Source organism: Halorubrum pallidum (assembly GCF_055380345.1).
The window spans coordinates 618,108-669,520 of the sequence record NZ_AP043945.1 but is presented as its reverse complement, the minus strand read 5'-3'; the positions used below and the strand labels follow the sequence as shown (position 1 = coordinate 669,520).

Annotated in this window: 72 protein-coding genes and 1 tRNA gene (2 of these 73 cut by a window edge); 32 read left to right on the top strand and 41 right to left on the bottom strand. The window is 68.3% G+C overall.

The genetic code is table 11. The features are described from left to right. Together ACZ45C_RS05055 and ACZ45C_RS05050 are read right to left on the bottom strand one after the other, a co-directional pair. On the bottom strand, positions 1–416 hold the beginning of the coding sequence (locus ACZ45C_RS05055; RefSeq protein WP_460559570.1) for a molybdopterin molybdotransferase MoeA. 841 nt of this gene lie to the left of the window's left edge; the window shows 416 of its 1,257 coding nt (coding positions 1–416); it begins with the start codon at positions 414–416; the stop codon falls past the left edge of the window. Positions 417–518: 102 nt separating this feature from the next. Further along, positions 519–1,430, bottom strand: coding sequence for a CehA/McbA family metallohydrolase (locus ACZ45C_RS05050; protein WP_460559568.1), 912 nt, complete (start codon positions 1,428–1,430; stop codon positions 519–521). 125 nt (positions 1,431–1,555) lie between these two features. Here ACZ45C_RS05050 and ACZ45C_RS05045 point away from each other — a divergent pair, with 125 nt between their 5' ends. From ACZ45C_RS05045 to ACZ45C_RS05020, 6 genes are all read left to right on the top strand, one after another. After that, positions 1,556–2,065, top strand: a complete 510-nt coding sequence (locus ACZ45C_RS05045) for a nucleoside deaminase (protein ID WP_460559566.1) — start codon at positions 1,556–1,558, stop codon at positions 2,063–2,065. Positions 2,066–2,142: 77 nt separating this feature from the next. Then, complete coding sequence (locus ACZ45C_RS05040) at positions 2,143–2,580, top strand: hypothetical protein (protein WP_460559564.1); 438 nt, start codon at positions 2,143–2,145, stop codon at positions 2,578–2,580. A gap of 132 nt (positions 2,581–2,712) precedes the next feature. Then, a complete protein-coding gene (gene mch / locus ACZ45C_RS05035) occupies positions 2,713–3,651 on the top strand; it encodes a methenyltetrahydromethanopterin cyclohydrolase (protein ID WP_460559562.1) in 939 nt (312 codons plus the stop codon). Positions 3,652–3,654: 3 nt separating this feature from the next. After that, positions 3,655–4,188 carry a hypothetical protein gene (locus ACZ45C_RS05030; protein WP_460559560.1) on the top strand — a complete coding sequence of 178 codons (534 nt, stop codon included), beginning with the start codon at positions 3,655–3,657 and terminating at the stop codon, positions 4,186–4,188. Between the two features lie 69 nt (positions 4,189–4,257). After that, on the top strand, positions 4,258–5,463 hold the full coding sequence (locus ACZ45C_RS05025) for a potassium channel family protein (protein WP_460559558.1): 1,206 nt from the start codon (positions 4,258–4,260) through the stop codon (positions 5,461–5,463). Further along, the gene (locus tag ACZ45C_RS05020; protein WP_460559556.1) at positions 5,460–5,813 is read left to right on the top strand and encodes a nuclear transport factor 2 family protein; all 354 of its coding nucleotides are present in this window, start codon (positions 5,460–5,462) and stop codon (positions 5,811–5,813) included. The genes ACZ45C_RS05025 and ACZ45C_RS05020 overlap by 4 nt, the downstream gene beginning before the upstream one ends. 189 nt (positions 5,814–6,002) lie before the next feature. On the opposite strand, the gene ACZ45C_RS05015 is transcribed toward ACZ45C_RS05020, so the two are convergent. The 3 genes from ACZ45C_RS05015 to pyrB all read right to left on the bottom strand — a co-directional run bounded on the left by ACZ45C_RS05015 (position 6,003) and on the right by pyrB (position 8,544). Continuing rightward, positions 6,003–6,863, bottom strand: a complete 861-nt coding sequence (locus ACZ45C_RS05015; RefSeq protein ID WP_460559554.1) for a glycoside hydrolase family protein — start codon at positions 6,861–6,863, stop codon at positions 6,003–6,005. A gap of 284 nt (positions 6,864–7,147) precedes the next feature. Continuing rightward, positions 7,148–7,606, bottom strand: coding sequence for an aspartate carbamoyltransferase regulatory subunit (gene pyrI, locus ACZ45C_RS05010; RefSeq protein WP_460559552.1), 459 nt, complete (start codon positions 7,604–7,606; stop codon positions 7,148–7,150). Further along, entirely contained in the window at positions 7,603–8,544 is a 942-nt protein-coding gene (pyrB, locus tag ACZ45C_RS05005; RefSeq protein WP_460559550.1) for an aspartate carbamoyltransferase, read from the bottom strand. The genes pyrI and pyrB overlap by 4 nt, the downstream gene beginning before the upstream one ends. Positions 8,545–8,727: 183 nt before the next feature. On the opposite strand from pyrB, the gene ACZ45C_RS05000 reads away from it, so the two are divergent. Further along, positions 8,728–9,045: an ASCH domain-containing protein gene (locus ACZ45C_RS05000; RefSeq protein WP_460559548.1), complete on the top strand. Its 318-nt coding sequence runs from the start codon at positions 8,728–8,730 to the stop codon at positions 9,043–9,045. A gap of 53 nt (positions 9,046–9,098) precedes the next feature. Here the strand turns inward: ACZ45C_RS05000 and engB are convergent, their stop codons facing one another. Continuing rightward, the gene (gene engB / locus ACZ45C_RS04995; protein WP_460559546.1) at positions 9,099–9,719 is read right to left on the bottom strand and encodes a GTP-binding protein EngB; all 621 of its coding nucleotides are present in this window, start codon (positions 9,717–9,719) and stop codon (positions 9,099–9,101) included. Positions 9,720–9,839: 120 nt separating this feature from the next. Here engB and ACZ45C_RS04990 point away from each other — a divergent pair, with 120 nt between their 5' ends. From ACZ45C_RS04990 to ACZ45C_RS04960, 7 genes are all read left to right on the top strand, one after another. Beyond that, positions 9,840–10,277, top strand: coding sequence for a CBS domain-containing protein (locus ACZ45C_RS04990; protein WP_460559544.1), 438 nt, complete (start codon positions 9,840–9,842; stop codon positions 10,275–10,277). A gap of 99 nt (positions 10,278–10,376) precedes the next feature. Beyond that, on the top strand, positions 10,377–10,811 hold the full coding sequence (locus ACZ45C_RS04985) for a MoaD/ThiS family protein (protein ID WP_460559542.1): 435 nt from the start codon (positions 10,377–10,379) through the stop codon (positions 10,809–10,811). 115 nt (positions 10,812–10,926) lie between these two features. Then, on the top strand, positions 10,927–12,045 hold the full coding sequence (locus ACZ45C_RS04980; protein ID WP_460559540.1) for a TIGR04053 family radical SAM/SPASM domain-containing protein: 1,119 nt from the start codon (positions 10,927–10,929) through the stop codon (positions 12,043–12,045). 59 nt (positions 12,046–12,104) lie between these two features. Further along, positions 12,105–13,250, top strand: coding sequence for an aminotransferase class I/II-fold pyridoxal phosphate-dependent enzyme (locus ACZ45C_RS04975; RefSeq protein ID WP_460559538.1), 1,146 nt, complete (start codon positions 12,105–12,107; stop codon positions 13,248–13,250). After that, on the top strand, positions 13,250–13,540 hold the full coding sequence (locus ACZ45C_RS04970) for a hypothetical protein (protein WP_460559536.1): 291 nt from the start codon (positions 13,250–13,252) through the stop codon (positions 13,538–13,540). Before ACZ45C_RS04975 ends, ACZ45C_RS04970 begins: the two co-directional genes overlap by 1 nt. 63 nt (positions 13,541–13,603) lie before the next feature. Further along, positions 13,604–13,981: a translation initiation factor IF-5A gene (locus tag ACZ45C_RS04965; RefSeq protein ID WP_460559534.1), complete on the top strand. Its 378-nt coding sequence runs from the start codon at positions 13,604–13,606 to the stop codon at positions 13,979–13,981. A gap of 9 nt (positions 13,982–13,990) precedes the next feature. Continuing rightward, positions 13,991–14,878, top strand: a complete 888-nt coding sequence (locus tag ACZ45C_RS04960; RefSeq protein ID WP_460559532.1) for an agmatinase family protein — start codon at positions 13,991–13,993, stop codon at positions 14,876–14,878. A 78-nt stretch (positions 14,879–14,956) separates the two neighbouring features. Here the strand turns inward: ACZ45C_RS04960 and ACZ45C_RS04955 are convergent, their stop codons facing one another. Both ACZ45C_RS04955 and ACZ45C_RS04950 read right to left on the bottom strand, forming a co-directional pair. Continuing rightward, positions 14,957–15,208, bottom strand: a complete 252-nt coding sequence (locus tag ACZ45C_RS04955) for a SelT/SelW/SelH family protein (RefSeq protein ID WP_460559530.1) — start codon at positions 15,206–15,208, stop codon at positions 14,957–14,959. Positions 15,209–15,322: 114 nt separating this feature from the next. Then, on the bottom strand, positions 15,323–15,973 hold the full coding sequence (locus tag ACZ45C_RS04950) for an HVO_0476 family zinc finger protein (RefSeq protein ID WP_460559528.1): 651 nt from the start codon (positions 15,971–15,973) through the stop codon (positions 15,323–15,325). 166 nt (positions 15,974–16,139) lie between these two features. Here ACZ45C_RS04950 and prs point away from each other — a divergent pair, with 166 nt between their 5' ends. Next, positions 16,140–17,009 carry a ribose-phosphate diphosphokinase gene (gene prs, locus ACZ45C_RS04945; RefSeq protein ID WP_460559526.1) on the top strand — a complete coding sequence of 290 codons (870 nt, stop codon included), beginning with the start codon at positions 16,140–16,142 and terminating at the stop codon, positions 17,007–17,009. Here the strand turns inward: prs and ACZ45C_RS04940 are convergent. Next, positions 17,006–17,575 carry a sugar O-acetyltransferase gene (locus ACZ45C_RS04940; protein ID WP_460559524.1) on the bottom strand — a complete coding sequence of 190 codons (570 nt, stop codon included), beginning with the start codon at positions 17,573–17,575 and terminating at the stop codon, positions 17,006–17,008. The two genes, prs and ACZ45C_RS04940, sit on opposite strands and share 4 nt — an antisense overlap. A gap of 139 nt (positions 17,576–17,714) precedes the next feature. Between ACZ45C_RS04940 and ACZ45C_RS04935 the strand changes: the two genes are divergently transcribed. Together ACZ45C_RS04935 and ACZ45C_RS04930 are read left to right on the top strand one after the other, a co-directional pair. Beyond that, positions 17,715–18,140: a universal stress protein gene (locus tag ACZ45C_RS04935; RefSeq protein ID WP_460559522.1), complete on the top strand. Its 426-nt coding sequence runs from the start codon at positions 17,715–17,717 to the stop codon at positions 18,138–18,140. A gap of 268 nt (positions 18,141–18,408) precedes the next feature. Continuing rightward, positions 18,409–19,176 carry an MBL fold metallo-hydrolase gene (locus tag ACZ45C_RS04930; protein WP_460559618.1) on the top strand — a complete coding sequence of 256 codons (768 nt, stop codon included), beginning with the start codon at positions 18,409–18,411 and terminating at the stop codon, positions 19,174–19,176. 34 nt (positions 19,177–19,210) lie between these two features. Here the strand turns inward: ACZ45C_RS04930 and ACZ45C_RS04925 are convergent, their stop codons facing one another. Beyond that, positions 19,211–20,128: a thiamine-phosphate synthase family protein gene (locus ACZ45C_RS04925; protein WP_460559520.1), complete on the bottom strand. Its 918-nt coding sequence runs from the start codon at positions 20,126–20,128 to the stop codon at positions 19,211–19,213. Positions 20,129–20,246: 118 nt separating this feature from the next. Here ACZ45C_RS04925 and tenA point away from each other — a divergent pair, with 118 nt between their 5' ends. The 12 genes from tenA (at position 20,247) to ACZ45C_RS04865 (ending at position 30,845) form a co-directional block, all read left to right on the top strand. Then, the gene (tenA, locus tag ACZ45C_RS04920) at positions 20,247–20,906 is read left to right on the top strand and encodes a thiaminase II (protein ID WP_460559518.1); all 660 of its coding nucleotides are present in this window, start codon (positions 20,247–20,249) and stop codon (positions 20,904–20,906) included. Beyond that, positions 20,903–21,565, top strand: coding sequence for a TenA family protein (locus ACZ45C_RS04915; RefSeq protein ID WP_460559516.1), 663 nt, complete (start codon positions 20,903–20,905; stop codon positions 21,563–21,565). Before tenA ends, ACZ45C_RS04915 begins: the two co-directional genes overlap by 4 nt. Beyond that, entirely contained in the window at positions 21,565–23,133 is a 1,569-nt protein-coding gene (locus tag ACZ45C_RS04910) for a sodium:solute symporter family transporter (protein WP_460559514.1), read from the top strand. Before ACZ45C_RS04915 ends, ACZ45C_RS04910 begins: the two co-directional genes overlap by 1 nt. Then, positions 23,130–23,288: a hypothetical protein gene (locus ACZ45C_RS04905; RefSeq protein WP_460559512.1), complete on the top strand. Its 159-nt coding sequence runs from the start codon at positions 23,130–23,132 to the stop codon at positions 23,286–23,288. The genes ACZ45C_RS04910 and ACZ45C_RS04905 overlap by 4 nt, the downstream gene beginning before the upstream one ends. A gap of 68 nt (positions 23,289–23,356) precedes the next feature. Next, a complete protein-coding gene (moaA, locus tag ACZ45C_RS04900) occupies positions 23,357–24,361 on the top strand; it encodes a GTP 3',8-cyclase MoaA (protein WP_460559510.1) in 1,005 nt (334 codons plus the stop codon). A gap of 91 nt (positions 24,362–24,452) precedes the next feature. Next, entirely contained in the window at positions 24,453–24,986 is a 534-nt protein-coding gene (locus tag ACZ45C_RS04895; RefSeq protein WP_460559508.1) for a DUF5815 family protein, read from the top strand. 122 nt (positions 24,987–25,108) lie between these two features. After that, on the top strand, positions 25,109–25,324 hold the full coding sequence (locus ACZ45C_RS04890) for a hypothetical protein (RefSeq protein WP_460559506.1): 216 nt from the start codon (positions 25,109–25,111) through the stop codon (positions 25,322–25,324). Positions 25,325–25,449: 125 nt separating this feature from the next. After that, positions 25,450–28,680 (top strand): carbamoyl-phosphate synthase large subunit, encoded by a 3,231-nt coding sequence (carB, locus tag ACZ45C_RS04885; RefSeq protein WP_460559504.1) that lies wholly within the window; start codon positions 25,450–25,452, stop codon positions 28,678–28,680. 125 nt (positions 28,681–28,805) lie between these two features. After that, complete coding sequence (locus ACZ45C_RS04880; protein WP_460559502.1) at positions 28,806–29,003, top strand: hypothetical protein; 198 nt, start codon at positions 28,806–28,808, stop codon at positions 29,001–29,003. A gap of 90 nt (positions 29,004–29,093) precedes the next feature. Continuing rightward, a complete protein-coding gene (locus ACZ45C_RS04875) occupies positions 29,094–30,071 on the top strand; it encodes an aldo/keto reductase (RefSeq protein WP_460559500.1) in 978 nt (325 codons plus the stop codon). 100 nt (positions 30,072–30,171) lie between these two features. Next, positions 30,172–30,327 carry a hypothetical protein gene (locus ACZ45C_RS04870; protein WP_460559498.1) on the top strand — a complete coding sequence of 52 codons (156 nt, stop codon included), beginning with the start codon at positions 30,172–30,174 and terminating at the stop codon, positions 30,325–30,327. A gap of 95 nt (positions 30,328–30,422) precedes the next feature. After that, on the top strand, positions 30,423–30,845 hold the full coding sequence (locus ACZ45C_RS04865) for a hypothetical protein (RefSeq protein WP_460559496.1): 423 nt from the start codon (positions 30,423–30,425) through the stop codon (positions 30,843–30,845). Positions 30,846–30,880: 35 nt separating this feature from the next. On the opposite strand, the gene ACZ45C_RS04860 is transcribed toward ACZ45C_RS04865, so the two are convergent. Then, on the bottom strand, positions 30,881–31,294 hold the full coding sequence (locus ACZ45C_RS04860) for an Lrp/AsnC family transcriptional regulator (RefSeq protein WP_460559494.1): 414 nt from the start codon (positions 31,292–31,294) through the stop codon (positions 30,881–30,883). Between the two features lie 96 nt (positions 31,295–31,390). Between ACZ45C_RS04860 and carA the strand changes: the two genes are divergently transcribed. Together carA and surE are read left to right on the top strand one after the other, a co-directional pair. Further along, complete coding sequence (carA, locus tag ACZ45C_RS04855) at positions 31,391–32,452, top strand: glutamine-hydrolyzing carbamoyl-phosphate synthase small subunit (RefSeq protein ID WP_460559492.1); 1,062 nt, start codon at positions 31,391–31,393, stop codon at positions 32,450–32,452. Positions 32,453–32,570: 118 nt separating this feature from the next. Then, entirely contained in the window at positions 32,571–33,449 is an 879-nt protein-coding gene (gene surE, locus ACZ45C_RS04850) for a 5'/3'-nucleotidase SurE (RefSeq protein ID WP_460559490.1), read from the top strand. A 56-nt stretch (positions 33,450–33,505) separates the two neighbouring features. On the opposite strand, the gene ACZ45C_RS04845 is transcribed toward surE, so the two are convergent. The 28 genes from ACZ45C_RS04845 to ACZ45C_RS04710 all read right to left on the bottom strand — a co-directional run bounded on the left by ACZ45C_RS04845 (position 33,506) and on the right by ACZ45C_RS04710 (position 50,084). Further along, positions 33,506–33,736: a hypothetical protein gene (locus ACZ45C_RS04845; RefSeq protein WP_460559488.1), complete on the bottom strand. Its 231-nt coding sequence runs from the start codon at positions 33,734–33,736 to the stop codon at positions 33,506–33,508. A gap of 149 nt (positions 33,737–33,885) precedes the next feature. Next, entirely contained in the window at positions 33,886–34,200 is a 315-nt protein-coding gene (locus tag ACZ45C_RS04840) for a DUF7260 family protein (protein WP_460559486.1), read from the bottom strand. A gap of 83 nt (positions 34,201–34,283) precedes the next feature. Continuing rightward, positions 34,284–35,762 (bottom strand): preprotein translocase subunit SecY, encoded by a 1,479-nt coding sequence (gene secY, locus ACZ45C_RS04835; RefSeq protein WP_460559484.1) that lies wholly within the window; start codon positions 35,760–35,762, stop codon positions 34,284–34,286. 2 nt (positions 35,763–35,764) lie between these two features. Further along, positions 35,765–36,262, bottom strand: coding sequence for an uL15m family ribosomal protein (locus tag ACZ45C_RS04830; protein ID WP_460559482.1), 498 nt, complete (start codon positions 36,260–36,262; stop codon positions 35,765–35,767). Then, entirely contained in the window at positions 36,259–36,723 is a 465-nt protein-coding gene (locus ACZ45C_RS04825; RefSeq protein ID WP_460559480.1) for a 50S ribosomal protein L30, read from the bottom strand. Before ACZ45C_RS04825 ends, ACZ45C_RS04830 begins: the two co-directional genes overlap by 4 nt. Then, positions 36,723–37,370, bottom strand: coding sequence for a 30S ribosomal protein S5 (locus ACZ45C_RS04820; protein WP_460559478.1), 648 nt, complete (start codon positions 37,368–37,370; stop codon positions 36,723–36,725). Before ACZ45C_RS04820 ends, ACZ45C_RS04825 begins: the two co-directional genes overlap by 1 nt. Next, a complete protein-coding gene (locus ACZ45C_RS04815) occupies positions 37,363–37,920 on the bottom strand; it encodes a 50S ribosomal protein L18 (RefSeq protein WP_460559476.1) in 558 nt (185 codons plus the stop codon). The genes ACZ45C_RS04820 and ACZ45C_RS04815 overlap by 8 nt, the downstream gene beginning before the upstream one ends. Next, positions 37,920–38,381 (bottom strand): 50S ribosomal protein L19e, encoded by a 462-nt coding sequence (locus ACZ45C_RS04810; RefSeq protein WP_460559474.1) that lies wholly within the window; start codon positions 38,379–38,381, stop codon positions 37,920–37,922. The genes ACZ45C_RS04815 and ACZ45C_RS04810 overlap by 1 nt, the downstream gene beginning before the upstream one ends. Next, positions 38,374–39,078, bottom strand: coding sequence for a 50S ribosomal protein L32e (locus tag ACZ45C_RS04805; RefSeq protein ID WP_460559472.1), 705 nt, complete (start codon positions 39,076–39,078; stop codon positions 38,374–38,376). Before ACZ45C_RS04805 ends, ACZ45C_RS04810 begins: the two co-directional genes overlap by 8 nt. 3 nt (positions 39,079–39,081) lie before the next feature. Continuing rightward, positions 39,082–39,615: a 50S ribosomal protein L6 gene (locus tag ACZ45C_RS04800; RefSeq protein ID WP_460559471.1), complete on the bottom strand. Its 534-nt coding sequence runs from the start codon at positions 39,613–39,615 to the stop codon at positions 39,082–39,084. A 2-nt stretch (positions 39,616–39,617) separates the two neighbouring features. After that, positions 39,618–40,010 (bottom strand): 30S ribosomal protein S8, encoded by a 393-nt coding sequence (locus ACZ45C_RS04795; protein ID WP_460559469.1) that lies wholly within the window; start codon positions 40,008–40,010, stop codon positions 39,618–39,620. 2 nt (positions 40,011–40,012) lie between these two features. Continuing rightward, positions 40,013–40,186, bottom strand: a complete 174-nt coding sequence (locus tag ACZ45C_RS04790; protein WP_460559467.1) for a 30S ribosomal protein S14 — start codon at positions 40,184–40,186, stop codon at positions 40,013–40,015. Next, positions 40,183–40,707 (bottom strand): 50S ribosomal protein L5, encoded by a 525-nt coding sequence (locus tag ACZ45C_RS04785; RefSeq protein WP_460559465.1) that lies wholly within the window; start codon positions 40,705–40,707, stop codon positions 40,183–40,185. The genes ACZ45C_RS04790 and ACZ45C_RS04785 overlap by 4 nt, the downstream gene beginning before the upstream one ends. Beyond that, positions 40,700–41,425: a 30S ribosomal protein S4e gene (locus ACZ45C_RS04780; protein WP_460559463.1), complete on the bottom strand. Its 726-nt coding sequence runs from the start codon at positions 41,423–41,425 to the stop codon at positions 40,700–40,702. Before ACZ45C_RS04780 ends, ACZ45C_RS04785 begins: the two co-directional genes overlap by 8 nt. Next, the gene (gene rplX / locus ACZ45C_RS04775; protein ID WP_460559461.1) at positions 41,422–41,778 is read right to left on the bottom strand and encodes a 50S ribosomal protein L24; all 357 of its coding nucleotides are present in this window, start codon (positions 41,776–41,778) and stop codon (positions 41,422–41,424) included. The genes ACZ45C_RS04780 and rplX overlap by 4 nt, the downstream gene beginning before the upstream one ends. 2 nt (positions 41,779–41,780) lie before the next feature. Then, positions 41,781–42,179, bottom strand: coding sequence for a 50S ribosomal protein L14 (locus ACZ45C_RS04770; protein WP_460559459.1), 399 nt, complete (start codon positions 42,177–42,179; stop codon positions 41,781–41,783). After that, positions 42,179–42,523 carry a 30S ribosomal protein S17 gene (locus ACZ45C_RS04765; RefSeq protein WP_008001361.1) on the bottom strand — a complete coding sequence of 115 codons (345 nt, stop codon included), beginning with the start codon at positions 42,521–42,523 and terminating at the stop codon, positions 42,179–42,181. The genes ACZ45C_RS04770 and ACZ45C_RS04765 overlap by 1 nt, the downstream gene beginning before the upstream one ends. Then, positions 42,514–42,972, bottom strand: a complete 459-nt coding sequence (locus ACZ45C_RS04760) for a ribonuclease P protein component 1 (protein WP_460559457.1) — start codon at positions 42,970–42,972, stop codon at positions 42,514–42,516. The genes ACZ45C_RS04765 and ACZ45C_RS04760 overlap by 10 nt, the downstream gene beginning before the upstream one ends. A gap of 2 nt (positions 42,973–42,974) precedes the next feature. After that, positions 42,975–43,187: a 50S ribosomal protein L29 gene (rpmC, locus tag ACZ45C_RS04755; protein WP_137783630.1), complete on the bottom strand. Its 213-nt coding sequence runs from the start codon at positions 43,185–43,187 to the stop codon at positions 42,975–42,977. Then, positions 43,188–44,126 carry a 30S ribosomal protein S3 gene (locus tag ACZ45C_RS04750; RefSeq protein ID WP_460559455.1) on the bottom strand — a complete coding sequence of 313 codons (939 nt, stop codon included), beginning with the start codon at positions 44,124–44,126 and terminating at the stop codon, positions 43,188–43,190. It lies immediately after the preceding gene. After that, complete coding sequence (locus ACZ45C_RS04745) at positions 44,126–44,590, bottom strand: 50S ribosomal protein L22 (RefSeq protein WP_460559453.1); 465 nt, start codon at positions 44,588–44,590, stop codon at positions 44,126–44,128. The genes ACZ45C_RS04750 and ACZ45C_RS04745 overlap by 1 nt, the downstream gene beginning before the upstream one ends. 2 nt (positions 44,591–44,592) lie before the next feature. Then, positions 44,593–45,018, bottom strand: a complete 426-nt coding sequence (locus ACZ45C_RS04740; RefSeq protein WP_460559451.1) for a 30S ribosomal protein S19 — start codon at positions 45,016–45,018, stop codon at positions 44,593–44,595. Beyond that, positions 45,015–45,737: a 50S ribosomal protein L2 gene (locus ACZ45C_RS04735; RefSeq protein WP_460559449.1), complete on the bottom strand. Its 723-nt coding sequence runs from the start codon at positions 45,735–45,737 to the stop codon at positions 45,015–45,017. Before ACZ45C_RS04735 ends, ACZ45C_RS04740 begins: the two co-directional genes overlap by 4 nt. 1 nt (position 45,738) lies before the next feature. Further along, a complete protein-coding gene (locus tag ACZ45C_RS04730) occupies positions 45,739–45,993 on the bottom strand; it encodes a 50S ribosomal protein L23 (RefSeq protein ID WP_460559447.1) in 255 nt (84 codons plus the stop codon). After that, entirely contained in the window at positions 45,990–46,736 is a 747-nt protein-coding gene (gene rpl4p / locus ACZ45C_RS04725; protein ID WP_460559445.1) for a 50S ribosomal protein L4, read from the bottom strand. Before rpl4p ends, ACZ45C_RS04730 begins: the two co-directional genes overlap by 4 nt. 3 nt (positions 46,737–46,739) lie before the next feature. Further along, positions 46,740–47,756, bottom strand: a complete 1,017-nt coding sequence (locus ACZ45C_RS04720; RefSeq protein WP_460559443.1) for a 50S ribosomal protein L3 — start codon at positions 47,754–47,756, stop codon at positions 46,740–46,742. Positions 47,757–47,760: 4 nt separating this feature from the next. Further along, positions 47,761–48,627, bottom strand: coding sequence for a putative RNA uridine N3 methyltransferase (locus ACZ45C_RS04715; RefSeq protein ID WP_460559616.1), 867 nt, complete (start codon positions 48,625–48,627; stop codon positions 47,761–47,763). Positions 48,628–48,821: 194 nt separating this feature from the next. Continuing rightward, on the bottom strand, positions 48,822–50,084 hold the full coding sequence (locus tag ACZ45C_RS04710; protein WP_460559441.1) for a PQQ-dependent sugar dehydrogenase: 1,263 nt from the start codon (positions 50,082–50,084) through the stop codon (positions 48,822–48,824). Positions 50,085–50,210: 126 nt separating this feature from the next. On the opposite strand from ACZ45C_RS04710, the gene ACZ45C_RS04705 reads away from it, so the two are divergent. Beyond that, positions 50,211–50,281: transfer RNA gene (locus ACZ45C_RS04705), tRNA-Gly, on the top strand. A gap of 173 nt (positions 50,282–50,454) precedes the next feature. On the opposite strand, the gene pfkB is transcribed toward ACZ45C_RS04705, so the two are convergent. Continuing rightward, positions 50,455–51,378 (bottom strand): 1-phosphofructokinase, encoded by a 924-nt coding sequence (pfkB, locus tag ACZ45C_RS04700; protein ID WP_460559439.1) that lies wholly within the window; start codon positions 51,376–51,378, stop codon positions 50,455–50,457. Then, positions 51,375–51,413 carry the 3' portion of an HTH-type transcriptional regulator GlpR gene (gene glpR, locus ACZ45C_RS04695; protein ID WP_460559437.1) on the bottom strand. The gene runs 723 nt beyond the window's last position, so 39 of the gene's 762 nt are visible here — the last part of the coding sequence; its start codon lies off the right edge, out of view; the stop codon is at positions 51,375–51,377. The genes pfkB and glpR overlap by 4 nt, the downstream gene beginning before the upstream one ends.

Genomic DNA, 51,413 nt, shown 5'->3' with positions numbered 1-51,413 from the left:
TCGCCGGCGGCGACCGCGTCGAACGCCTCGAGTTCGTCGCCGACCGCCTCGACGTGTTCGATCATGACGACCGCGTCCGCGCCGTCGGGCACCGCGCTGCCGGTGTGGACGCGTGCGGCCTCGCCGGGGGCGAGCGACTCGACCTCCGTGCCCGCGGCCCGGAGCACGGCCGGCGACCGATCCGACGCGCCGAAGGTGTCCTCGGCGCGGACCGCGTACCCGTCCATCGCCGCGCGGTCGTAGCTCGGGACCGGATCCGAAGCGTCCATCGGCTCGGCGACGATCCGCTGGTCGGCGTCGGCGATGGGGACCGACTCGGTCCGACCGTGCGGCGAGACGGCGTCGAGCAGCGTCGACCGCGCGTCCGCGACCCGGGTCCGTCGCTTGAACCCGGTCTCGCGTCTGTCGTGACTCATGTCACGTCGTTTCTGGGCCGCGTGCAAAAACCCCGCTCTCCGGGTGAGTCCGTTTCGCTCTGGGCGCGGTCGACCGCGCGCCGCGTCGGCCTCGCCGGCCCGTCAGGTAACCCACGAGAGCACCCGCGCGGCGCGATGGGCCCCCTGGGCGATCGCGACGCGGACCGTCGAAACGAGGTCGACGGCTCCCCGCGTGGCGGCGGCCGCGCTCCGGGCCGCGCCCGTCGTGGCGTAGTACCCGGTCTTGCGGCCGGCGGCGCCGACGTAGTGTTTCGCGGCCATCCGGATCGGCGCGCGCCGCCCGTCGACGGTCGTCGTCCCGTCGCGGATCGCGTCGAGAACGTCGTCGGCCGTGACCGCCGTGACCGAGTCGCGGTCGGCGATCTCGACGTCGGTGTACGCCCGCCCCACGTACTCCAGGTGGTGGGCGTCGCTCGCGGCCACGCCGGGGTAGTCGTGGTCGGCGGCGAACCGCCGCGCGCGGCGGTTGCGGTACCCCGTGAACAGCCACGCGTTGAACACCTCGACGGCGTCGACCTCGTCGGTTTCCGAGGGGCCGTCGGTTTCGGCAACGTCGGCGAAGTCGGACACCGCGTCGTCGCCGGCGCGAGCGCCGTCCGTGTCCTCGCCCGCCGGAACCGGGATGTGACGCTGTCGCACGCCGTGGCGAGACCGCTGGAACGGATGGGGGACGATCGCGACGCCGCCGTGCTCGTGGATCCACGCGACCGTCTCGTCGTACGGTTTCCGGCGCGGTGGCATGCGCTCGACGCCAACGGCGAGCAGGTGGCCGTGCGCCGTCGACACCTCGACGCCGGGGATCCCGATCAGCCCGTACTCGTCGGCGATCTCGGCGGCGCGCTTCGACTCGCCGATCACGTCGTGGTCGGTTATCACGACCGCGTCGAGCCCGATCTCCGACGCGTGCTCTAAGATCAGCTCGACCGGCTCGTGACCGTCGTAGCTGTCGTCGGAGTGGACGTGCGGGTCGATCGAGACGGTGACGCCAGACACACGAGCACGTACGCGGCCGGAGATATATAAAAGCGCGAGAGCGACCGCGCGTCGGTGACGGCTCGGCGAGGGGCGACCGACGCCGCGGAGGGAACTGTTAGGTGGTCCCGCCCGAACGCGGGCGTATGACCGATGCGACGGACGCGGACGGCGAGCCGACGGACGCGACGGACGCAGATACTGACGACCGCGCGTACGTCGACCGCGCGATCGGCCTCGCCGAGGAGGCGGTCGACGCCGGCGACACCCCCTTCGGCGCGCTGCTCGTCGTCGACGGCGAGGTCGTCGCCGAGGACCGCAACCGGACGCGGAGCGACGACGACGTCACCGCGCACCCGGAGCTGGCGCTCGCGCGCTGGGCCGCCCGCGAGCTGTCCCCCGACGAGCGGGCGCGGTGTACGATGTACGCGAGCACCGAGCCGTGTCCGATGTGTTCGACCGCGGTCCACTACGCCGGGATCGACCGCGTCGTCTTCGGCGTCGCGGGCGCGACTCTGAACGACCTCACCGGCGACGTGGTGACGATTCCCTGCGAGGAGGTGATCCGACGCGCCGGCGGGACGACGACGGTCGAGGGGCCGGTCGCCGAGGACGCCGCGACGGCCGTCCACGAGTCGTTCTTCGACGGAGCGTAGCGTGGGACACGGCAGTCGATGACGCCCGACTGCGGCCGGTCACTTATCAGCGCGCCCCTCGTACCCGAGGAGAGACGATGAGCTACCCGGTCACCTATTACTGCCCGCGCTGCGGGACCCTCGTCGAACTCGACCGCGACGGCTACCTCGCGGACAAGTCGGTGACGCCGTATCCCTTAGAGGGGTGGGCGTACGTCGCGCCGACGGAGCCGTTCGAGGACGCAGACGGCGTCAGGTTCGTCTGCGGCGAGAGCGAGGGCGTCGTCTGGGACCCGCACGACGGGATCCGTGGGACCGACGCCGGCGGCGACGAGCCGAACCGGCCGCCGCGCGAGGACGCAGTCGGCTGCGGCGAGCCCTTCTACCTCTCTTTCGTCCGCTACGAGGAAGGCCGCGAGGTCGACCCGCGCGCCGAGACGGAGCTGGTGGAGATCGACCCCGATCCGCGGCACAGCGGACCGCGCGGCCCCCGCGGCCCCGGCCAGACGAGCGATTCCGACGGCGGCTTCTGGTAGCGACCGGCTGCGTCCCCGTCCGGGATCGGCGTCGGGGCGAGTGTTGCGGACCGAGTGCGCCAGATCGAGTGCGTCCGGCGGGTTCGCGACCGACTGACAACTCCCTTAAACGGTGAGCGAGTACGCGGGGGCATGGAAAGCATCAATCGGACCGCGATCGAGCTCGTCGACGAGGCGCTCGACTTCGCCGGCGAACTCGACGTCGTCGGCTACGAACTGGACAACGGCGCGACCGTCGTCGACTTCGGCGTGGACGCCGCCGGCGGCGTCGAGGCAGGGCTGCTCCTCGCCGAGATCCAGACCGCGGGCCTCGCGAACCTGCGGACCCGCATGGGCGAAGTTGCCGGCGCGCCGCGACAGTACGTCGAACTCTCGACCGACCACCCCGCGATCGCCCTGCTCTGCTCGCAGAAGGCGGGCTGGGAACTCGCCACCGAAGACGGCTTCGAGGGGCTCGGCTCCGGTCCCGCCCGGGCCCTCGTCGGCCGCGAGACGGAGTTCGAACGCGTCGGCTACTACGACTCCTCGGAGTTCGCGACGCTCGCGATCGAGTCGACCGCGCTCCCGACCGAGGCGGTCGCCGAGCACGTCGCGGACCTCGCCGAGGTCGACCCCGAGAGCGTCTTCCTCCCCGCCTACGCGACCGGCTCGACGGCGGGGTCGGTCGCGACCGCCGCGCGCGCGGCCGAACTCGCCGTCTTTCGACTGCTCGAAGTGGGCTACGAGCCAACCGACGTGCTCCACGCCTCCGGCTCCGCGCCGATGGCCCCGGCCACCCGCGACGAGGACCTCGCGATGGGGCGGACGAACGACGCGCTGGCGTACGGCGGCGAGGTGCACCTGCAGGTCGCCCGCGACGACGACCGCTTCGAACAGATCGTCTCGACCGCCCGCGACGAGTACGGCACTCCCTTCGTAGAGGTGTTCGAGGAGGCCGACTGGGACTTCTACGAGGTGGACGAGCGCGTCTTCGCGCCCGCGAAGGTCACGGTCGACGTGATCGACGGGCCGGTGTACACGGTCGGCGAGACGGACGAGGAGCTGCTCGCGGCGTCGTTCGGCTACCGCTGAGGGATGCGTCTCAAGCCGGTTCCCGAACCGCCCGACTCGCTCGACGACCTCCGCGAATACCAGCGCGCGGTGCCGCTCGTACCCGGTAGCACCGACGACTGCTGCGCTCGGCTCCGTGACCGCCGCGGCCTCCCCGACCGCCGGACCGCGAACGACTGGCTCGCGTTCCTGCGCGCGCTCGGGCTGGTCGACGAGACGCCGCGAGGATTCGTTCGGACCGACGCCGAGCCGACGGCAGCGCGCGTCCGTGAGGGACTCCGCGAGGGCGTCCTCCTCGTTCCGGAGACGCTGTCGCTCCTGCGAGCGGCCTCGCCCGCGGAGCCGCTCACGCCAGACGGCCTGTTCGAGGCGACCCGAGAGTCGGTGCCGCGTCACGACCGCGCTCGCGACCCGGAGTGGGAGGCGGCGTGGCGCGAGCGCGCCGACCGGCTCCTGCGGTGGCTCGCGCTCGTCGATCTGGCCGCGGCAACCGAAGCCAACGAGACACCCGGTAGATCGGGGGACTCGACCGCCTATCTCGCCGGCGACGCGGTCTGATCGCCGGGTCGAAGCCGGGAGGAATCGGCCCGTGACAAGCCTTTTACTCGGAGCCGGAGAGGATGTCGCATGGGACGATTCGACGAGCGGGAGTCGCCGCTCTCGGTCCGGTACGAGCCGGCGAGCGTGAAGGACCTGCTCGTGGAGATGAAGGACACGGCCGAACTGCTGATCGACCTCTCGTACTCCGCGGTCCTCCACGGGAGCCCGACGATCGCCCACGAGGTCGTCGAACTCGAACACCGGATGGACGTGCTCCAGATGCGCGCGCGGATGAGCCTCATGCTCGCCGCCCGGAGCCCGGACGAGGCCGAGACGCTCGCGCCGGTGCTCGGCGTGGTGGGCGCGGCCGACAAGATCTCCGACGCCGCCGGCGACATCGCGAAGATCGTCACGGAGGAGATCGGACTCCCGGACGCGATGCGCGGCGCGCTCACCGAGGGCGTCGAGACGCTGGTCCGGGGCACCGTCTCGCCCGACTCCGACTACGCCGGACGGACGCTGAAAGACGTCGACCTGGAGTCGGTGACGGGCGTGCGCGTCATCGCGATTCGCCGCGAGGACGACTGGATCCTCAACCCCGGTCCGGGGACGCGACTCGAAGCCGGCGACGTGACGCTCCTCCGCGGCCCGGAGACGGGCGTCGCCGAGGCGTACCCCGAACTGGCGCAAGAGCCGTTCGAGCCGGCCGAGCCCGTCGAGCCCGCGATCGACGACTTAGAGCGCGCGGTCGACTCGATCGTGTTGATGAAGAACCTCTCCGAACTCGCGGTGGATCTGGCGTACGGATCCGTGCTGTTCGACAACGCGGCGCTCGCCGAGGAGGTGAACAACCTGGAGATCGAGGTCGACGCCCTCCAGTCCCGGTTCGAGGCGTGGACGCTGCGGGCCGCCCGCGAGGCGGTCGACCCCGTCTCGCTCCGCGGGCTGATCCACCTCGGCGTCGCGACGGAGGAGATCTCGGACGCAGCCTTGGAGATCACGGAGGGCGTCGCCCGCGACCTCGGGGTCCACCCCGTCGTGGAGATGGCGGTCCAAGAGTCCGACGAGATCATCACCCGCACGGTGATCGAGGCCGGCAGCGATCTCGACGGGACGCGGATCGAGGAAGGGATACCGGCGACCGATATCTCGACGAGCGTCATCGCGCTCCGACGGCCGGAGGAGGGATGGCTCGTGGGCCACGACATCGACACGACGCTACGCGCCGGCGACGTGGTGCTCTCGAAGGGGACCCGGACCTCGGCGGAGGAGTTCGAGGCGCTCGCGTCGTGACCGACCCGTCGACCGCAGAGCGCGCTCGGATCGCTCGCGCGTACTACGACGCTCTCGACGCCGGCGACTACGACCGGCTCGCTGACCTGCTCGCGCCGGGGTTCGTCCAGCGACGCCCGGACCGGATCTTCGAGGGGCGCGACCGCTTCGTGGCGTTCATGCGCGACGAGCGGCCGATAACGGACACGACCCACGTCGTCGAGGCGGTGTACCCCGCGGGCCCCGGCGTCGCCGTCCGAGGGCGGCTGCTCGACGCCGACGGCGACGCGCTGTTCGCCTTCGTCGACGTGTTCGACGTCGCGGACGGACGGATCACCGAACTAGAGACGTACGCGGCGACAGACGGGTAGCGGGCGCTCCTCGGTCGGACCGGGAATGCCGAGCCGACGGCTCAACGATGTAGAGCGACCGCCGCTACGGCGCGGACGTTGAAAGGCGACCGCCTCGCGCGAACGCGAGACGACCGGTGTGTCACACGCCGGCAGCCGGTCGGGTAAGCGTCCGCCGCGCCGGTATATAAATCCTCGTTCGCGCGGCCGTCAGTCGGGTCGGTGGACCGCGCCGTCGCGCGAGTCGGCGTCCTTCCGCCGGAGCGCGGCGGCGGCGTTGTTGGCGTCGTAGCCGAAGTACACGTCCTTCGCGTACGACTCCGCGACCTCGGCGGCGTGGATCAGCTCGTCGACGTCTACCTCGACCGCGTACAGCTCGAGCGAGAACGGCGTCTCCGGGGGCGCGCCGTGGACGTCGTAGTCGCCGCCGAGCCGCGAACGGAAGCCGCGAGCGATCGTTTCGAGCCAGTAGGTCGTCGCGTACTCGGTGTCGTACAGCGGGACGACGAACTCGTCGACGTGGTCGGCGAGCCGGTCGACGTCGATCCCCGCCCGCGCGCGGAGGTGGCCCGGATACGGGTCGGGATACAGCGTGAGCAGCAGTCGGCCGGGGACCAGTTCGGCCGCGTCGGCGACGAACTCGGTTATCACGTCGGCGCGCCAGTCCGCCCACCGCTCGCGGTCGCTCTCGGCGAACAGCCGCTCGCAGCGGTCACAGCGACAGAACCCCTCGCGCGGGAACCCCACGTCGTCGAGGCGCACGTCATCGTTCTCGGCGGCGCAGTCCTCGATGATCTCCAGCAGTCCGTCGCGGTACTCCGGGTGAGTCGGACAGATGTACGCCCAGTCGAAGTAGTCGCGGTCGCGGGTCGCCGGCTCGCCGCGCCCGTCGACGGGGACGAGATCGGGGTTCTCGCTCGCCGCGGCGTTATCGCCGAAACACGACACCATGTTCACGGCGTTCGGGAGCGGCGCGGCCGCCCGTCCCGTGACGTCTTTGACCTCGTAGAAGCCGAGGTCGAACGGCTCCATCTCGACCTCGTCGGCGTTGCGCGTGACGACCCCGTACATGCGAGTCGCTACGCGGTTGCGGGGTAAAAACTGCAGGCATCCGCCCGCGGAGGGTGGTGAATGCCGATGCGATCGGAGCGGACCTGTGTCAGACCTCGACCGGCTCTTTGTCGCCGGCGAAGAGGAAGTACGCGAGCGCGACCAGCGACAGCACGAGGACGAGCTTCAGTTTCTTGCTCATACGCGAATTATCGAACCGGAGTCGCTAAAATCTACCGGCGACGGCGACCGCGATGGACACGATCGGTGACGCGGAACCGACGGCGACCACCGAACGGAGCGCGTCACACGTCGATGTGCTCGGCGATGTCCGTCCGCAGGATCGTCGAGCAGTAGTCACACCGGACGCCGTCGGCGACGACGTCGAAGCGGGTCTCCACGGGCTCGCCGGCGTTGGTGATGCAGTTGCGGTTCGGACAGGAGAGCACGCCGCTCACGGTGTCGGGCCGGGTGACGCGGTTCTTCTCGGCCACCTCGAACTCGCGGATGATGTTGATCGTCGCCTCGGGGGCGATGAGGGAGAGCACGTCGACCTCGGACTGCGAGAGCTCGCGGCCCTCGACTTTGACCACGTCCTTTCGGCCGAGCCGGTCCGAGGGGACGTTCATCACGACCGAGACGCCGAGCCCCTCGGAGCCGTCGATGCCGAGGATGGCGAGCACGTTGAGCGCCTGACCGCCCTCCACGTGGTCGATGACGGTGCCGTTTCGGATCTTCGAGACGCGAAGCTCGTGGTCGCTCATCGGTCCACCTCCTGTCCTTCGACGGCCTCCGCGTTCTCGATCAGGGTGTCGAGGAGGGCCATCCGCACCGGGATCCCGTTGTGGGCCTGCTCGAAGTACCGAGCGTGGTCCGTCGCGTCGAGGTCGGGGGCGATCTCGTCGACCCGCGGAAGCGGGTGCATCACGGAGAGGTCGTCCGCCGCGTCCTCTACGGTTTCGGCGTCGATGCGGTACTCGCCGGCGACCCGGTGGTACTCGTTCTCATCGGGGAATCGCTCCTTCTGGATCCGGGTGACGTACAGCACGTCGAGTTCCCCCACGATCCCGTCGAGGTCGGTGTGCTCGCGGATCTGCGCGCCCGTCTCGTGTAAGTCGAATCGGACCGAACGCGGGAGCCGCAGCGACTCGGGGCTGATGAAGTGCTGGTTCGCGTCGAACTCGGTGAGCGCGGCCGCGAGCGAGTGGACCGTACGACCGTACTTCAGGTCGCCCATGATACCGACGGTGAGGTCGTCCAGGCCGTGGTTCTCGCGGATCGTGTGGAGGTCGAGTAGGGTCTGTGAGGGGTGTTGGCCGGCCCCGTCGCCCGCGTTGACGACGGGAGTCTCGACGTGTTCGGCCGCCAGCGTGGCCGCGCCCTCGCTCGGATGTCGGAGCACCAGGGCGTCCGCGTAGCCCTCGATGACGCGGACGGTGTCCGCCAGCGACTCGCCCTTCGAGACGGAGGAGGAGTCGACGTCGCCCATGTCGATGGTGTTCATCCCGAGGCGTTTTGCCGCGCTGTCGAAGCTCATCCGGGTGCGCGTGCTCGGCTCGAAAAAACAGAGCGCGAGCACGCGCCCGGCGTGCCGGTCCGCGTAGGCGGCGGGGTCGTCGGCGACCGCCCGGGCCCGGTCGAGCACCGCCTCGATGTCATCCCGCGAGAGCTGTTTCGCGGTGATGAGGTGGTCCTGACGCATCGTCGAAGAAGGGAACTGGCACGCTCTTGAATCTCCCGGCTCGGGCCGCGTCGGGGGTGCCCACGTCCGTGCGGACCGACGGACGACGCCGCTTCGAGATTCGAAAGTGGCCGCGTTCGCCGGGCCGTCTCCGACCGACGCACCGACCGGACACCTAAGCCCGTTCGGTCCGAACGCCCGTCCATGTCCGAGAACGATCCGGCCGACCTGCTCCCGAACGATCGCGTGAAACAGGCCGCCGTCGACGGCGACGTGACGCAGCTGCACCGCGGGAACCGGTACGGCGAGGCGGGCGACACCTTCGAGGTCGACGGCGTGACCTTCGAGTTGACCGAGGTGACCGAGCGCACGCTCGGCGACATGACGGACGCGGACGCGAAACGGGAGGGTTCGCCGTCGCTCGACGCCTACAGGGAGCGGATGGTCCGAGCCCACGGCGGGAACTTCGAGTGGAACGACCACGCCGACGTGGTGCGCCACCGGTTCGAGCGCGTGGAGTGATCGAGGAGACGAACAGAGGAGACGAGCAGAGGAGACGAACTGACGAGACGAACCTACGAGACGAACTTCAGCAGGTCGTCCCGGTTGTGCTCGTGAAAACGCGTTCGGAGACACTCCTCTAGCGCCTCGATGTCGCCGCGTTTCGCGCAGATCGGGGCGATCCGGTCGGACCACTGTTGCCACGGCGGGAACAGCCCGAGCCGGTCACAGATGTCGTCGAGCCGGTCGTCGAGGTCGTCGATCTTGTCGGTCTTGTTCACGGCGACGATGGGTTCGACGCCCACGTCTTCGAGGAAGCCGTACATCTCCACGTCGTGGGGGACGTTCCCGCGCTCGGCGTGCCGGTCGATGATGTCGACGGCGGCTTTCCCGTCCATGACGACGACGCCCGCGAGGATCGAGTCCGCGTTCTCCTCCAAGTAGTGCACGATGTCCGTCTTGATCTGCTCGCGGCGCTCGTCTTCGACGCCGGACATGAACCCGAACCCGGGCAGGTCCGTGAACATGAACCCCTCGCTGGCCCAGTCGAAGTGGTTGGGCTGGCGGGTCACGCCCGGCTTGCCGCCGGTCGAGAAGTCGTGGCCCGTCAGTTCGCGCATGAGCGTGGACTTGCCGACGTTCGAGCGCCCCACGAGGACGACCTCGGCGTCGCGGTCCGGCCGGTCTTCGAACATGTGCGTCCGTGCGCGAGGGAGCCGGTTAAAGGGCGCGTCGTGCGGCCGCCCCGCGAAGATCCGTGAGATCGACCTGACGCGACCTGTACGACCAAGTGCGCGCCGCGAGTACCGGGACGCATGCTCGTCGAGGATGTGATGTCGACGGACCTGGTCACCTGCGACGTCGGCGCGTCCGTCAGGGAGGCCGCGGAGCGGATGCTCCGGAACCGGGTCGGGAGCGTGATCGTCGTCGACGGCCGGACGCCGGCGGGGATCGCGACTGAGGCCGACGTGCTCCACGCGGGATACGCCTCTGACGAGCCGTTTTCTGCGATTCCGCTGCGGAGGGCCATGACCAGTCCGGTCGCGACGGTTCGTCCGTCGGTGACGCTCCGGACCGCGACCGACCGGATGCGCTCTGAGGGCGTCAAAAAACTGGTCGTCACGGAGGACATGAGACCGGTCGGAATAGTGACCACGCGGGACATCGCCGACAACTACGGACAGATCCGTCGAGAGGTCCGCGACCTCGCGGCCGACGCCACTAACTGGTCGAACCGCGGCGATCGGCGCTGAGGCGATCGACACCGAGACGATCGTCTCCGTAGCGGGCGCCGCGTCTCGCCGAACGTGTTCGCGCGGCGGCTTATTCGGATCGGTCGCGTACGCGACGATATGACCGCAACACAGGAGGCGACCGACCATCGGACCGAGGGCGACCCCGAATCGGCGTCGGACGCGGACGCGACGACCACGGTCACTGTGAAGTGCACCGGCCACGTCCGCACCGAACTCGGCGAAAACGAGTTCGAGTACGCCTTCACCGGCGACACGCTCCGGGCGTTCCTCGACGAGCTGTTCGAGGAGTATCCGGAGCTACAGGAGATGCTCATCGCGGAGACGGAGGCCGACGCGACGCACAGCGGGTGGGCACCGGCGCCGGAGGAACTCCCCGGCACGTGGACGAAGAACCCGGTCGGCGAACAGACCATCGCGTACGCCCGGATCCTCGTGAACGGCCGCTTCAACGAGAACGAGCGAGGGTTCGACACGGAACTGACGGACGGCGACCGCGTCGCGCTCGTCTATCCGTTCATGTTCTGCTGTTAGCCGGCGGGACGACTCCGCCGGCGACCGATCGCACTCGCCCGATCACGCTCGCCCGATCGACCCCGGAGACACCGACACCGACGATGGCGATTCCACACCGCGGTCCCGATCCACGATGAACCCACGAGCGATAGACACGTCCCAGCGGCCGTTCGTGCTGATCTGGGAGATGACACAGGCCTGTGAGTTGGCGTGTAAACACTGCCGGGCGGACGCGAAGCGACGCCGCCACCCCGAGGAGCTTTCGACCGACGAGGCGCGGGCGCTGCTCGACGACGCCCGCGAGTTCGGCGAGGGGCAGTTGGTGGTGCTCTCCGGCGGCGATCCCCTCGCGCGAAACGACGTGACCGATCTCGTCGCGTACGGGACCGACGCCGGACTCAAGGTGACGCTGACGCCGAGCGGGACGGAGTCGCTCACGGTCGAGCGGATCGAGGCGCTCGCCGACGGCGGGCTACGTCGGCTCGCGCTCAGCCTCGACGGGGCCACGGCGGCCGCCCACGATGAGTTCCGCAAGGAGGCGGGAAGCTTCGAGCAGACGGTGGCCGCGGCGCGCGCCGCGCGGTCCGCCGGGCTCCCCCTCCAGATCAACACGACGGTCTGTGCGGAGACCGTCGACGAACTCCCCGCGGTCGCCGACCTCGTCGCCGACCTCGACGCGGTGCTCTGGTCGGTGTTCTTCCTCGTTCCGGTCGGACGGGGACGGGTGTTGGATCCGGTTTCCCCCGAACGCGCGGAGCGCGTGATGAAGTGGCTCCGCGAGGTCGCGGCGGACGCGCCGTTCGGCGTGAAGACGACGGAGGCACCGATGTATCGCCGGGTCGCGATCGAACGGGGACGCGCCGACGACGCGGCGCGCGCGCCGTCTTCCGACGGGATCGGCCGGCGAACTGGCGTCACCGCCGGGGACGGCTTCGCGTTCGTGAGTCACACCGGCGAGGTGTACCCCTCCGGGTTCCTGCCTGAATCCGCGGGAAACGTCAGGACGGATCACGTCGTCGACGTCTACCGGAACGCGCCGCTTTTCGAGTCACTCCGGAACCCCGACGCGCTTCGCGGGAAGTGCGGCGCGTGCTCGTACCGGCGGGTGTGCGGCGGAAGCCGCTCGCGGGCGTACGCGTACACCGGCGATCCGCTGGCGAGCGACCCGCTCTGCCCGCACGTGCCCGACGGGTACGACGGTCCGCGGCCGGAACGGACGTTCGCGCGGCGGGAGTCGTCGTCGGGCGGCTGATGGCGTGCGCGACCGCGAGAGACCGCAGCACCTAACCTCGCTCCGACCCGAGTCGCGGTATGCGCATCGACCCGTTCGGCCTCGAACGCTGGTTCGCGGAGCACGAACACGAGGCCGACATCATGTTGGCCGAGAGCGGGATCCGGTCGCTGGACGCGAGCCGGTTCGACCTCGACCCCGGTCGGCTCGACTACGTCATCCCGACGAACGGCGACTCCGACCTCCGCGCCTCGGTAGGCGACCGATACGGGCGCAGCGCCGACGAGGTGCTCTTCACGTGCGGCACCCAAGAGGCGAACTTCCTCGCGTTCGCGTCGCTTCTCGGCGACGAAGGAGGCCTCGGAAAGGGCGGTGCCGGCGACTACGATCCGATCGGCACCGGCACTCACGCGGTCGTCGTGACGCCGACGTATCAGGCGCTCCACGCCGTCCCCGAGGCGTTCGGCGAGGTGACCCGCGTCGGGCTGGAGCCGCCGACGTGGAAACTCGCGCCCGACGCGGTCGCCGAGGCCGCCCGCGACGACACCGCGGTGATCGTGGTGAACAACCCGAACAACCCAACCGGTCGGTACCACGACGAAGACACGATGCGGGCGATATACGACGTCGCCGTCGAACACGGCGCGTACCTGCTCTGTGACGAGGTGTATCGGTTGCTCGCCGAGGACCCGCAGACGCCGGTCGCGAGCTACGGCCGGCACGGGGTCTCGACGACGAGCCTCACGAAGGCGTACGGGCTCGCCGGACTCCGGTTCGGCTGGATCGCCGGTCCGGAGCCGGTCGTCGAGCGTGCGTGGCAGTGGAAAGACTACACGACGATCTCCCCGTCGATCTTCGGCCAGCACGTCGCGGAACAGGCGCTCGGCCGGCGCGAGGACCGCATCCTGTCCGAGAACCGCGCGCTCGCCGAGACGAACCGCGCCGTCGTCGCCGACTGGGTCGCGGGCCACGGGCTCGACTGGTACGACCCGGTCGGCGTCAACGGGTTCGTGACGGTCCCCGACGGCTTCACAGACGCCGACGAGTTCTGTCGGAGCATCGTCGAGGAGGCGAGCGTCGTGCTCGCGCCGGGAGAGTTGTTCGGGTTCCCGGACCGCTTCCGGATCGGGTTCGGGCTGCCGACGGAGACGCTGGAAGAGGGACTCGATCGGGTGGACCGCGTGATCGACCGTCGGGGGACTGCGGCGAACGGGGGTGCGGCCTGATGGGGCTGTTGAGCGAACTCAAAGCAGACGTGGTGGGATTCGTTCGGGACCCGACGGACGAACAGAAGCTGCTGTTCCTCGCGGTGATCGCGATCGCGATCGCCGATCGGTTCTTCTACTGGATCGACTTCCCGATCGTCGTGCGGACGACCGCCGCGGTCGGCGTCGGGTTCATCGTGCTGTTCGTCGCGAGCTACCTGTACACGGGCTCGTTCGTGCCGCCCGACGGGAACGTCGACGACGACGGAGAAGACGGAGACGACGGGTACGTCGACGAACTGGACCCCTGACGGCGAGAACGGTCGCGGCGGCGTTCCAAACGGTTTATACCCGCGCCCGGGGAATTTGCGCGCATGCCGCGAGAGCAGAAGCAGGTTCGCGAACTACAGGAGGGCAGCTACGTCATGATGGACGGCTCGCCCTGCAAGATCAATCATTACAGCACCGCCAAACCCGGCAAACACGGGAGCGCCAAGGCCCGCGTCGAGGGCAAGGGCGTCTTCGACGAGAAGAAGCGCTCGCTCTCCCAACCCGTCGACGCGAAGGTCTGGGTCCCGATCATCCAGCGGAAGCAGGGACAGGTCGTCTCCGTCTCCGGCGACGACGCGCAGGTCATGGATCTGGACACCTACGAGACGTTCACGATGCGCATCCCCGAGGACGAGGACTTCGCGTCTGACGACAACATCGAGTACCTAGAGTACGAGGGCCAGCGGAAGGTCGTCGGGTAGTCGGCACCGATGTTTCCGGGAGCGACGACGGACCGCGAGGCTGCTTCTTACGTGGTCGTCGGCGCTCCCCTCGACGCCACGACCACCTTTCAGCCGGGCACCCGATTCGGACCGGATCGGGTCCGGCGGTTCGCCGAGACGTTCGACGACTACGACCGCCGAACGGAGAGCTGTTTCTCCGCTCACGGCGTCTGTGACGCCGGGAACGTGCGTGCGTGGGACGACACCGAGGCGTACCTCGATCACCTCGCCGCCGAGCTCAGGAGCGTCGTCTACGACGACGCCATCCCGCTTCTCGTCGGCGGCGAACACACCGTCACGCACGCGGGCGTGGACGCCGTCGACCCCGACGTACTGGTCGTCTGCGACGCCCACCTCGACCTGCGGGACGCCTACGACGGAAACCCGCTGAACCACGCGTGCGTCACGCGACGGGCCCTCGACGATCTGGGCGTCGACCGCGCCGTGATCGTCGGCGCACGTACGGGGTCCGAGGCCGAGTGGGACCGCGCCGCCGAGGCCGACGTGACCGTCGTCGCGCCCGAGGACGCCCGGGCGTGGATCGACGGCCTCGCCGGGGACGGCGACGGGTCCATTGGGGACGACGGCAGATCGACCGCGAGCGACCCGTTCGCCGGTGAGGCCGTGTACTGTTCGATCGACGTCGACGGCCTCGATCCCGGCTTCGCGCCGGGGACGGGGACGATGGAGCCGTTCGGTCTGACGCCGCGAACGGTCCGCGACCTCGTTCGGACGGTCGCACCGCACGCGGTCGGCTTCGACGTCGTCGAGGTCAACGACCGCGACGACGGCCAGGCGGCGGCGCTCGGCGGGAAACTCCTCCGCGAGTTCGTGTTCGCGCATGCGACCAGCGAACGGGGAGAATCTGACGTATAGGCGCCCGAAACGGACGATTAGGGCGACACAGCCGATTCGAATCGAAACAGGCGATTAAATCCCGAACGGGTTGCGCTCTCACGAGACCTCGGAAAGTCGTCGCCGCGCGGCTGTGACCGCCTGCATCGCGTCGATCCATTCTCGGGGATCCGTACACCAGATTCGGTCGCCCTCGACGCTGACGCAGAACACGGAGTCGCTGGAGGGCGTGAGCGTTACCGCGTCGACGTCGGGGCGATCGCCGAGGTGCGAGTCGATCAGGCGTCGAGCCGTCTCGGCTTCGGACTGGAGGCGGCTGCCGACGGCGTACTCGATGGCTATCTCTGCCATGCGTGTCCCCACGTTTTGCATGATTAATAACGACGCTTTGCTGGCAGTGCTTGCGGCGTTCCGCGACGGGTGTCGCGCCGCCTCACGCGAGGTGATCCGCGGCGAGCGCCCCGATCACCACGCCGACCACGCCGTCAGGCTCTCGTCGCGAGCGTACACTCGCTTGCAGTCCTTGGCATAGGCGAAATCGCCCGCGTGATCGAGCTTCTCGTGGCGGTATTCGGGAGCGTCCTCGCGGATCTGGAGCCCCTCGACGGTGAACTCCTCGTCGCCGAATTCGACCGTCTCGTCGACGGTGAACTCGTAGTCGCCGGGGACGTTCACGCGCAGCGAGCGCGTCTGGTCTGCGGTGCCGTCCTTCGGGTGAAGCGTCACCGCGACGGCGACGTTGTCGACCGCGCGCGTCCAGAGCGTGTCGACGTCCTCGATGTCGGCCTCCTCGACGCGCCGTTCGGGACCGACCTCGATCCCGGTGACGCGAACCTGCATCAGCGCGTCTTCGGTGTCGACGACGAACTCCTCGCCGGTCGCGACGTAGGTGTCTGCGGGCACGTCCATCCGGGTCGTGAACGACTCGCCGTCCTGTGAGACGACGATCGTCAGCTCGACCGTCTCTTCCTCCGGTATCTCGGTTTTGTACGTGTGATCGCAGTCTGTACAGCGGACGGTCGCCTGTCCGCCGGGGCGTAACACCTCGTGGACGGTCTCCTCGCCCGGCGAACACGCCGGACAAGGGAGACCGACTCGGTCTCCGGATTCGCTCATTACCGCGTCGTACCCGTCCAACGCGTAAATATCCGCCCCTGTGTCCGCGGTGCGTGGATCGCTGGCGCGTGCGAACGGCTGGCTCACCGGACATCCCCCGTCATCGGAGCCGTCACGCCGCCGGTGTAAGGAAACTGGTTTACCGGTGTCCGGGATACGGACGCCCATGATCGTACCCGGATCCAGCTCACAGCTCCTCGCGGCCGCGCTCGCCGAGGAGACGGGTCGACCGCTCGCGACGCCGACGTACGACCGCTTCCCCGACGGCGAGGGGCTCGCGGCGGTCCCCGACTTCGACGGCGAGTCGGCGACGGTCGTCGCGACAACCGACTCCGACGCCGCGTGGGTCGAACTGCTCCAGTTGCAAGACGCCGTCCGCGAGGCGGGCGCGACGGACGTGACGACCGTCGTTCCGTACATGGGATACGCGCGACAGGACCGGTCGTTCGGCGACGGCGAACCCGTCTCGGCGCGCGCGATGGCGCGCGCGATCTCGACCGGAACCGACCGCGTCGTCCTCGTTAACCCCCACGAGCGGGACGTCGCGGACTTCTACGACATGCCGGTCGAGACCGTCGACGCCGCGGCCGTCCTCGCGGACCCGCTTCCCGCCGACCTCGCGGACCCGCTGTTTCTCGCGCCCGACGAGGGCGCGATCGACATCGCTGAGACGGTCCGCGACGCCCACGGCACCGGCGAGGTCGACTACTTCGAGAAGCGCCGCGACCGCGACACCGGCGAGGTCGAGGTCTCCCCGTCGGACGCGCCCGTCGCCGACCGCGACGTGATCGTCGTCGACGACATCGTCGCCACCGGGTCGACGATGAGCGAGTCCGTCTCGGTGGTGACCGACCGCGGCGCGGCCGGCGTGGTCGCCGCCTGCGTCCACCCCATGCTCGCGGCGAACGCCGTGACGAAGCTCCGGAGCGCGGGCGTCGATCGGCTCGTCGGCAGCGACACGATCGAGCGGGGCTGTAGCGTCGTCAGCGTCGCGACCCCCCTCGCCGACGCGCTCGAATCCGCGGGACCGAATTAGGCCTCGTCGTCCGGGATTTCGCGGATCACGCTGGCGGGGTTGCCGCCCACGACGACGCGCTCGGGCACGTCGCTCGTCACGACGGAGCCGGCCGCGACGACCGCGCCGTCGCCGATCGTCACGCCGGGCGTCACCACGGCGCGACCGCCGATCCACACGTCGTCGCCGACGGTCACCGGCTCCCCGCGCTCGCGGCCCGTCGCGCGCTCGTCGGGGTCGATCGGGTGCGTCGGCGCGTACACGTGGACGCCGGGACCGAGCAGACAGCGGTCGCCGAATCGGACCGGCGCGACGTCGAGGAAGACGCAGCCGAAGTTAGCGAAAAACCCCGTGCCGACCGCGACGTTGTAGCCGTAGTCACAGCGGAACGGCGGCTCGACGATGGCCTCGCTCCCGCCCGCGTCGAACAGCGAGTCGAGGAGCGTCTGCCTGTGGTCGCGCTCCGTTTCGGTCGTCGCGTTGTACCGGCGGACCAGATCGCGCGCTCGCGCCCGGTCGGCGACGAGGTCCGGATCCGTCGGATCGTAGGGCTCGCCGGCGAGCATTCGCTCGGTTTCGGTGGGCATAGTCGGTGTGGCGGCCGCACCCCGATAGTGGTTTCTCACCGGCGGCGCGGTGCTCGCCGACGAGGGGACGATCGGCAGAGTTCCCGCAGGACGGGCCCGTTGGCGTACCGTTATTTGTCCCCGGATCGAATCGGGAGGCATGTACGACGACATCCTGGTGCCGACCGACGGAAGCGAGGCGGTCGACCGAGCGCTCGACCACGCGGTGCGCCTGGCGGACGACCACGACGCGACGATTCACGCGCTGTACGTCGTCGACCGGCGGATCGTGACCGCGAACTCCGGCGAACTCCACGACGACATCGTCGCTGACCTCGAATCACAGGGCGAGACCGCGGTCGAGCGCGTCGCGGAACGTGCCCGCGAGGCCGGCCTCGATGTGGAGACACGCGTCGTCGAGGGGACGCCGGACACGGAGATCGTCGCCTACGCCGAGGAGAGCGACATCGACGTTATCGTCTTGAGCCCCGAGGGGAAGTCGCCGCGCGAGCGGATCCAGTCGCTCGGGAGCGTCTCGGACCGCGTCGCCGACGACGCGACCGTCCCGGTGTTCCTGATCAAGTAGCGATCGGAGACACGCCGCAGCGCCGTACGCCCTCGTTCCCCGACAGGTCGCCGCTCCGTGGAGCCGTCACTCCGCGAGTTCGTCGGTGGCGTCGCTCGTCGTCGGCCGTCGCGGCCACTCCTCTATCGTCTCCGTCATCTCGTTGGTCTCCCGCGAGATCCGGTCCATCCGAGATCCGGTCCATCCGGTTCGTTTCCCGGACGCGGCGGCGCGACCTGGTCGACCGCCCACCGTGGGGCACTTAGGCGTCTGCGTTCACAGCCGGATCATGGAACTCACCGTGCTCGGCTCCGGCAGCGCGATGCCGGTGTCGGACCGCGCGCAGGCGGGCTACCTCCTCGCGGACGGCGACCGGTCGCTGCTCGTCGACTGCGGCGAGGGCGTTCTCCACCGGCTCGCGGGCACCGACGTCGGCTACGAGGGCGTCTCGACCGTCCTCCTGACGCACCACCACCTCGACCACGTCGCCGCTCTCCTGCCGCTCGTGAAGGCCAGGTGGCTCGCCGGCGCGGAGCACCTGACGGTCGTCGGACCGACTGGAACGAAGGCGCTCGTCGACGGGCTGCTCGACGTGCACGCGTACCTCGACGGCCGGATCGACCTGTCGGTCCGAGAGGTGTCCGCGTCGCGGCCGTTCTCGGCGGCCGGGTTCGACGTCGCGGCCCGCGAGACCCGCCACTCGATGAACGGCCTCGCCTACCGGTTCTCGCCGCCGAGCGTCGACGCCGACCCCGCCGAGGGACCGCTGACGCTCTCGGGCGACACCGAGGCGTTCGGAGGGATGGCGGCGTTCGCCGACGGCAGCGACGCGCTCGTCCACGACTGCTCGTTCCCGGACGGGACCGACGTGTCGAATCACCCCACCCCCACGTCGCTCGGCGAGTCGCTGGCGGGGGCAGAGATAGACACCCTGCTCCTCTCGCACCTCTACCCGCACACGGGGGGGCGCGAGCGGGAGATGGCTCGGAGCGTCAGGGAGGCCGGCTTCGGCGGGACGGTCGAGGCCGCCAGAGACGGCCTCGTCGTCGAGTTGTGAGCGGCGGCCGCACGTCGGACGGCCGGCGGGGGTTCTAGCGGGCGGCCGGGAGGAGGTCGGCGAGACGCCGGACCGCGTCGACCGCGGTGGCCCCCAGCACGTAGGTGATCGGCTCGACGCCGAACGCCCCCTCGTGGTAGACGACCGGACGGACGCCGCCCTCGCGGAACCGATCGCGGAGCCGGCGGTCGCGGTCCTCGTAGTCGGCGTCGATCCGGAGGGGGTCGAACCCGCGCTCCCGGGCGGCGTCGAGCAGCGCCTCGTCGGTTCGGACGTTGATCGCGGCCCGCACGGTCGGGTCGACGGCGGCGGCCGCGAGAACGGTGCCGGCCACGTGGCGGGACGCGCCGAACTCGGGGTTCGCCGGCACCTCAACTCGCCCGTCCATCTCGTATAGCCGTCCGGGGACCGCAGCGACGTCGGCGTGATCGGTCGCGTCCGGGAGGGCGGTGCCGACGTTCGTGCCGACGTTGGGGACAACGCGGGCGGCCCCCTCGGTGCGGGCGAACAGCCGCGCAGCCTTCCGGACGTCGGCGAGCGCCTCCCGCTCGGCTCTGACCCGGTCGTCGTCGCCGCGAACGCACAGGTCACAGCCGAGTCCGGCCAGCGCCGGCATCTCCTCCTCGTGAATCGCGCAGATCGGTCCCCGGTCCTCGAGTTCGCTGACGAGAGCCAACAGCTCCGCCAGCGCCTCGTACTCGTCGAGATCGCCCGATTCGAACCCGTCCGCGACGGTCTCGACGGTCCTCTCGGTCCGCGGGTCGTCGGCGATCCGTGGCTCGGTCTCGGCGTCGCCGCTCGCGTAGCGGCTCACCGCCGCCTGCGTGACGCCGAGCCGGTCTGCGACCTCCTGTTGGGTGAATCCCCGCTCGGCGAGCGCGCGCGCGAGCAACACCCGGACTGTGGGAAGGAACCGCTCGACGACGATCTCGCTCGGCAACTGCAGCGACATGTCGAACGGAACGCGAGCCGGCTCCTAAAAGGGTCCGACGGGACGGGGGAGATCGTAGAGCGGAGGAATCGCCGCTATATACATAGGTTATATTAGTTGCTAATAACACGGAGTATGCATGGCGTTCAGCGACGACCTGCTCGACGCGGGCGCGGAGATATGGGCCGCACAGTTCGACCACCCGTTCGTCACGGAGCTGGCCGCGGGCGATCTCGATCCGCCCGCGTTCCGGCGGTGGCTCGAACAGGACTACCGGTACCTGTTCGACTACGCGCGGACCTACGCCGTGGCGGGCGCGAAGGCGCGCGAGGAGACGGCGATGGCGACGCTCCTAGGCGGGGCCGACGCCGTACTCTCCGAGGAGCTCGACCTCCACCGGTCGTTCGCGGCGGAGTACGGCGTGAGCGAGGCGGATCTCGCGGAGACGGCGAAGACGCCGACCTGCGAGGCGTACACGAGCTTCCTCGTCCGCACGGCCTACGAGCGCCCCGTTCCGGTCGCCGTCGCGGCGCTGTTCCCGTGCATGCAGGGGTACCTCGACGTCGCCGATCACATGGCCGAGATCGCGGAGACGGACCACCGGTACACGCCGTTCATCGAGACGTACACGAGCGACGCGTTCCGGGCCGAGACGGCGGCCGTCCGCGATCTGGTCGACGACCGCGCGACCGCCCGTCCCGACTACCGCGACGAGATGCGGGAGGCGTTCCTGACGAGCGCCCGCCTCGAACTGGCCTTCTGGGAGATGGCGTACGCCGACGAGAGGTGGGCGGCGTGAGCGAGCGCTTCACGGCGACGCTCCGTGACGCGGTCGAAGACGAGTGGCGCGCCGCGACCGAGCACCGGTTCACCCGAGAGCTGGGGGACGGAGCCCTCGACGGCGACGCGTTCGCGCGGTACGTCGTGCAGGACTACGCGGTCGTCGAGGAGCTGACCGCGGCGTTCGCGGTCGCCCTCGCTGACGCGCCGTCAATGGACGCGCGCCGCCGCTACGTCGCGTTCCTCGACACGCTCACCGACGCGGAAAACGACTTCTTCGAGCGCGCGTTCGACGCGCACGGCGTCCCGGAGCGGGACCGGACCGACCCGGATCTCTCCGCCCCGACGGCGGCGTTCCGGGACCTGCTCGGCCGCGCCCGCCGCGAGGGCGGGTACGCCGAGACGCTGGCCGTGCTCGTTCCCGCGGAGTGGAGCTACCTCGCGTGGGCGACCCGAGAGGCGGCCGACCGACCGGCGGAGCCGCTGTTCGACGAGTGGATCGAGCTGCACGCCGCGCCGGCGTTCGCGTCGTTCGTCGACTTCCTGCGCGCGGAACTCGACCGCGTCGGTCCGTCGCTGTCGCCGCCGCGGCGCGAGCGCGTCGCCGGCCTGTTCGCCCGAACGGTCTCGCTCGAAGTCGCGTTCTTCGACGCCGCGTACGTCGCGGAGGCGGACTGATGGTCTCTACCGAACTCGCGCTCGCGGTCACCGTCGCCGCGCTGGGAGCGTTCACCGTCGCCGGCGTGCTCCACGCCCGCGGACGCGTCCGGACCCTCGACGACTACGTCACGGCGCGGGCGACGACCGGCCCGGCGGCCACGACGGCCACCCTCGTCGCCAGCGTGATGGGCGCGTGGATCCTGCTGGCCCCCGCCGAGGCCGGGGCCGCGTTCGGCGGGCTCCCAGCGGTCCTCGGGTACGCGATCGGGAGCGCGGTCCCGTTCCTGCTTTTCGTCCCCGTCGGCCTGCGCGTCCGGGAGCTGCTCCCGGAGGGACACTCGCTGACGGAACTCGCGCTCGCGCGGTACGGACGGCTGATGTACGCGCTCGTGGTAGCCGTCTCGATGTTCTACATGTCCGTGTTCCTCGCGGCCGAGATGACCGGCGTGGCGGCGGCGCTCGCGCTCGTCGCCGAGGTCCCGCAGGCGTACACCGCGGCGCTTATCGGCGCGTTCGTCCTGCTGTACACGGCGTACGGCGGCCTCGTCGCCAGCGTGTTCACCGACACGCTCCAGGCTATCGTGATCTTGCCGCTGTTGGCGGTGAGCTTCGCCGGGGCGGTCCTCGCGCTCGGCGGAACCGGGACGCTTCACGCCGCCGCGGCGTCGGCCGACCCGACGTTGCTCGACCCGACGTTCGGACCGGGCGTCGCCTTCGGCGTGTACGTCGCGTTCGCGGTGCTCGGCGCGAACATGCTGAATCAGGGCGTGTGGCAGCGCGTGTACGCCGCGCGCGACGACGGGTCGATCCGCCGCGGCTTCGGCGTGGCCGCGGTGGCCGTGATCCCACTGGTGTCGCTCGCGGGCCTGTTCGGCGTCATCTCGGCGGCGCTCGGACTGACGGCCGACGGCGGCGCGTCAGTCGCCTTCTTCCTCCTCGTGGTCGAGGCGTTTCCCGAGTGGATCGCGCTGTCCGTCGTCGTCCTCGCGGTACTTCTCGTCGCAAGCTCTGCCGACACGATGTGTAACGCCATCGCGAGCCTCGTCACCGTCGACCTCGCACGAGCGCTCGATGCCGACGGTCGCGCCCTCGGTCGCGCCGGCCGCCTGCTCACCGCGCTCGTCGCGGTTGGCGCGGCCGTCGTCGGAGCGCAGGGGTACAGCGTGCTCGCGCTGTTCCTTACCGCGGACCTCGTCGCGGCGGCCGTCTTCGTCCCGTTCCTCGCCGGGCTCTGGTCGACGAGCCTCTCCGACCGCGGCGCGGTTGCCGCCAGCCTCGCCGGGCTGGCGGTCGGCACCGCCCACTTCCCGCACTTCGCGCCGGCGATCGCGGCACTGCCGGGGCCGACGCCGACGCCGTCGTTCCTCGTCGCGTTCGCCGGCGCGACGCTCGTCTCCACGGCCGCCACCGCCGTCGCCCATGCCCTGGGCGGCGCGGAGGCGGACCTCGGGGCACTCGACGCGGAGATACGACGGCTCGACAGCCCCATGACCGACGGGGGCGTGGCCGTGGACGGCGGCGGTGGCGACAGGCGTGACGGCGGCGACGAGGAGGACCAGCCGGCCGACGGGGGTGAGGCGGCGTGACGCCAGTCGTGCCCGCGGCGATCGGGGCGACCGCGTTCGCCGCGTTCGTGTGGGGGTCGATCGCGCTCGTCGCGCTCGTGTTCGGATACGTGGCGACGGCGTACGCGCGCGAGGCGCTGTGGACGACCGACCGGAGCCCCCACGAGAAAACGTAACCGAATCAAGTTTCTCGGTCCGGCGATCGAACCGGATATTTAAGCGATCTCAGTCGCTTCGATCGACCATGACCGAGCCGCTCGCGGACGACTTCGGACGGGAGGTGACGGGGGTGCGAGTCTCGCTCACTGACCGGTGTAACTTCGACTGCGTCTACTGTCACAACGAGGGGCTCGGCGACACGCGCGGCCCGATGGAGCCGGGCGACGCGGAGATGAGCGCGGACGACGTGGTGCGCTTTCTGGAGGTCGTCGAGGGATACGGCGTCGACTCGGTGAAATTCACCGGCGGCGAACCGATGCTCCGGCAGGATCTAGAGGAGATCGTAGAGCGTACGCCAGAGTCGATGGAGGTGTCGATGACGACGAACGGGACGTTCCTCCCCGGCCGCGCCGAGGACCTGAAGGCCGCCGGGCTGGATAGGGTGAACGTCTCACAAGACGCGCTCGACCCGGACGACTTCGCCGAGGTGACGAAGTCGGGCGCGTACGAGCGCGTGTTGGAGGGCGTCAGATCCGCCGTCGACGCCGGACTCGATCCCGTGAAACTCAACATGGTCGTGTTCACGCACACCGCGGGCTACGTGGAGGAGATGGTCGAACACGTCGCCGACAACGAGGGGCTTCAGCTCCAGCTCATCGAGTACATGCCGGAACTCACCGGCAAGCCGGAGTGGAACATCGACATCGGACGCGTGCACGACTGGCTCGCCGCGGAGGCCGACCGCGTCGAACACCGCGAGATGCACGACCGAAAGCGGTATTTCGTCGGCGAGGACGCGGACGGCGAGGGCGGCGGGATGGTCGAGATCGTCGACCCCGTCGAGAACGAGGAGTTCTGTGCCAACTGTGGCCGCGTCCGCGTCACCCACGAGGGCTACCTGAAGGGGTGTCTCAACCGCAACGACGACCTCCGGTCGATGGGCGAGATGACCCGCGAGGAGATAGCCGAAACGTTCGAGGCGGTCGTCGAGAATCGGGTTCCCTACTACGGCGAGTACCTGATCGAGAACGACGACGGCGAGTACGAGATCAACGATGCGTACCTCGGGACGCCGTCTGCGGCGGACTGACCGCCGCGGCGGCCATCGCGTGACCGAGATCTCGAGTCGTTGGGCCGTCCCGTTCCGCGCCTTTTAATCCCGTGAGCGGCGAACACCGACTATGTCCCAGCCGCGCGTTCCCGGTGGCGACGAGAACACGCTGGAGCTGCCGTGCGGAGAGACGATCGGCGTCGGCGAGTTGGACTTGGGGATGCGCGAGTTCGCGTGCGACTGCGGCGAGACGCACGCGGTCGTGATGGACGTCCATCCGCCGGAGCGCTTTCTGCCCGACTTCCTCGTCGAGGTGCTCCGCGAGGCGATCGAGACGACGAGCGAGGAGATGCCGGAGTTCGACACCCCACACCTGCTCGGCGTCGTCTTGGAGGAGTTTCCCGACCGAGTCGTCGCCCACGACGCGACCGAGAACGCCGACGTCGGCTACGCGATGGTGTGGGTGACCGCGTTCAACTCTCGGCGGCTCCACGAGATCGTCGTCGAACTCGTCGTCGAGCTGATGGAACACGCCGTGAGCCATGCCGACGACGACGAGGCGCTCTCGGCGTTCGAAGCGGAGATGGTCGAGTTCGACGTGAGCGAGTTCGTCGATCAGTATCGCGCCGAGCGCGACCTCGAAGCCGAGGATCCGTACGCCTGATCGGTCGTGGGATTCAGATCGGTTGAATCGCCCGGTAACGGCCATCTGAGGCCGTCTGTCTGACGGTTGTCCGACTCGTGTCTCACTGAACCCTATATGTTCGGGGACCGTACGTAAGACGCATGAGCACCGGTGAATTCGACCGGTACGAGCGGATCCGCGGCGTGCTCGCTGCCGCCGACGAGCCGCTGACGGCGCGGGAGATCCTCGCGCTCGTGGACGACCGCGACGGCCTCGACAGTCCCCACCGCGTCGCGACCGTGCTGGGCCGGCGGGCCGAAGGCGGTGAGATCGAGGTCATCGCCGACCGGCCGTATCGATACGCACTCGACGCGTGACGCGGTATCTGTGTAGCACCGCCGAACGCGGTACGACACGACATACCTTGCGAAAATCGCAAATTGACTGCGAGATTCGTATTCTATCGTCGGCCTTATTACGATGAGCGTATTTCGTCCGCTCAATGAGCGAGGACCGGACTATACTGCTCATCGGTAGCGGACCGATCCAGATTGGACAGGCAGCGGAGTTCGACTACTCCGGCGCGCAGGCGTGTCGCGCCCTCCAAGAGGAGGGTGCCCGCGTCGTGTTAGTGAACTCGAATCCGGCGACGATCATGACCGATCCCGAGACGGCCGACCGAGTGTACATCGAGCCGATCACGCCGGAAGCGATCTCGGAGGTCATCCGGATCGAACAGCCCGACGGCGTCATCGCGGGACTCGGCGGTCAGACTGGGCTGAACGTCACCGCCGAACTCGCCGAGCAGGGGATCCTCGAAGACCACGACGTGGAGGTGATGGGGACGCCGCTCGACACCATCTACGCCACGGAGGACCGGGACCTGTTCCGCCAGCGGATGGAGAACATCGGCCAGCCGGTACCCAAGTCGACGACCATCTCGCTCGGCGAGGGCGAGTCGGTCACGGACTTCGACGAGGAGGCGTTCCGCGGGCGCGTCCGGGACGCCGTCGACGACGTCGGCGGCCTGCCCGTCATCTCGCGGACGACGTACACGCTCGGCGGCTCCGGCTCCGGGGTCGTCGAGGAGTTCGACGAGCTGGTCGAGCGCGTCCGCAAGGGGCTCCGCCTCTCGCGTAACAGCGAGGTGCTGATCACGGAGTCAATCGCGGGCTGGGTCGAACTCGAGTACGAGGTGATGCGGGACGCCGACGACTCCTGTATCATCATCTGCAACATGGAGAACATCGATCCGATGGGGATCCACACCGGCGAGTCGACGGTCGTCACCCCCTCGCAGGTGATCCCCGACGACGGTCACCAAGAGATGCGCGACGCCGCGCTGGGCGTCATCCGCGAACTGGGCATTCAGGGCGGTTGTAACATCCAGTTCGCGTGGCACGACGACGGCAGCCCCGGCGGCGAGTACCGCGTCGTCGAGGTGAACCCGCGCGTCTCTCGCTCCTCCGCGCTCGCCTCGAAGGCGACCGGCTACCCGATCGCCCGCGTCACCGCGAAGGTCGCGCTCGGCAAGCGGCTCCACGAGATCGAAAACGAGATCACCGGCGAGACAACGGCCGCTTTCGAGCCCGCCATCGACTACGTGGTGACGAAGGTGCCGCGCTGGCCCATCGACAAGTTCGACGACGTGGACTTCGAACTCGGCACGGCGATGAAATCGACCGGCGAGGCGATGTCGATCGGCCGGACCTTCGAGGAGAGCATGGTGAAGGCGCTGCGCTCCTCCGAGTACGACCCCGCCGTCGACTTCGAGGAGGTCTCCGACGCGGAGCTGGAGACGGAGTACCTCGAACGGGCGAGCCCGGACCGTCCGTACGCGATGTTCGAGGCGTTCGACCGCGGCTACGGCGTCGACGACGTGATCGACCTGACGGGGATCCACCGCTGGTACGTCGAGCGGTTCGAGAAGATCGCCGACGGGACGGCCGCGGCCGCAGAGAGCGACTTCACCGAAGCGGCGATGGTCGGCCGCACCGACGCCGAGATCGCGGCGACGGCCACCGCGGGCGGCGTCGACGCCGACGTGAGCGAGGTCGAGACCAGCGTTCCGGACCGCACGTACAAGCAGGTCGACACCTGTGCCGGCGAGTTCGAGGCGTCCACCCCGTACTACTACTCCGCGCGCCTGCCGGAGTTTATCCGGGACGCCGACACCGCCGGCGCGGCCAACGAAGTCCGCGTCGACCCCGACGTCGAGAGCGTCGTGGTCGTCGGCGGCGGCCCGATCCGCATCGGACAGGGCGTCGAGTTCGACTACTGCGCGGTCCACGCGGTCCGCGCGCTCCGCGAACTCGGCATCGACGCGCACGTGGTCAACAACAACCCCGAGACTGTCTCGACCGACTACGACACCTCCGACGGGCTCTTCTTCGAGCCGATCTCGGCCGAGGAGGTGGCCGACGTGATCGAGACGACCGGTGCGGACGGCGTGATGGTCCAGTTCGGCGGCCAGACCTCCGTGAACGTGGGCGAACCCCTCAAAGCGGAGATCGACCGCCGCGGACTCGACTGCTCGATCTTGGGGACGAGCGTCGAGGCGATGGACCTGGCGGAGGACCGAGACCGGTTCAACGTCCTGATGGACGAGATGGGCGTCGCCCAGCCGGAGGGCGGCACCGCAACGAGCGAGGCCGAGGCGCTCGATTTAGCCCACCGGATCGGCTACCCCGTATTGGTGCGTCCCTCCTACGTGCTCGGCGGCCGCGCGATGCGCGTCGTCGAGAACGACGCGGAGCTGGAGGAGTACATCGAGGAGGCGGTTCGGGTCTCGCCCGACAAGCCGATCTTGGTCGACCAGTTCCTCGCCGACGCGGTCGAACTGGACGTCGACGCGGTCGCGGACGGGGATGACGTGCTGCTCGGCGGCGTGATGGAACACGTCGAGAGCGCCGGCGTCCACTCCGGCGACTCCGCCTGCATGATCCCGCCTCGCTCGCTCGACGACGACACCCTCGCGCGGGTCCGCGAGGTGACGGAGGACATCGCCCGCGCGCTCGACACCGTCGGACTGCTTAACGTCCAACTCGCCGTGACGGGCGTCCACGACGCCGACGCCGAAAGCGAGGTGTTCGTGTTAGAGGCGAACCCGCGCTCCTCGCGGACGGTCCCGTTCGTCTCGAAGGCGACGGGCGTCCCGATCGCGAAGCTCGCGGCGAAGGTGATGACGGACGACGTCTCGCTTGCGGACCTCGATGTCGACGAGCAGATCCCGGAACACCGCAGCGTGAAGGAGGTCGTCCTGCCGTTCGACCGCCTACCGGGCTCTGACCCCCGTCTCGGTCCGGAGATGAAGTCGACCGGCGAGGTCATGGGCACCGCCCGCTCGTTCGGGAAGGCCTATGACAAGGCGCAGGACGCGACGAGCAAGCCGATTCCGGAGTCCGGCACCGCGGTCGTCGACCTCTCGGCTGAGGAGTTCCCCGACCCCGACACGGAGGCGGGCGAGGCGCTCGTCGAGGGGTACGCCGAACACTTCCAGCTGAGCGAGGCGACGGACCTGATCGAGGCCGCGAAACGCGGCGAGATCGACCTCATCGTCTCGCGCCAGCGCGAACTGCTCGAAGTCGCCGTCGAAGAGGAGATCACCTACTTCTCGACGTACGCCTCGGCGAAGGCGGCGCTCGAAGCGATCGAGCACGCCGGCGACGACATCGACGTGATGGCCGTCTCAGACCGGCCGAAGCGCGTCGAGAAGTGGGGCGCGAGCGAGTAGCCCGAATCTGACGGACGCGCTCGCCGAGCAGCCACGGCGTCGTGCGGTCGCTCACAGCGGACGGTCGCGAGATAGCTTTCGGGGGCGTCCAGCGGCTTTATGCCGCGTCCCGGAGAGGTGCGTGCATGGACGATGTCCTCACGAACTGGCTGCTCGGGCTGATCGCCGCCCTCCTCGCCGTGCTGGTGCTCGCGACGACCGGACCGGAGTTCCTGTTCCCGCTCGCCCCGGTCGCGAACGTCCTCGCGCTCGTCACCTTCCTCGCGTTCGTCATTCTCACCGGCGCGTTCCTCGTGTACACGGCGTCGTTCCGAGACCGGTGACCCGTCGCGAGACCGGGGGACTCCTCCGGCGCGGGCCGGTCGTGTAGCCCGCCCGGGTGCATTTTTGTGCCGGGCCGTCGTGGCCCGCGTATGGAGTACACGACGCTCGGAAACACGGGCATGACCGTCTCGAAGATCTGTCTCGGCTGCATGAGCTTCGGCGACCCCGACTGGCGCGAGTGGGTCTTGGACGAGGAGGCGGGCCGCGAGCTGATCGACCGGGCGATCGAACTCGGCGTGACGTTCTTCGACACCGCCAACATGTACTCGAACGGGGCCTCAGAGCGCGTCCTCGGCGACGCGCTCGCTGAGTACGACCGCGACCGGTTCACCGTCGCCACGAAGGCGTACTTCCAGATGGACGAGTCGAACCCGAACTCGGGCGGACTCTCGCGGAAGGCGCTCGACCAGGAACTCGCGAACAGCCTCGACAGGCTCGGTATGGACACGATCGATCTGTATCAGATCCACCGGTGGGACTACGACACCCCGATCGACGAGACGCTCGCAGCGCTCGACGACGCGGTCCGTCGCGGAGATATTCGGTACCCGGGGGCCTCATCGATGTGGGCCCACCAGTTCGCCGAGTCGCTCCGCGTGAGCGACCGCGAGGGGTACGAGCGGTTCGCCACGATGCAGAACCACTACAACCTCGCGTACCGCGAGGAGGAGCGCGAGATGCTCCCGCTGTGTGACAACGAGGACGTGGGCGTGATGCCGTGGAGCCCGCTCGCGCGCGGCTACCTCACCCGGCCACACGAGGACGTCGACGCCACGCTGCGCGGCGAGACCGAAGAGCACCTCTACGAGCACCCCTACCGCGAGGGCGGCGGGCCGGCCGTCAACGAGCGCGTGGCGGAACTGGCCGACGAGAAGGGCGTGAAGATGGCGCAGGTCGCGCTCGCGTGGCTGTTCCAGAAGGACCGCGTCGACACCCCCATCGTCGGCACCACGACCGTCGAACACCTCGAAGACGCCGTCGAGGCGCTCGACATCGATCTGTCCGCGTCGGACGTCGAATGGCTGGAGGAGCCGTACGAACCGGTTCGGGTGTCCGGACACGAGTGACGGACGCGAGCGCCGGCATCGCCGACCCTCAATATTGTATTCGGTGTTTTAGGAGATATATGGGCAAGCCATATACCGAGTGAGAGATTCACACGCACGTATGAGCGAGAGATCAGAGCACATCCCCGTCCAGTCGAGCACCGAGTACGCCCGTACCCGGACGCGGTGTCCGAACTGCGGCGACCACGTGCCGGCGATCGGTCGCGACACGGAGACGACCGAGTGTCCGAACTGCCAGACGCCGGTTCGAGCCTGAGCGCGGGTTCGGAGCGTCACTCCGGCCGCGTTCCCGGGACGCGCGCGGAGCGCGGAGCGACAACCCTTTTCGGCCGGGGCGTCGAAGCCCCTCGCATGGCAGACGACGACGCCAGCGACGCCGAGACCGGCGACGAACAGGGCGGCGACGGAGAGGAAAAATCCTTCCGCGAACGCGTCGAGGAGATCCGCGAGCGTCGCGAGGAGGAGCGAGAGGAGGGCGACCGTCCGAGCCCCGAGGAGATGATGGGCGGCGGCGGTGGCGGCCCGCCCGGCATGGGCGGCGGTGGCGGCGGCAACCCCTTCGCACAGATGATGTCCGGGATGATGGGCGGCGGTGGCCCCGGCGGCGCTGGCGGCCCGCCCGGCATGGGCGGCGGTCCGGGCGGCCGTGGCGAGGAGGGCAGCGACCAGGCCGGCAACGAGGAACTCGTCCGCGAAGTCCGCCAACTCCGAGACGAGGTCCGCGACGCGACGCGGCAGCTCCAGCGCATCGCGCAGGCGCTCGAAGACGACTGAGCGCGGCGAGCGGGAGGTGACGGACGGGCGCGGGCTCAGCCGAGCCGCTCGTCGAGGATCAGTCGGGTTTTCGTGGATTTGACCTCGTCCATCTCTCTCGCCTGCGATATCAGGTCGTTGACCGCGCGCGTGTCCACGGCGTCGACGACGAGGACAATGTCATCCTCCCCCGAGACCTGCCAGACGAAGTCGACCTCCTCCCAGTCGACCATACGGTCGCCGACCGCGTCGGTGTCGACATTCATCTCCACCGAGATCTCGATCATCGCCTTCACGTTTCCGGTGCGGGTGGTGACGGTGAACCGCTCGATTATTCCGTCCTCAGTCATGCGGTCGACGCGGTTTCGCACGGTCCCCTCCGAAGTCCCCACCTGATCGGCAATCTTCGTGTACGGCGTTCGCGCGTCCCGGCGCAGGATAGAGAGGATCCGGCGGTCGAGGTCGTCCATACGCCACACATTTCCCCCGGTGACTTACTCGTTACGAATATCGTAACAGAGCTTCGAACGACGCATTTATTATCCCATACACGTACGTATCTCGTAATGTCGGACGCCTATATCGCGCTGGCTGACGGACGCGTGCTCGAAGCGCGCGCGCGTGCACCGGGGCGCACCCGTGGAGAACTTGTGTTCACGACCGCGTACACAGGCTACGAGGAGTCGCTCACCGATCCCTCCTACGCCGAGCAAGTCCTCACGTTTTCGTACCCGTTGATCGGGAACTACGGCGTCCGAACCGAGCGGTTCGAGTCCGAGGCGGTTCAGCCTCGCGCGGCGGTCGCACGCGAGCTGACCGACGACGTCGCCGATTGGCTCACCGAAGAGGGCGTGCCGGCGATCGACCACCTCGACACCCGCGAAATCGTCACCACCGTCCGCGAGGAGGGCGCGATGGCCTGCGGGATCGCCGCTGGCCCGGACGCGACTCCCGAAGACGCGGTCGAGGAGATGGAGGCGTGCAAGCCGATGAGCGACCACGTCGATATCGGCGCGCAGGTGTCCGTGTCCGAGCCGACCGTCTACGAGGGAGGCGGCGAGGCCGACGTGGCGCTGCTCGACTGCGGTGCCAAGGGGTCGATCATCTCCTCGCTCATGGAACGCGGCGCGGACGTCCACGTCCTCCCGTACGACGCGACGCCCGAAGACGTGGCGGCCGTCGACCCCGACGTGCTGTTCGTCTCGAACGGGCCGGGTGACCCCGAGAACTTCGTCGCCGCACACGAGGTCGTCGAGGAGTTCGCGGGCGATCTGCCGATGGCCGGCATCTGTCTCGGACAGCAGGTGATCACGAGCGCGCTCGGCGGCTCGACGGAGAAGATGGCGTTCGGGCACCGCGGCGTCAACCAGCCCGTCAAGGACCTCCGCACCGACAAGGTAGTGATGACGACCCAGAACCACGGCTACACCGTCGCCGATACCGGTCCGCTCGAAGTGACGCAGGTGAACGTCAACGACGACACCGTCGAGGGGCTCGACAGCACGGATCTGGACGTCATCACCCGTCAGTACCACCCAGAGGCGAACCCCGGCCCGCACGACTCGCTCGGCTTCTTCGACGAGGTCATGGACCTCGCACAGTCCACGTCGCGCGTCGTGGCCGACTGACCGCGCACCCGGCCCGCTCAGCATTTCAGCGTCTCTCGTGTCGGTTTCTCAGTCGTCGATCGACCGGTGATAGCGCTCGACCGGCGACGTTTTGGTCCGCCCGCGTCCAGTGGATCGCATGACTACGACGGTCCTCCTCACCAACGACGACGGCATCGACGCCGTCGGGCTCCGTGCGCTCTCGGACGCGCTCTCCCGCGAGTACGACGTGACGGTGGTCGCGCCCGCGAGCAACCAGTCCGGCGTCGGGGGCGCGCGCTCGTGGTGGGAGACCACGGTGGAATACGAGGAGACCGACGGCGGCTACGCGGTCGAGGGGACGCCGGCCGACTGCGTCGCGGTCGCGGACGTGGCGCTCGGTCTCGATCCGGATCTCGTCGTCTCCGGCTGTAACCACGGGCCGAACATCGGCGCGCACATCCTCGGGCAGTCGGGCACGGTCGGAGCCGCGATGGAGGCCTCGTTCCTCGGGACGCCCGCAATCGCCGTATCGCTGTACGACCGCGGGAATCTCCCGGTGCCTCCGACGCTGAGCACCGACGAGTTCGCGCTCGCCGCCGAGGTCATCGTCGATCTCCTCGACGCCGCGACGCACACCGGTGACGGTGATACCGCGCTCCCCTTCGGCGCGGACGTGTTGAACGTCAACGTTCCGGCCGCAGACGACGCGGCCGCCGACCGGCCGACGTACCGACTGACCGAACCCGCTCGCGGCTTCGACGTGAGCGAGTTCCGACCCGGCGAGACAGACGCCGGCGAGAGCGGCTTCGACGAGCGTCGCGGCGAGATGGGGATGGAACTCCGTGACAGATTCTGGCGAGAGTTCCTCCGCGGCGACGTGCCCGACGACCCCGGTTCAGACCGTCGCGCTGCCGTCGACGGCGAGGTGAGCATCTCGCCGCTGTCGTCGTCACGCTCCGTCGCCGCCGAACGAGCGGGCGATGTCGTCGCGATCGGCGGGGGTGACGGAGCGGCACCGGAACACGAGCCGGAGTAGCCGGGCGTCGTCCGGTTCCACTCGATCGCTCCCTCGCCGTCGCTGACGGTCCGGGCTTACCGCCGCCCGCGTCGCCGCCGCCGCGATCCTCCGGTGAACTCCCTCGCGAGGCGACCGAGGTACCACACCAACGCCAGCCCCAGCACCGCGCCGGCGGCGAGCGCTGCGAGGAGCTGTATCGGAGTCGCCCCCCACTGGAGGGCGATAAGTGGCGGAGACACGGCGACGAGAAGGAGGAACCCGGCCTTGATCTTGCGGTTCCCCGCATCACGCTCCGCGTCTGACATGGGGCCTACCACGCGCCCCACCTCACCGGATGAGCGGCGTCCACGGTTGCTCCCGCGTTCATGTCCGTGCGACGGTGCGAACGGGTATCAACCCGGCGGAGTGCGCCCGCAGGGTCGTTGCTGCGCGTCGCACGGTTTCGGGTCGCGCGTCAGGCTCGGCGAACGAGGTGGTCGCGGACGGTGCGCTGACACTCGGTACAGATACCACTGAGGCGCGTCGCCGTATCCAAGACCGGGTGGGTGACGGACAGGTTCGCGTACACGTGCTCGACCAGCGAACGGTGCGTGATCCCCACGGCGACGTCGTGACTCGTCGCGCCGCCGAGGTCTTCCTGCCGATCCCGACACACCCCTGCACACTGCGCCCGGTGTGCCTCCAACCGGTCGTGGTACGCCCGAAGTTCGTCGAATCCGAGCGCAGTCACCTCGTCAAATTGGCCGAAAGTGTCGTCCGAGTCGGTCACTGCGACCATTCCGGATAGGGGACAACTGAGTACGGAGCAGTCGCTCAGTGTCGAAAAAGAATGTAAAGGAGTGTAGATGTTCGTTACTCGTTTCCGAACATCTGGCGCATCATCGGATGCATCTCCATCAGCTGCTCTTCGGCGATCTCCTCGTACAGCTTGTACGTGATGGAGACGGCAAGCAGCAGCCCGGTTCCGGAGACCTGTCCGATAGTGCCGAGCAGGTTCGCCATGACGGCGAGGAACCCGACCAGCGCGCCGCCGATGACGGTCACCTGCGGGATGTACCGCTCCATGACCTTCTCGACGACCTGCGGGTTCCGGCGGAATCCGGGAATCTGCATCCCGGATCCCTGAATCTGCTGTGCGGTCGCTTCCGGGCCCATCCCGGTCGTTTCCACCCAGAAGATAGCGAAGATGGCCCCGCCGACGATCATGAACGTCAGGTCGATGGCAAGGCGAACGGCGATCATCCACGGCTCGACGCTCGCCGGGATCTCACCGAGGAACCACATCCACTCGCCCCGCGTCTGGATCGGGTTCAAGTAGTAGAACAGCCCAGAGATAGGCTGCCCCTGCTGGCTGTACTCTCCGAGCCACGCTGGCATCCCCGCCCACTGCGAGGAGAGGATCTGACCGAGGAACTGGATGTTCGCCTGCAGCGCGCGAACGAGGATCATCGGCAGAACGGACGCATAGATGAGCTTCACCGGGAAGCGTCCGCGAGCACCCTTCACACGAGCGTGTGACAGTGGAATCTCGACCCGGACCGACTCGGCGTACACGACGATTCCGAAGATGAAAAGCGTCGTGAACAGCGCGAGGATGTTCCCCGGATCGAAGAGCAGATTTTGGAGCCCCTCGCTCGTGAACGGCGACAGCGTGCTCGGATTCCCGCCGAAGATGAGTCCATACCAGTTGGCGAAGAATCCGTTCGCACCGAGCGCCGAGAAGCTGAAGAAGCCGCCGACGATCTGCTGGCTGACCGCGGCGATGATGAACAGACCGACGCCGGAGCCGACGCCCCACTTGCTCACGATTTCGTCCATGAACAGGATGAGGACGCCGCCGACGAAGATCTGCGCGAATATCAGCAGCTCGACGCCGAACGTGCCGATGCCGAGCGACTGTGCGACCGCCGGGTCCGCGGGAAGGAACTCACCCGTGAAGACCATCGGCGCGGCGGTGAGCCCGGTGACGATGATCACCAGCAGCTTCTGGAGGCCCTGGTACAGCACCTGGTCGCGCGGGTCGTCCGTGTCGAGCCCGAGCAGGTTCGCCCCGCCCAGAAGCTGCAAGACGATGGACGCCGTGACGATCGGACCGATACCGACCTGCAGCAGCGAGCCGGACTCGCCGGCGAGCACCGATCGGAACTGCCCGAAGAAGTCCGACCCCTGAGTGGCAGCCAACCCGAACGGGTTGATGTTGGTCAGGAAGAAGTAGACTATCAGGATACCAGCCGTCCACGTGAGCTTCCGTTTGAACGGGACGTGACCCGCCGGCCGCTCCACAACGGGCATCCGCGAGAGCACCGGTTCGGCGGCCTCCTTCCAGCTCATGATTACGCCTCGTCGGCCTCGTCGTCGGAAGTGTCTTCTGATTCGTCAGCGGCTTCCTCGGCGCGCTCGGAGAGCGTCGCCTCGCCGCCCGTTTCCTCGATGCGTTCGACCGCACCGGCGGTGAACGCGTCGGCCGTGACGCGAAGCTCGCGACGGACCTGTCCGCCGCCGAGCACCTTCACCACGTCGGCGTCGTAGCCGTCGTCGACGACGTCGCGCGCGTCGATGACGTACGCGTCGCCGTCTTCCTCGGCGAGCCCCTCGGCGGCGTACAGCGCGGCGTCCTCGTCGAGCTTCTGGACCTTGACTTCAAGGACGTCCGTCTGAGAGTCCTCCGGGCGCTTGAACCCGTGCTTGCCGAGCGGACCGTAGTTGTGGTACTCGTGTTTCGCGCGGCCGGCCGCACCGCGGCCGCCACGGTGACCGGCACCGCGCCGGTTCTTGTGCGTTCCGCCGCCGTGGGTCCGGGACCCGCGCTGTCTGCGTTTCTTGTCCGTCATCGCATAGCCTCCAAGAGGGAATCGATCTCCTCGGTGGTGTGGCGACCGAGTTCGCCGCCCTCGATCACGGGGTGTTTGATGCCCTCGTGACCGCCGCGGGGAGCGTGGAGTCGCAGCGTCGGAGAGAGCCCCTGATCGCGCAGGGTCGTCTCCTCGGCGACGAGCGCCTCGGCCAACGCCTCCAGGTCGGCGTAGTCGGTGTTGTCGTCGATCCACTCGTCGTCGATGTCGGCGGAGCCTTCGAGCGGCTCGCCGCGCCGTGCGATGGTTCGCGCGACGGCGTCGACGCTCGGCTCACCGAACGCGACGATGTCGTTCACCTTCGTGATCATGCCGCGGTACGAGTCCGTCTCGGGAACGAGCGTCGCGTGGTTGACGCGCCCGACGTTCAGCATGTCGAGCGTGTCCTCGACGCCGTACTCGAGGTTGACGTCGCCGCGGAGCTGCACGATCGCCTGCATCACTCGCTCACCTCGTCGTAGTGGACCTCACGCGCATGCTGCGGAGTGCGGGACTGCGCCGCGTTCTCCAGCGCGTTGAACGTCGCCTTCGCGAGGTTCACCGTCGTGCGTGTGTTGCCGTCGGAGTTCGTCCACGCGTCCTCGACGCCGGCGAGCTCCAAGATGTTTCGAACCGTCTCTGCGGCCGCCAGTCCGAGCCCCTGCGGGGCGGGCTTGATCTCGACCGTGACGGAGCCGGCCTTGCCGGTCGCCGTCCGAGTCAGGGAGTTCGTGCCGCCGGGCTGGTCCTCCCAAGAGCCGGAGCCGCGGTCAACCTCGATGATGTTCAGCTTCGCGACGTCGATCGCCTTCTGGATCGCGCCGCCGACTTGGTCGTCTCGGGCCTGCGCGTAGCCGAGGTAGCCGTCGCGGTTGCCCACGGCGACCACACACCGGAACTTCACGCGGCGGCCGGAGTCGGTCATGCGCTGGACCATGTTGATGTCCAGCACCTCGTCTTCCAGCCCCGGAAGGAGCTGGTCGACGATCTCCGCCTCCTTCAGCGGGAGACCGGAGTCGAGTGCCTGTTCCATCGACGAGATATCGCCGTTCTGTACCTTGCGGCCGAGTCGCGTCCGCGGTTCCCAGCCGTCGTTGTGTCTACTCATGGTCCTCCTGGATTGTCGCGAGCACGTCGTCGAAGTGCTCGGGTAGGTCGGCCGCATCGAAATCGCCGCTGTACAGCGGCTCGTCGAGCTGCTCGGCGTACGCGGCGATGTGCTCGCCACGCGTGCGCGACCAGTCGGCAAGCACGTCGTCGTTGTGCGGGATTTCGAGGCCGGCGTCGATCGCTCCTTCCTGTACTGCGAACGTCTTGTTGCCGGGCGTCGCCGTGTTGAGACCGATGTCGAGCACGGCCTCGTCGAGGCCGGCATCGACGGCGCGGGCACCCGCGAGGTACCCTGTGAGGTACGCGCTGGGGAGGTTGCCCGTGGGGGCGTCCCAGCCGTACTCCGCGAGTTCCTCGCTGGAGGCGGCCGCGTGGGTCTCATCGCCGTCGGGTCCGGGAGTCACCAGCTGCGCCCTGACGTGAGCGTTGCTCACCCGGGCGACCAGGCGAGGCTTGCCCGATTTCAGCAGGCGCAACCTCTGATGGTAATCCGTCCGGACCTCGCGGCGGCGACGCATCGGCACCTTGTATCGTGGTCCTGTCGCCATTAGTCCGTCACCTCGTAACCGTACTGCGTCTGGATGTACGCCTCCAGCCGCGCGACGTCCTCGAAGTCGCCACCGCTCGCCTTGTTGTAGAGCGTGCGGTATTCGCTGGCGTCGAGCACGTTCTCGTCGTCTCGGAGTTCCTTCAGGCGGGCGCGCTGTGCGCGGATCCGCGCCTTCCAGTCATCTTTCGTGTTCTGCCGAGCGCCGGATTTACCCTTTCGGGTGCCGGCACCGGACTGGTGGCCGTACGAGCGCTTCTCCGCGCGCTCGCGGGCCCGACCGCGGGAGTTCGTCTTCGCGTCTTTCGCACGGATCGTTCCCTGATCGATGAGATCGCGGATGTCCTCGCGGGTGATCGCGTCCTCGATCTCCTCCTGTGCCTCGGGGTCGAGCCAGACGCGGCCCTTGCCGACGTCGAGCTCGTCAGCCGCGAGTCGTTTCTGCGCTTTCAGGTCACTCATCGTCGACCTCCACTTCGACGTAGGTCGGGTTGAGCACGCGAATTCCGCGCTCTTCCGCCTCGTCTTCGATCAGTTCGCGCTTCCGGCCGCCGACCTTCGAGGCGATCCGCACCGCCTGCGTGTCCCCCTCGACGCCTTCGAGGTCGTCCGTGTTGTGCACGCGGACCTCCTCGAAGCCGCTCGGGTGCAGGTCGCGCGACGCCTTCGGCGAGCGGAACCCCGCCTCGACGACGGGACCCTTCGCTTTCATGCGGCGACGCTGCTTGGAGAGCCCGCCGCGGGGCTTGCGCCACGACGTCGGGATCCGTTTTTTCTTGTGGTAGTCCTGCCGGTTGAACTGCGGCTTCCCCTCGCGGTGCTTCTGTGCGAGCGCGCGAGCGGTCTCGTCGTCCAGTTCCGGCGTCTTGTCGGCGTGGCCGCGGGGCCGAAGCTCCGTCTCGACCTCCTCGTCGGATTCGGCCTCCGCGGCCTCCTCCTCGGTCTCGTCTTCGATCTCCGCTTCGGCCTCCTCGTCGACCTCCAGCCCGCCGACGTCTGCTTTGATACGCGCGGCGAGCGCGTTTCCGACGCCGTCGACCTCGGAGAGTTCCGATTGAGAGGCAGCCTTCACGTCCTCGACCGTCTCGTAGCCGGCCTCGCGAAGCGCGTCCGCCTTCGAGGGACCGACACCGCTGATGTCTTCCAGTTCGTCTGCCATGCGTTAGGCACCTCCGGTGGGTTTCTCGACGATGTACACGCCGTCTTGGAAGACGCGCGTGTCCTTGTCGGTCACCTTCGTCAGCTGTTCGATATCGGCGGCGGTCTGTCCGACGGCCTCCTTGTCGGAGCCCGTGAGCGTGACCGTCTCGCCGTCGATCTGTACGTCCGTGTCTCCGCGAATGGGCGTGCGTCGCTGTGCGCGTTCGCCGAGGAAGTTCTCGATGACGACCTCGTCGCCGTTCACGGTCACCTGCATCGGGAAGTGGGCGTAGTACACTTCCATCGTGTACTCCCATCCGTCGGTGACGCCGTGGATCATGTTGGCGACGTGGCTCTCGAAGGTGCCGACCGTGGCGTTCGTCTTCGCGTCCTCGTTCTCGGAGGCGACAACGACGACATCGTCCTCGACCGTGACCTCGACGTCGGGGTACCAGAGGCGTCGCGTGACGCTCCCGTTGGGACCCTCGACGGTGAGTTCGAGGTGGTCGGTCTCGGCGGAGACGTCGTCCGGAATCTCGATTTCGACTCTGTTCATTGTTAGTAGACGTATGCGATCACTTGGCCGCCGATGCCCGCTTCTCGGGCTTCGTAGTGGCTCATGACGCCGTGGCTCGTCGTGACGATGAGCGTCCCGTAGTCACGGGCGGGGAGGAATCGCTTCTCCCACTTCTCGAACTCGTCTGCACCCGCGGAGTAGCGGGGCTTGACGGCGCCACACTCGTTGATCGCGCCTTTCAGTTCGACCTCGAACTTCCCGGCTTTCCCGTCGTCGACGTACTCGAAGCCGTCGACGTACCCGCGGTCGTAGAGGACCTCGAGGACGGAGCCGATGATGTTGGAGGCGGGCTCAACCGTGTACGACAGATGGCCAACGCTCTCGGCGTTGTCCATGCCGGCGAGCGCGTTGGTGAATGGATCGTTTCCCGTCATGTTCAGCTGTACTTCTCGAATCCCATGTCTCGAGCGACCTCGCGGAAGCACTGCCTGCAGAGGTTGATGTCGTACTTGCCGACAAGCCCCTGCGCGCGGTCGCACCGCCGGCAGGTGTGCCGGGAGTCGGTGCGTTTCGCGGCGTGTTCGCCCGTATCGTTGTTCGCTTCACTCATGCCGTTACCTCGACGTCAAAGTTCGTTTCGAGGAACGCGGCCGCGTCCTCGGCGGTCATCCGGTGATTACCCGGGATCGACGACGTTCCCTTGTCGCGCTTGGAGACGCGGTAGCCGGGACGGACGATCGTCGTGGTCACGTCGAGCCCGTAGATCCCGATGTTGGGGTCGTACTCCTGGCTCGGGAAGTCGGTGTGGTCTTCGACTCCGAAGCTCAGGTTGCCGGTGTCGTCGAACTGACTCCGATCGACGTCGACGATATCCAGCGCGGTTTCGAGGAACGCGTGTGCGTCCTCGCCCCGCAGCGTCACCTTGACGCCGATCGGGTCACCCTTGCGGATGCCGAACTCGGCGATGGTGCGCTTCGAGGTGGTCCGGACCGACTGCTGGTCCGTGATCTCCTCGATGATCTCCTCGGCGTCGGCGAGGGGTTCACCGCCCTGCCCGACGCCCATGTGGACGACGACCTTCTCAAGGTACGGCTCGCGCATCTCGTGGGCGGCGCTCTCGGCTTCACTCATCCGAATCACCCGCCTCGTCGGCGTCGTCGCCGGTGAAGTTCTCGTCGATGACGACGAGGTACTCCTCGACCGTCTCGTATCCGTCGCCTTCGTCGGCGACGGTGACGGTGTTCGAGCCGGATCCGAGCGTCACGTCGATCTCGTCGACCTCGCCGATGCGACCGGCGTGTTGGCCGGCGACGGCGGTCACGAGCGCGCCCTCCTCGTACTCGAAGTGGGCGACGACCTCCTTGGTCTCGTTGTCGACGACGATCGAGTCTTTCGTGTCGTACTCGGTGTCGGCGTCCACGCGGACGTTCGTCCCGTCGTGGAGCGTCAGTTGGGCGTCTCCACCGGGGATGACGGACTTGTTCGTGATCTTCCCGAGCCGGCTTCCGGCGGCCTCCTCGTCGACGGGAGTCAGCGCGAGCCGACCGCCCTCGTCGGGGAAGACGCGGAAGAACTCCTCGCGCTCGGCGAACGCCAGGATGTCGAACATCCCGATCGGACGCTGCTCGTCCGAGATGGCGTCCCCGTTGACGAGGACCGAGTCGTTGTTCAGCGCGTAGCGCGCCTCCTTCGTCGAGTCGACGTAACCGAGCACGTCCCGCAGCAGGACGACGAGCGGAACGCCCGCCTCACCGTGGGGGCCGGCACCGGCCTTCACGGTGAACGTGTCAGTCTTGCGCTCGACCGGCCAGGAGTTCGGTACTGCCAGTCGCTTCTGATGTCGCGTCATTCGTTATCCTCCTGGAGCCGCGCCTCCCGGCGCTCGTCTTCCAGGTCCAGATCGGTCACCCGAACGTTGCTCGCCGGGATCGGACGGGGAACCTCCTCCCCATCCGCCTTCTCGACGGTGACGTCCTCGACGGTGATCCGTTCTGCGGACAGGTCGACGGAGACGACCTCCGCCTCCGTCCCGGCCGCGTCGCCGCGAAGTACCTCGACGGTGTCGCCGGCGTTGACGCGGACGTTCCGCTGACCGTACTCCTCGCGGAGGTCGTCCGCGAGGGTGGCCCGGACCTGCTTTTGCCGCTCGTGGAGCGGCGCGGTCTCCGACCGTTTTCGCTGTTTGCGTGGCTGTTTCGTCATAGTTAGACGATCATCGTCGCGGTCGAGGCAATGCTCCCGAATCGTTCGGCGACCTCGCGAGCGACGGGGCCTTTGATCTCCGTGCCCCGCGGCTCCTCAAGGTCGTCGATGATCACGGCCGCGTTGTCCTCGAACTTCACGCGCGTGCCGCTCGGACGGCGGATCGGCTTGCGCTGGCGGACGACGACCGCCTCCAGCACCTGTCGCCGCATCTCCGGCGTCCCCTTGGTGACCGAGACGGTCACCTTGTCGCCGATACCTGCCTTGGGGTGACGGTTCTTCGTGCCGGAGTAGCCCGACACGGAGATGACCTTCAGCTCACGAGCGCCGGTGTTGTCGGCGCACGTGATGAGAGAGCCCTTCGAGAGCCCCTGCGTGACGTCGGCCTTGAGAGCCTCCATCACTGATCACCCGACAGGTTCTCGACGACGACGTGGGACTTCGTCTTCGAGAGCGGTCGCGTCTCCGCGATTTTCACTTCGTCACCGACTTCGAGCGAATCGAGCACGCCCGGCACGTGAGCCGGGATGCGCGAGCGGCGCTTCATGTACCGATCGTATTTCGGTACGAACACGTCGTATTCTCGCTCGACGATGACGGTCTTTTCCATGTCCGTCGACACGACCGTTCCCTCACGAGTCTGGCCGCGGACGGAGAGCTGCCCGTAAAACGGGCACTTCTCGTAGTCGTAATCCTCCGGGTTGTCTGGCTCCGGAGGCGTGGGTACGTCGATTCCTATCGCCATTGTGTGACACCTCGTTCGGTGCGTTCGGCGGGTCGATACCGCAACCGGTCGCCATCCACCGTTACGTAGACCGCGTCTTTGCACTCGCCTCGTCGGCTCGCCGGACCCGCGTCGTCACCGGTGACGACGCACGTGGACCCGGACGGGCCAGACTGACGGGGGCGGACCCCCGTAGTATCCGACCCGAGTTGGGACGCGGACCCCGACGACTGGCCGTCGTCGGCGGCTTCATCTGTGTGAACGGTTGGGTGATCAACGACACCGAACTCGAACGTCGCGCCCGCCTTGGGCACGCGTTTGTCTCCCGACTCCGTTCGGACCACGAGGGTGCCGAACGTCTCGGACGACACGCGACCGGCGATGCCAACGCGGGCGTCGCTATCGGCGTCGGCCACCCGAACCGGGAGGCCGACGAGTTCGTGTCGAACGAGCTGATCGGGAGATATCATCGTTATTCGTCGTCGAAGTCGCCTTCTTCCTGCTGGATCGTCTTGATCCGCGCGATCGTTTTCTTCAGTTCGTTGACGCGGCCGGGGCTCTCGGGCATCCCGCCCGCGGCCCGCTGGGCCTTCGAGTTGAGCAGTTCGGTCTCGAGTTCCTCGAGTTCGACCTGCCGTTCAGCCGCGGTCATGTCGCGGATTTCCTCGGTGTAGAGGATCGCCATCTATTCGTCCTCCTCGTCTTCGTCGGCCGCTTCCATCTCTGCGACGAGGTCGGCCGCCTCGGACTCTATCTCCTCGTCGAGCTCGTCGATGTCGTCCGCCTCCGCGTCGCCGACCGGTTCCTCTTCCGCGACGTCGGTCGCGTCCGCGGCCGTCTCTTGGGTCTCCTCGACGACCTCTTCGACGACCTCCTCGTCGATGACGTCGGCGGGGTCCTCGTCGGGCACGTCGACGTCGTCGTCGGCACCGACGTCCGGGACCTCATCGGGCTCCTCTTCGAGCAGCGACTCGACGCCCTCGTCTGCACCCGCGTCGACCGTCGCCTGCTCGACCTCCGGCACCTCCGCGTCCTCGCGGATGTCGAAGTCGTCCGGGAGCTGCGCGCCCGGCGGGATGATCTTCACGTTGACGCCGATCGTCCCGAGCTTCATCACCGCGACGCCCTGGCCGTGGTCGACGACCTCCTCCGCGGGCTCGCCGTTGTGCTTGATGTAGCCGCGGTTGAACTTCTCTACGCGCGAGCGCGCTCCGGTGACCTTTCCGGAGAGGACGATCTCGGCGCCCAGCGCGCCGGCGTCCATGATGCGGTCGATCGTCGTGTGACCGGCCTTCCGGAAGTACCAGCCGCGCTCTAAGGCGTTCGCGAGACGGTCCGCGACGATCTGAGCGTTCAGGTCGGGCTCGTCGACCTCCTGAACGTCGATCTGCGGGTCGTCCATGTCGAAGCGGTCCTCCAGCTCGGTGGTGATCTTGCGGATGTTCTTCCCGCCCTTCCCGATCACCATGCCGGGCTTTTCGGCCTTCAGGACGATCTGCGTGCCCATCGGCGTCTGGGCGACGTCCATGCCGCCGTAGCCGGCGCGGCCGAGCTCGTCCGCGAAGAACTCGTTGATCTGTGAACGGCGCAGGCCGTCCTCGATGAATTGGTGTTCGTCAGCCATTATTCGTCAGCCTCCGGGTCCTCGATGATGAGTTCGACGTCCGCGAGCGTGGTGTTCCACTGGGTCGCCCCCGCCGCACGCGGGTTCCGCCCCGGTCGCTCGCCAACCTTGTGCGGTGCGACGTGTTTGATCACCATCTCGTCGCCGTCGAATCCCTGTTCGTCCGCGTTGTTCTTGACGTTCTCTAAGAGCTTGAGGAAGTCCTTCGCGGCCTTCTCCGGGTATCGACCCGCGTCCCAGCCGTCGATGTCGGAGCGGTGACCCGCGCCGGCGTTGTGCTGGCGCATGGGCACCGACGTCTCCTCGTCGATGACTTCCTGGAGGAACTCCTCGGCGTCGGCGACCGTCTCGCCTTTGATCTCCCGAGAGATCTCCTTGCTGTCCTTCACGCTGATGGGCCGGTCGCGGAGCATCCCCTTGGCGGTGGTCTCCGGGTCGGCCTCGACGCTGTAGTTGATTCCCATGGTTACTTGAGGGGCACGAACTTCGAGGACCGGGTCGCGCCGATGCCGGCCTGACCGTGTTCGACGGTGCTTCGAGTCTGATGAAACTCACCGAGGTAGTGTCCGATCATCTCGGGCTCGACCTGGACGCGCTCGAAGCTGTGTCCGTTGTACACGGCAAACGTGACGCCGACGAACTCCGGGAGGACCGGCATGTCGCGCAGGTGCGTCCGGATCGGATCGTCCGCCGTCGTCTCCTTGTCGCGGCTCCGGACCGTCTCCAGCAGCTTCTGCTGTTCGGTGCCGAGTCCGCGAACGATGCTTCGCCGCTGGCGTGCGGGGAGCAGTTCCGCGACCTCGTCTACGTCCATCTCCTGCAGTTCGTCGAGCGAGTGACCGCGGTAGGCGAACTCCTTGCCCTCGCGGCCGGTGCGGTAATCTGAACTCATTTGTTGCCACCTCGTCCGGTGCGCTTGGATGCGATGTCACCGACCTTCCGTCCCGGCGGGGCGTCCCGCGAGACCGATTTCGGCTGGCCGGGGTGTTGGCGACCACCGCCGCCGAAGGGGTGGTCGACGGCGTTCATCGCGACGCCGCGGACGCGCGGGTATTTGGTCCCGCGCGCTTTCATCTTGTGGTACTTGTTCCCGGCCTTGACGAAGGGCTTCTCCGTCCGACCGCCGCCGGCGACCACGCCGATCGTGGCGCGGCACTGCGGGTCGAGCCGCTTGACTTCCCCGCTGGGAAGCTGGACGACCGCGACGTCGCGGTCGTGGGTGAGAAGCGTTGCCGACACGCCGGAGGCGCGAGCGAACTTCCCGCCGTCTCCGCGGTTGCTCTCGACGTTACAGACGGGGACGCCTTCCGGGATCTCCGCGAGCGGGAGCGTGTTCCCGGGCTTGATCTCCGCCGAGACGCCGACCTGGATCGTCTCGCCCACGCTCACGCCCTCAGGCGCGAGCACGAGCCGACGGTCGTCGTCCTCGAACTCGATCTCCGCGAGCGGAGCCGAGCGGGCGGGGTCGTGTTCGATCCCGACGATCTCGCCGGAGACCGTGTCCACGTCTTCGAGCTTCTTGTGCGACAGTTCCGCCTTGTAGCGGTGGGAGGGGGCCCGGAACGTCGGGCCGCCGCGTCCACGCCGCTGTCCTTGAATTCGTCGTCCCATCTCAGAACACCCCGATGCGCGACGCGATCTCCGTCGCGTCGTCGTCCTCGGAGAGCGTGACGGTCGCCTTCTTCGTGCCCTTCGAGGTCACCTGCGTGTTCACGTCGACGACGCGCACGTCGTACCGCTCGGAGACCTCGTCGCGGACCTCCGGTTTGGTCGCGTCGACGTCGACGACGAACACCAGCTTGTTCTTGAAGTCCATCTGGTTCATCGCCTGCTCGGTGACGAGCGGATGCTCGATGATCGAGTTCATCGCTCCGCCACCTCCTCGACGGCGCTCTCGGTCCACAGCGTGAGTCGACCCGGATGCGCTCCCGGCGCGAGGTCCTCCGCGTTGACCTCGCCTGCGGTCGCGACGTCGACGCCCGCGAGGTTGCGGGCGGCGCGGGACGGCTCCTCGCTCGTGACGACCAGAACGGACTTCGGTTGGCTGTACTTTCGGCCGCGGGTCTTTCCGCGACCGGACCGAACGGAGCGGCCCTCCTCCGCGCGCTCGATGTCGGTGTCGACGCCGACGGCTTCGAGCACGCCCAGGGCCTCCTGGGTCTTTTCGAGGTCCTCGAACTCGTCGCTCACGACGAGGGGGAGATCGAGGTCCGCGTCGAACGCGTGACCGCGCTCGGCGACCAGCTCTGCGTCCGTGGTGGCCGCGATGGCCGACCGGATGGCGAGCTGTCGCTCCTTGTCGTTCAGTTTCTTCGACTGGTCCTTCTCGGCCTTCGGGGGGTGCGCGGCGCGCCCCGACACGGCGTTCGGGACGCGGCGGGCGACGTTCTCTGAGCGCGGGATGTGTGCGAGCCCGCGGCCGGAGCCGAACGACTCCGCGGGGGTCCGCAGCCCGGCGAACTCGTCGGCACCGTAGGCCTGCTTCCGGTTGGCCTGTGCGGCGGTGACCGCCCGACCGATGAGGTCCGGTCGGAACGCGGTCTCGAAGATCGCCGGCAGCTCGATGCTGCCCGCGTCCCCGCCGTCCAGGTCGTGTACTGTTGCGTTCATTGGTTATCCCTGGTTGGATGCGGTGGATACGTACCGGACCTCGGGGTCGAGGCGCGGCTGGTCGTTCGGCCGGATGGCCGGGCGGAATCGCAGCAGGCGCTGGTCCGGACCGGGCAGCGAACCCTTGATGAGCGCGTACTCGCCGTCGACCTCGCCGTAGTTGACGAAGCCGCCGTCGACGGAGGCGTCGTCGCCCTCGCCGAAGTCGATGAGGCGCTTGTTGAGCTCGGTACGCTGGTGGTAACCGGTCTGCCCCTGCTGGGGAACGGTGGAGCGCACGCGGGAGGGGTTCCACGGACCGAGATTTCCGATCCGACGCCGCCATCCCTGGCGGGCGTGTTTGCCCTTCCGCTTTTGAACGCCCCAGCGTTTGACGGGACCCTGCGTCCCTTTCCCCTTCGTGATGCCCGACACATCGGTGTACTGTCCCGCGCGGAAGACGTCGCCGAACTCGTGGGCACCGCCCTCCGCGACGAGATCGAGCCCGAAGTCGACGCGCTCCTCGAGAGAGCCGCCGCCGACCCGGGTCTCCATCACGTCGGGCTTCTTCTTGGGTATGTTCGAAAGCTCCGAGGGAGCCGTGTGCGTGATGACGCGAACGTCGTCGACGACGTCGTCGTCCAGCAGCGCGCGAAGCGCGTCGGCGTTCTCCTCGAAGCTGTCTTCCGCCGGGAGGTCGAGCGCGCGGTCGAGTTCCTCGTGGAACTCGGTCGCCCAGACCTCTTCGACCGGTTTCTGTCCGTACGGCGTCTCTTCGTAGGCGCGCAGGGCCACCGCGTACATCGGCGGCGTCTCGACGACCGTGACGGGAACGGACTCTTCCATCCCCTCACGCGGCGAGTTGGCCTCGTCGTTGACCATGACGACGTGAGTCATCCCGGCTTTGTAGCCGGCGAAGCCCTGTAGCGCGGGGGCTCCGTCGTCGTCAGGCCACGAACGGATACGCGGTACCTCGCTGTCGGCGCGGGTCCGCGGGCCGTAGCCCAGCGAGCCTTTTCGTGGTCGGCTTGGTTGTGGCATGTGTTTACTCCGTGAGTGTGAGCGAGCCGAGAGTCACGAACAGAGCCTCCTCCGTCCGGACGACCTCGCTCGCCTGTGCCGGGATCGTGTTCAGCCAGAGGTCGAACCCCGGATCGGGTTCGACCGGGCGGCCGTCGGCGACGGCCGTCCGAATGTCGTCGGGCGACAGCCCGAGCATCTCCGGAAGCCCCCGCTCGGGCGCGCCGAAGGCGACGGTGTAGCCGCCGGCCTCCCGCGAGTCCGAGACGATGCCGCCGAGCCGCGAGACGGAGAGTTCCTCCCCGTGTCGCGACGTCGCGACGGCCAGTCCGTCGCCGGCGAGCGCTTCCGATAGGTCCGCGTCCACGACCTGGAAACCGTCCTCCGGCTTCCCGGTGATGCGGGCGCGGACCGGTTCTCTCGAAGAGACCCTGATGGTGACGCGCTCCCCCTGCTCGACCTCCATTCCGGAGGGAACGAGCAGGGAGATCGGGTGTTCCCGCAGCGGGGAATTGACCCGGACGCGGCCTTCAGGTCCGACCTCGGTCACGAGTCCCTGTGTTTTCGACTCTTCCCCGCTCGGGGTCGAGCCGGTCCGCCACGGCACGCGGAGCGGCGGGAGCACGCCGGCGTACCGGAGTTCGTCGCGCTCCCCCCAGAGGTCCTTTCGGAGCCCCGGCGGGGTCGCGGCGTACCCAAGTACGGTGCGGACGTACTCACCGCCCCGTCGCCGTTCGCCTTCCCTGTCGGGGAAGACGACCAGTCGATCCGCCCGGAACACCGCCGCCGCACGGGCGACGTAGCCGAGTTTGCGAGTCGCCTCGCGAGTATCCTCGGCCTCCCGGACGACCGAAGACGGAACGCAGATCGTGAGTCCGTCTTCGGTACGCATCGTGGCGAGACTGTACTCCTCGATTTCGGACGACATCGTAAAAGGGTAGCGGTCCCGTTTCCGGGCTGTGGGGCGTTCACACGGCCCCTGACAGGCGATTCACTTCGCGATCCGAGCGAACGCGTCACACGGCTGCCGGTGGGCCGGAGGAGACCCCGCTCCGCGTCGGAGGATCAGGCCGAAGATGAGGGGAGTCAAGCCGGAGCGAGTCGGACCACCGGCGCGTCCGCGTCGTCGACGGAGACGTAGAGGTAGCCAGTGGTCGGTTCGACCGCGAGCGCCCGAACGCGCCAGTCGCGATCGGCGAGCAGCGGCTCCCGCTCGGTCACCGCGACGTCTGCGGGACCTGCGCCCTCGACGGTGAAGCGACCGAGGTACTGCGCGGCGAGCGTTCCCGCGAACAGATCGCCGCGCCACTCGGGGAAGGCGTCGCCGTCGTAGAAGACCGCACCGCTCGGCGGGAACCCGCCGGAGCCGCAGGGCCAGTAGTGCACCGGCGCGACCACGTCGCCGCGCTCGCGGTGGCTCGGGGCGACGCGCTCGTCGGTCCCGTAGTTGCACGCCTCGCTGGCGACCGGCCAGCCGTAGTTGCCGCCGCGTTCGATCACGTTGATCTCGTCGCCGTCGCGCTCGCCGTGCTCGCACTGCCAGACCCGTCCCGTTTCGGAGCGGACGGCCATCGCCTGCGGATTGCGGTGACCGTAGCTGTATATCGTGTCGCGCGCGTCCGAGTCGTCGACGAACGGGTTGTCCGGGTGCGGATCGCCGTCGGCCGTCAGTCGGAGCGTCGACCCAAGCTCGTTCGACCGGTCCTGTGAGACGTGGTCCGGACCGAACGCCGTGTCCCGGCGGTCGCCCACCGTGACGAACAGCGCGTCGTCGGGACCGAACGTCGCCCGCGATCCGAAGTGCAACTCGGAGTCGAGAAACGGCTCCGCGACGCGGATCGACTCGAACCCGTCGAGCGCGGGCGCATCGGAGCCGTCGAACCGGAGTCGACCGCTCCCGACGTGCGTCGCCGCCGCGCCCGAGTCGTCCGCCGCCGCGTACGTGAGGTACACCCGCGGATCGTCCGGGTACGACGGGTGGATCGCGACGTCGAGCAGTCCGCCCTGACCGCGCGCGAACACTTCTGGCGCGCCCGCGACCGACACCGCCGATCCGTCCGCGGGGTCGAGGAGCGAGAGCCGACCGGGGCGCTCCGTGACCAGCAGTCGGCCGTCGTCGGGGAGAAACGCGAGTCCCCACGGGTTCTCGAACCCCTCCGCGACGCGTTCGACGGTGTACGCCACGTCCGCGCCGTCGTCCGATGCATCGTCGGCGGAGTCGTCGCCGTCCACAGCGGCGTCGTCGGAGCCGCCGCCGAGACAGCCGGCGAGAGAGAGCGTCGCGAGGCCGGCAGTCGCTCGAAGGGCGGTGCGTCTGTCGGCGCGCGGCGGGGTGTCGGAGTCCGTCATACAGCGGGGTCGGCGATTCGTATCGACCGGTTGGTCGGGAACGGCATGACGCTTGCGACGGGCGTCGGCGACCATCGTTCGGAACCCTTATATCTCCCACTCGGACTATAATCGAGTGCGAAGCACGCACCGGTAGTGTAGTGGTATCACGCAACCTTGCCATGGTTGCAACCCGAGTTCAAATCTCGGCCGGTGCATTTCTCGAACACAGTGAGAGAAATCACCGAGAGTTTGAACTCAGAAAGGCGCAGCGGCGAGCGAAGCGAGCCGACCGTCTTTCCCTAGTTCAAATCTCGGCCGGTGCACTCCTTGCGGTCGGACACCGTCCGTCACCGATACGCCGGCGCGATGGTCACCGACGTCCGGTCAGTCACTCGCGCAGCGAAGAGTAGTCGGTCAGTTCGACGCGGTTCTCCGCGGCGTCGAGGTTCGAAAACGAGGGAACCGTGGTCCCGGTGTTCGCGACGACCCGCGAGGCGACGGCGACGCCGCGGCGTAGTGCCGACTCCTCGTCGCCGGTTTCGACGAGTTCCGAGAGCACGCCGGCCAGCATCGCGTCGCCAGCGCCGACCGTGTCGGCCACGTCGACGTCGAGGGCGGCGGCGTGGACCAGCGCATCAGAACTCGCCAGCAGGACTCCGTCGTCACCTAACGAAGCGACGACGCGCTCGAATCCGCGCTTGCGAAGCGTGTCCGCGGCGACGACGCAGTCTTCGACGGTTTCGACCGTCTGTTCGACGGCGTCGGCGAGTTCCTCCCGGTTGGGCTTGCAGAGCGCGTACTCGGCGGCAAGCGCCTGGAGTGTTGTGCCACCGACATCGACAACGGTGTTCCACTCGTCGGCTTGGGCGATCCGATCGATGGCCTCGGGACCGAGCCCCGGTGGGAGGCTCCCGGCTACCAGCACCATCTCAGGGTCGTGTCGCTCGACGGCGTCGATCACGTCGCCGACGAGGGAGACGCCGACGGTCGGCCCGTCGCGGTTGATCTTGAATTCGCCCTCGTCGGCGAGGATCGTTGTGTTGAGCCGCGTTTGCCCGTCGATATCGACGAGATCGGTCTGGATCGCGGCGGTGTCGAGTTCGGTTCGGATGTACTCACCGAGGAAGTCTCCGACCAGCCCCGTCGCCACGGTATCGGCCCCGAGGCCGGTCAGGTACTGCGAGACGTTGATTCCCTTGCCACCGGCGTCAAACTGCGCCTCGTCAGTGCGTGCGACAGTACCTGCCTTCGGCATGGCGTCGACCTGAATCGTGTGATCGACCGCGGGGTTGAATGTTACCGTGACTATCATCGTTCCTCCGCGAGCGTGACATCGGCGCTCTCGAA

Coding starts and splice junctions, on each gene's coding strand:
- ACZ45C_RS05045 (WP_460559566.1), top strand. CDS start 1,556: ATGACCGATGCGACGGACGCGGACGGCGAGCCGACGGACGCGACGGAC.
- ACZ45C_RS05040 (WP_460559564.1), top strand. CDS start 2,143: ATGAGCTACCCGGTCACCTATTACTGCCCGCGCTGCGGGACCCTCGTC.
- mch (WP_460559562.1), top strand. CDS start 2,713: ATGGAAAGCATCAATCGGACCGCGATCGAGCTCGTCGACGAGGCGCTC.
- ACZ45C_RS05030 (WP_460559560.1), top strand. CDS start 3,655: ATGCGTCTCAAGCCGGTTCCCGAACCGCCCGACTCGCTCGACGACCTC.
- ACZ45C_RS05025 (WP_460559558.1), top strand. CDS start 4,258: ATGGGACGATTCGACGAGCGGGAGTCGCCGCTCTCGGTCCGGTACGAG.
- ACZ45C_RS05015 (WP_460559554.1), bottom strand. CDS start 6,863: ATGTACGGGGTCGTCACGCGCAACGCCGACGAGGTCGAGATGGAGCCG.
- pyrI (WP_460559552.1), bottom strand. CDS start 7,606: ATGAGCGACCACGAGCTTCGCGTCTCGAAGATCCGAAACGGCACCGTC.
- pyrB (WP_460559550.1), bottom strand. CDS start 8,544: ATGCGTCAGGACCACCTCATCACCGCGAAACAGCTCTCGCGGGATGAC.
- ACZ45C_RS05000 (WP_460559548.1), top strand. CDS start 8,728: ATGTCCGAGAACGATCCGGCCGACCTGCTCCCGAACGATCGCGTGAAA.
- engB (WP_460559546.1), bottom strand. CDS start 9,719: ATGTTCGAAGACCGGCCGGACCGCGACGCCGAGGTCGTCCTCGTGGGG.
- ACZ45C_RS04990 (WP_460559544.1), top strand. CDS start 9,840: ATGCTCGTCGAGGATGTGATGTCGACGGACCTGGTCACCTGCGACGTC.
- ACZ45C_RS04985 (WP_460559542.1), top strand. CDS start 10,377: ATGACCGCAACACAGGAGGCGACCGACCATCGGACCGAGGGCGACCCC.
- ACZ45C_RS04980 (WP_460559540.1), top strand. CDS start 10,927: ATGAACCCACGAGCGATAGACACGTCCCAGCGGCCGTTCGTGCTGATC.
- ACZ45C_RS04975 (WP_460559538.1), top strand. CDS start 12,105: ATGCGCATCGACCCGTTCGGCCTCGAACGCTGGTTCGCGGAGCACGAA.
- ACZ45C_RS04970 (WP_460559536.1), top strand. CDS start 13,250: ATGGGGCTGTTGAGCGAACTCAAAGCAGACGTGGTGGGATTCGTTCGG.
- ACZ45C_RS04965 (WP_460559534.1), top strand. CDS start 13,604: ATGCCGCGAGAGCAGAAGCAGGTTCGCGAACTACAGGAGGGCAGCTAC.
- ACZ45C_RS04960 (WP_460559532.1), top strand. CDS start 13,991: ATGTTTCCGGGAGCGACGACGGACCGCGAGGCTGCTTCTTACGTGGTC.
- ACZ45C_RS04955 (WP_460559530.1), bottom strand. CDS start 15,208: ATGGCAGAGATAGCCATCGAGTACGCCGTCGGCAGCCGCCTCCAGTCC.
- ACZ45C_RS04950 (WP_460559528.1), bottom strand. CDS start 15,973: ATGAGCGAATCCGGAGACCGAGTCGGTCTCCCTTGTCCGGCGTGTTCG.
- prs (WP_460559526.1), top strand. CDS start 16,140: ATGATCGTACCCGGATCCAGCTCACAGCTCCTCGCGGCCGCGCTCGCC.
- ACZ45C_RS04940 (WP_460559524.1), bottom strand. CDS start 17,575: ATGCCCACCGAAACCGAGCGAATGCTCGCCGGCGAGCCCTACGATCCG.
- ACZ45C_RS04935 (WP_460559522.1), top strand. CDS start 17,715: ATGTACGACGACATCCTGGTGCCGACCGACGGAAGCGAGGCGGTCGAC.
- ACZ45C_RS04930 (WP_460559618.1), top strand. CDS start 18,409: ATGGAACTCACCGTGCTCGGCTCCGGCAGCGCGATGCCGGTGTCGGAC.
- ACZ45C_RS04925 (WP_460559520.1), bottom strand. CDS start 20,128: ATGTCGCTGCAGTTGCCGAGCGAGATCGTCGTCGAGCGGTTCCTTCCC.
- tenA (WP_460559518.1), top strand. CDS start 20,247: ATGGCGTTCAGCGACGACCTGCTCGACGCGGGCGCGGAGATATGGGCC.
- ACZ45C_RS04910 (WP_460559514.1), top strand. CDS start 21,565: ATGGTCTCTACCGAACTCGCGCTCGCGGTCACCGTCGCCGCGCTGGGA.
- moaA (WP_460559510.1), top strand. CDS start 23,357: ATGACCGAGCCGCTCGCGGACGACTTCGGACGGGAGGTGACGGGGGTG.
- ACZ45C_RS04895 (WP_460559508.1), top strand. CDS start 24,453: ATGTCCCAGCCGCGCGTTCCCGGTGGCGACGAGAACACGCTGGAGCTG.
- ACZ45C_RS04890 (WP_460559506.1), top strand. CDS start 25,109: ATGAGCACCGGTGAATTCGACCGGTACGAGCGGATCCGCGGCGTGCTC.
- carB (WP_460559504.1), top strand. CDS start 25,450: ATGAGCGAGGACCGGACTATACTGCTCATCGGTAGCGGACCGATCCAG.
- ACZ45C_RS04880 (WP_460559502.1), top strand. CDS start 28,806: ATGGACGATGTCCTCACGAACTGGCTGCTCGGGCTGATCGCCGCCCTC.
- ACZ45C_RS04875 (WP_460559500.1), top strand. CDS start 29,094: ATGGAGTACACGACGCTCGGAAACACGGGCATGACCGTCTCGAAGATC.
- ACZ45C_RS04870 (WP_460559498.1), top strand. CDS start 30,172: ATGAGCGAGAGATCAGAGCACATCCCCGTCCAGTCGAGCACCGAGTAC.
- ACZ45C_RS04865 (WP_460559496.1), top strand. CDS start 30,423: ATGGCAGACGACGACGCCAGCGACGCCGAGACCGGCGACGAACAGGGC.
- ACZ45C_RS04860 (WP_460559494.1), bottom strand. CDS start 31,294: ATGGACGACCTCGACCGCCGGATCCTCTCTATCCTGCGCCGGGACGCG.
- carA (WP_460559492.1), top strand. CDS start 31,391: ATGTCGGACGCCTATATCGCGCTGGCTGACGGACGCGTGCTCGAAGCG.
- surE (WP_460559490.1), top strand. CDS start 32,571: ATGACTACGACGGTCCTCCTCACCAACGACGACGGCATCGACGCCGTC.
- ACZ45C_RS04845 (WP_460559488.1), bottom strand. CDS start 33,736: ATGTCAGACGCGGAGCGTGATGCGGGGAACCGCAAGATCAAGGCCGGG.
- secY (WP_460559484.1), bottom strand. CDS start 35,762: ATGAGCTGGAAGGAGGCCGCCGAACCGGTGCTCTCGCGGATGCCCGTT.
- ACZ45C_RS04830 (WP_460559482.1), bottom strand. CDS start 36,262: ATGACGGACAAGAAACGCAGACAGCGCGGGTCCCGGACCCACGGCGGC.
- ACZ45C_RS04825 (WP_460559480.1), bottom strand. CDS start 36,723: ATGCAGGCGATCGTGCAGCTCCGCGGCGACGTCAACCTCGAGTACGGC.
- ACZ45C_RS04820 (WP_460559478.1), bottom strand. CDS start 37,370: ATGAGTAGACACAACGACGGCTGGGAACCGCGGACGCGACTCGGCCGC.
- ACZ45C_RS04815 (WP_460559476.1), bottom strand. CDS start 37,920: ATGGCGACAGGACCACGATACAAGGTGCCGATGCGTCGCCGCCGCGAG.
- ACZ45C_RS04810 (WP_460559474.1), bottom strand. CDS start 38,381: ATGAGTGACCTGAAAGCGCAGAAACGACTCGCGGCTGACGAGCTCGAC.
- ACZ45C_RS04805 (WP_460559472.1), bottom strand. CDS start 39,078: ATGGCAGACGAACTGGAAGACATCAGCGGTGTCGGTCCCTCGAAGGCG.
- ACZ45C_RS04800 (WP_460559471.1), bottom strand. CDS start 39,615: ATGAACAGAGTCGAAATCGAGATTCCGGACGACGTCTCCGCCGAGACC.
- ACZ45C_RS04795 (WP_460559469.1), bottom strand. CDS start 40,010: ATGACGGGAAACGATCCATTCACCAACGCGCTCGCCGGCATGGACAAC.
- ACZ45C_RS04790 (WP_460559467.1), bottom strand. CDS start 40,186: ATGAGTGAAGCGAACAACGATACGGGCGAACACGCCGCGAAACGCACC.
- ACZ45C_RS04785 (WP_460559465.1), bottom strand. CDS start 40,707: ATGAGTGAAGCCGAGAGCGCCGCCCACGAGATGCGCGAGCCGTACCTT.
- ACZ45C_RS04780 (WP_460559463.1), bottom strand. CDS start 41,425: ATGACGCGACATCAGAAGCGACTGGCAGTACCGAACTCCTGGCCGGTC.
- rplX (WP_460559461.1), bottom strand. CDS start 41,778: ATGACGAAACAGCCACGCAAACAGCGAAAACGGTCGGAGACCGCGCCG.
- ACZ45C_RS04770 (WP_460559459.1), bottom strand. CDS start 42,179: ATGGAGGCTCTCAAGGCCGACGTCACGCAGGGGCTCTCGAAGGGCTCT.
- ACZ45C_RS04765 (WP_008001361.1), bottom strand. CDS start 42,523: ATGGCGATAGGAATCGACGTACCCACGCCTCCGGAGCCAGACAACCCG.
- ACZ45C_RS04760 (WP_460559457.1), bottom strand. CDS start 42,972: ATGATATCTCCCGATCAGCTCGTTCGACACGAACTCGTCGGCCTCCCG.
- rpmC (WP_137783630.1), bottom strand. CDS start 43,187: ATGGCGATCCTCTACACCGAGGAAATCCGCGACATGACCGCGGCTGAA.
- ACZ45C_RS04750 (WP_460559455.1), bottom strand. CDS start 44,126: ATGGCTGACGAACACCAATTCATCGAGGACGGCCTGCGCCGTTCACAG.
- ACZ45C_RS04745 (WP_460559453.1), bottom strand. CDS start 44,590: ATGGGAATCAACTACAGCGTCGAGGCCGACCCGGAGACCACCGCCAAG.
- ACZ45C_RS04740 (WP_460559451.1), bottom strand. CDS start 45,018: ATGAGTTCAGATTACCGCACCGGCCGCGAGGGCAAGGAGTTCGCCTAC.
- ACZ45C_RS04735 (WP_460559449.1), bottom strand. CDS start 45,737: ATGGGACGACGAATTCAAGGACAGCGGCGTGGACGCGGCGGCCCGACG.
- ACZ45C_RS04730 (WP_460559447.1), bottom strand. CDS start 45,993: ATGAACTCGATCATCGAGCATCCGCTCGTCACCGAGCAGGCGATGAAC.
- rpl4p (WP_460559445.1), bottom strand. CDS start 46,736: ATGAACGCAACAGTACACGACCTGGACGGCGGGGACGCGGGCAGCATC.
- ACZ45C_RS04720 (WP_460559443.1), bottom strand. CDS start 47,756: ATGCCACAACCAAGCCGACCACGAAAAGGCTCGCTGGGCTACGGCCCG.
- ACZ45C_RS04715 (WP_460559616.1), bottom strand. CDS start 48,627: ATGCGTACCGAAGACGGACTCACGATCTGCGTTCCGTCTTCGGTCGTC.
- ACZ45C_RS04710 (WP_460559441.1), bottom strand. CDS start 50,084: ATGACGGACTCCGACACCCCGCCGCGCGCCGACAGACGCACCGCCCTT.
- pfkB (WP_460559439.1), bottom strand. CDS start 51,378: ATGATAGTCACGGTAACATTCAACCCCGCGGTCGATCACACGATTCAG.